This is a genomic window from Rothia sp. HMSC078H08, from assembly GCF_001808955.1.
Taxonomy (GTDB): domain Bacteria; phylum Actinomycetota; class Actinomycetes; order Actinomycetales; family Micrococcaceae; genus Rothia.
This window is the reverse complement of record NZ_KV795252.1, coordinates 18,369-69,726: the sequence shown is the minus strand read 5'-3', so window position 1 is coordinate 69,726 and position 51,358 is coordinate 18,369. Positions and strand designations below refer to the sequence as shown.

Here is a 51,358-nt window from a genome sequence, read left to right as displayed (position 1 = left end):
CGGTGATGGTGTGTTGTTTAGTTACTAGTCGGGCCATTATTCGTAGGTCAAGCTGACCACCGGAAGGAAAACAGCCCCGTAGTGTGCCTAACAAGCGCATCAATGCGCTGTGGAACACTACAGTTACCACCCTACCGCATGTTTGCCATCGTTTGCATTCTTTTGGGTGCTACAGCAACGAAACATCACCATACGAATACCTCAATGCTTTATGTATCAAATAAGTACCTGCACGCAAAGAATTTACATATAGTGGCGGGTGTTCCTCGGTAGAAGAATCCCAGTAGTAGACCAGGGGAGAGGACTGCAGACCAAAAGAATGAACAGCAATCTAGGGGAGTGGCGGCGGGGCAAAGGAATAGCCGATAGGTTAAGGGAAAAATCGATAGGTTAGTGTCTTCGCTGCGGGTTAAAGACCTACGGTGAAGGCACTAACCTATCGAAAACCTCGGTCTAAAAAGCGGCCCCGGACGCACACACGCATCCGGGGCCGCTCCTATTTCTGAAAGCTACTTCTTAGAGCCGAACACTCGCGTCCACGCCCAGCGCGTCAGCACCGCCGTACCCACCGCAACCGCCATCGGCAGCCACGCACTCGCGCCCTGACCCGTAAAACCAATCAACAACGTCAACGCAGACAGCGGCGCATTCATCGACACACCCAAAAACGCCGCCGTACCCGTCAACGCCGCCGCATACAACACCATCGACGCGCCACCCGGCACCCCGCCCAAAGCAGGGAACACCCACAGCACCAGCGCCGCCACACAAAACGCAGCCGCCGCACCCAACGCCAAACCCGGCGTCAACGTACCGCCATACGAACCCGAACGCAGGCTCAACAACACCACGGCAGCCTTCGCCACGCACAACGCCAACACATACACTGCCGCCGCCGCAGACAAGCCGTCCGCCGCCGTATCCAGCGACACATTAAACGTGTGCTGAGTCAGCAGACGACCATTACCCAAAATCTCCGGAAGCCACAGCGAAACCACCGCGACCAGCACAAACGCCACCGGAATACGCCACAACAGAGAACGGTCCTTCGCCTTCAACTTCTCCGCACGCTGCGACAGCGCCCTAAAACCCAACGCCAACGGAGCCAACACCACACCCGTCAGCGCCGCCACCGTCAGCGTCGTCGCATCCAACGGAAGCTGCGGCACCGGGTACGTCGGCGCATTGACAATCACCAGATTCGCCGTGACCGTCGCCGTCCACACCGTCACCGCACCCACATACAGCGACCGCAGGCTCAGACCCGCGGCCATCGCCTCCACGAGGTACACCAGGCCGCCAATCGGCACCTGATACACAGCCGCCAGGCCGGACGCCGCACCCGCCGCCACCAGCAGGCGACGCTCGCGATCGCCCAGTAGCAGCGAACCATCCGGACGGGTGCCGCCAATACGCTCCAGCAGACGCGCGCATCGACCCGCGGCCAGAGCGCCCAGCTCACGCGGCGCGACCTCCTTACCCACGGGGGAACCGGCACCCACCGCAACAATCTGAATCACCGAATGGGAAATCTGCCGCCACAGCGGGGGCTTAAGGTCCTCCTCGGTAGTACCGGCAATCTGCGACTTCACGCTGACCACACGCCGCCCACCGGACTGCAGGTAGTACCACACCAGCGCCACAAACGGGCCCAGCGCCGCCAAAACCAGGGCACGACGCGCCGGATCGGCGCCGTCAGTCACCATCGGGTGATGCCCCTCAGACTGACCGAAAGTTAGCTCCTGCATAAAGTCCAGAACATAATGCAGAGCAATCGCACCCAAGCCGCTGAACACGCCCGTGACCAGTGCGGCAAGGGTCAGCCCCAGCAGGAGGCGAAACGAAAAAGAACGGAAACCCGCAGGGTTCTGCGGGCTATTCGGGGAAGAATTCGAGGAGGAACCAGTATGGGAAGACATAGAAACAGAGGTTTTGTGCGTTGCGTGCTGTGTGGTTTGAAGGCTGCATGCCCGGCACAAACTGCCGCGGGTGAAGCTGTTTTCATTCTACGCCCGCAGAATTACGCCCTCCCCGGCATGCCAGAACGTGAGAAGCGGAGCCCAGCGCATTGGGGTGCGGAGCATGAGGTGAAGCCGCCGCCCAGAAAACGCGGAAGAAACACGAGCCAGGTCACATGCCCGTAGCCGCACCCGCTATGCTGGAAGGGTACGCCTCCACGCGCCCGCCGCGCACAGAACAGTAGCCCCGGAACACACCGGCGGCACCCGGCGCAGGCACCACATACGGAAGGATCAACGATGACCGCAACTATTGCTTTTCTCGGCACCGGCTCCATGAACGGCTCCATCGCCGCGGGCCTGCTCGCTGCAGGCCACGACCCCGCACACATCCGCGCTACCGTGCGTAGCGAAGAATCCCGCGCCGCCCTCGCCCAGCGCCTCGGCGACAAGGTAGAAATCATCACCACCGGCGGCGAAGCCGACGGCAACCACAAGGCAACCGCCCACGCAGACGTCGTGCTGCTCGGCGTGAAGCCCTACGGCATTGTCGAGCTCGCCCGCGATATCGCACCCGCACTCGCACCGAACGCTGTTGTGGTGTCCGTTGCTGCTGGCGTGACCCTCGAAACCCTCGCTGCTTGCCTTCCCGCAGGTCAGCCCATTGTTCGCTGTATGCCGAACACCCCCTCCTCCGTGGGCAAGGGCGTGCTTGCCATCTCCACCACCGACAGTGTGAAGGACGAACAGAAGAAGCTCGTCGAAGAGGTCCTGGGCACCGTCGGCCTGGTCGTTGAGGTCCGCGAAGATCAGATGGATGCGGTCACCGCCGTCTCCGGTTCCGGCCCGGCATACGCGTTCCTGCTTGCGGAGGCGATGGCAGCCGCCGGCGAGAAGCTCGGCCTGGACGCAGACACCGCCCTCAAGCTGGCCAGCGCAACCGTTGCCGGCGCGGGCTACCTGCTCGACGCCAACCCGGATGCGCCCGCCCTGCGCCGCGCCGTGACCAGCCCGAACGGCACCACCGAGCGTGCACTGAACACCTTCGTGGACGGTGGCCTCTTCCAGCTGACCGAACAGGCGATGCGCGCCTGCGCGGAACGTTCGGCAGAAATGAGCCAGCTGTACACCGCTGACGAGGACTAGTCAGCGGGGACTAATCAGTGGGGACTAACCAGCGGGGACTAACCAGCGGGGACTAATACCGTCCGGTAGCATCCCCCTGACTAGCTGAAACTACAGAAAAACAGCCTCCTCCGGCAGAACGGGAAGAGGCTGTTTTTCTATGTCTATTTGCGGCTCCTCAAAACCAACAGAGCTGGGGAAGATAACCGCTGCAGCGAGGAAAAAAGCGCTTAGGGTCGCGCCGCGAAACGCTCAATCAGGTCCACCTGACCGGACACAATCAGAATGTCACGCGAATGAATGCGGGTGGTCGCGTCCGCATAGGTGAAGTCCTCACCGGGCGACTTAATACCGACCACGGACACACCGTACTTGGAGCGGATATCCGACTCGGCGAGGGTAAAGCCGTGGGTTTCCTTCGGCGGGCGCATCTTCGCAATCGCGAAGTCGTCATCAAACTCAATGTAGTCCAGCAGTCGACCCGAGACGAGGTGCGCGGCGCGGCGGCCGGCGTCCGCCTCCGGGTAGACCACGTGGTGCGCGCCAATACGCTCCAGAATCTTGCCGTGCGCGGGGGTAATAGCCTTCGCCCAAATACGCTCCACACCAATGTCCACGAGGTTCGCGGTAATTAGCACGGATGCCTCCACGGAGGTGCCCACACCCACCACGGCGGAGCCGAAATCGTCCGCACCCAACTGGTGCAGGGTGTCGATATCGGTCGCGTCGGCGGAGACCACGTGCGTCAGCACGCCGGACCACTTCTGCACCAGCTCGGGGTCCTTCTCAATAGCAAGGACCTCCTTGTTCTGCAGGCGCAGCTGGGCCGCCACCGCGGAGCCGAAGCGTCCCAGACCAATCACGAGGACGGGGGCGTTATGTGCACTAGCCAATGGTGGGCCTTTCTTCGGGGAACTTGTAGAGGCGGCGGCGTGAACGCAGCGCCAGGCCGGTCGCGGCGGTTGTGGTGCCCACACGGCCAATGAGCATCAGGCCGCTGAGCACGTATACGCCTGCCGGAGGTAGGCTGGCGGAGAGGCCGTTCGAGAGGCCGCAGGTCGCGAAGGCGGAGATGACCTCGAAGATGACTTCTTTGAGATCTGCGCCGCTGATGATAAGAATCGATGCGGCGCCAACAGCTACCACGGTAGCACCCATAACAATCACAGAGATGGCAATGCGCAGAGAGGATTCGGGGATGGTGCGATTGAACGCTACGACCTTCTGATCACCTCGCGCCTCGGCAAGAATCGACAGGGCAATGACCGCGATGGTGGTGACCTTCACGCCGCCTGCGGTCGAGCCGGAGCCGCCACCAATGAACATGAGCGTGTCCGTCAGCAAGGTGGAGACGGGCGTAATGCTACTCATATCGACCAGGTTGAACCCGCCTGAACGCATCATCACGGAGGCGAAGATGGCGTTGAGGATTTTATCGCCGGGAGAGTAGGAACCGATGGTTGCGGGGTTATTCCATTCGAAAAGACCCCAGAAGAAGGCACCAAAACCGAAGAAGAAGAGGGTGGTGACCATGGTCAGTTTTGCGGTGAGCTGCCAGTGTGAGGGGCGGAAGGGGTTGCGCTGAATCGCAATGAACACGGGGAAGCCGAGCGAGCCGAGGAACACCGCGATGCAGATGGGCACGAGCAGGAAGAGATCGTGGCCGTAGGGCACGATACCGTCTGAGTGCGGGGTGAATCCGGCGTTGTTGAAGGCAGAGACGGCGTAGAAAATGCCGTGCCACAGGGCCTCGTGTGGTGCTTCACCGAGCGCGAGGAATCGTGGGGTGAGGAGCATTGCAATGAACGCTTCGATGGAGAAAGACGCGTACGCCACCGCTTTGACGATGCCGCCGACCTCGCCGAGTCGGCTAATATTCAGGTCTTCCTGGGCGATGAGTTTGGTGCGCAGACCCATTTTGCGGCCGATAGCCAGCGCCAGCAGGGAGGTGATGGTCAGCGTGCCCAGGCCACCCACCTGGCAGGCGAGAAGAATCATTGCCTGACCGAAGGTTGACCACTGATCTGCTGTGGAGACGGTGGTCAGACCGGTCACGGTGACCGCGCTGGTTGAGGTGAAGACCGCGTGGTGTAGCGCGACGCGCTGCCCGTCTGCCGAAGAAATCGGCAGGGACAGCATGATGGTGAAGAAGATGATGACTAGAAAGAAGGCACCGATTGCGGTGCGTGAGGGAGACGCCAGAACTGAGGAATCAATGAAGTCGCGGAAGCGTTCGAGAGTCTTCTGGTTGAACTCTAGTGGGGTTCGTTTGCGCTGAGTCTTGGGGTCTTCGTGGTCACGTAGGGTAGGCAGACGGTCAAGATCGATGCCGGGCACGCTGGTGAGGATGCTGAGCTTTTCAGCTTCGAGGCGGTCGCGGCGGCTTCGGCGAACCTGCTGCTTTTGCGGTTCGGAGGTGGCACCGCTGAGGGTGTCCCAGCGGCGGTTGAGCTGGCCCTGGGGGTGGTGGTGTCGGCGCCGGGTGCGGCGGAGTATGCGTCCCATGCGCCTCCTTCAGTGGGTGTCTGGGTGTTGGTGTGTTGATGTGTTGGGCGGCGGTTTGAGCCTGTGTTTAACGCCTTCTAGTGTATCGCGCCGGGTGCCCGCTGAGGGGGTTGGGGGGTCTGGTGGTTCGGGGGTAAATATGTGAGTTCGGAGAAGGCGTACGGCTGGTTTTGTGGGGTGGAGCCACGAAAACTATATATTCTGTATTGGTTATATAAGTATTGAGGGGTTTGCTGGGTCGCATATGCCTAGGATGAGATACAGGAAATCAACATTAGATGTGATAGGCACTTCATGCTTTTCCCCCTTTCAAGGCTCCACGTTAGGTTAGTATTCAGGGGTCTTTCAGAATTTTTGAAGGTAATTTCTGTATCAGCCTCATTCTAAGCTTGAGGCGCCACTTTATATGTCATAATCGCTATATGCATTCTGATGTTTTTTCTGTCATCGCGGATCCGACTCGCCGCCGAATTGTGCGTATTCTCGCTGAGCAAACCCACACTGTGGGTGCAGTGGTTGAAAAGCTGGGCATGAGCCAGCCGACCATTTCGAAGCACCTGAAAGTACTTCGCGATGCAGACGTGGTCTCCGTGACCGTGGAGGGGCAACGTCGCCTCTACTCCCTGAACCCGGATGTATTCGCCACCGTGACCGAGTGGATTAACGAGACCGTTCAGATTGCACGTCAGTCCAGCGAAGCACACGTGCCCGTGGCACTGCCCGGTGGCGTGACTGCATCTGCCTCGGATAAGGCGACGGCTGAGCACGCAGCCGAGAAGCCGGCCGAGAAGACCTCTGAAAAGAGCGCTCCGAAGCCCGAAGTTGAAGAACCCGCTCAGAAGCTTGCGCCCGCCGCAACCGCGGAGAAGGCTGATGAGACCGGCTCTGAGACTTTCGTCGTTGAGGCGCCCACCCCCGAGGAAATCGAGCAGGCACGCATTCAGCGCGCCCGCGCCCAGTACCTGACCCCCAGCGCGCGCATCTACTCGCGCCCTGCGGAGCAGGCTGCTGAGAGTGCCGCTTCCGAAGCTGTCGCTGAGAAGGCAGGAGCTACTGAGCCTACCCCGCAGGAAGAGGCAGTGGATAGCACCCCGATGCGTCCCTTCACTCCCGCAGCCTACGGTTACGACGCTGGGGTGACCCCCGCGGCGTCGGCAACCCCCGCTCAGGCCGCTACCCCTGCGGCACCTGCTGAGGCTAAGCCTGTTGTAGCGCAGAAGCCGGTGGTATTCCCTCAGCCTGCGGCTGTGGTGCCTTATGGCATCGACCCCGCTGCGGTTGTGGGTGGCTCGATTCAGCCTATCCCTGTGATCCCCGAGGCTGTTGTGCTTGAAAAGATTGCCGAGGAAAAGGCTGCCGACGAAAAGGGTGCAGCTGAGAAGCCTGTTGCACCCGCTGAATCCGTCAAGGAAGAAGCAACCCGCAAGGAATTTGCAGCTGAGGATTCTGCCGCTGAAAAGTCTGTGATTGAGAAGAACGTAGTGGATGAAGCCGCGGCAGAAGAGCCCGTGAAGGCTGAATCTGTTGAGGCTGAGTCTGTTGAGGAAGCAGCTTCGCCCGCAGAAGCTACTGAGATGGCTGAACTCGGTGAGGGTGAGCCTGCCAATGATGAGCTCACCAAAGATGAGCCTGTCGAGGGTGAGCCTGCTAAGGCTGAAACCTCCGCTGAGGAGCCCGAGTACCAGACCATGCCCGCCTACGATTCGGTGTACCGCCCCAGCACTGAGACGACCAGCACCGAGGCGAAGGATAACCACCGCGGTGGTCTCTTCGGCTTCCTGCGTGGTCGCCGCCGCTAAAGCGCGCCCTGACGCCGTTCGACCTCCGGCATAACTCTGTATAAAGCACACACACTCTCACTCACCTTATTGACCGAAAGACGCATTCACGTGGCTATTCATCGTAAAATTCTGCGCTGGCTCGAGAACGAACTGTTCGAGGGCAACATTCAGCTGGGCCAGGACCTGCCCAGCGATAGCGAAATTGCGCGCGCTATTGGTGTGAGTCGTTCCCGCACCCGCGAGGCTCTACGCACCCTGGAAGATATGGATCTGGTGCAGCTGTACAACGGTCGCGGCAAGGAAATTCTGGTGCATCTGAGTGACGAGCCGGCTTCCGCGGCGAGTGCCGCTCTGCGCCTGCACATGTCCAGCTCGCGTTACCCGACTCGTGACCTGGTGCAGACCCGTATTCTGCTGGAAAGCTGGGCGATTGCGCGTATTGACCCGAAGACCACCTCCTTCGCGGAGATGGACGAGGTCCTGGAGCAGATGGAAGATTTCGACCTGTCGATTCGTGATTTCCTCGAGCTTCTGCTGACTTTCCACCACCAGGTGATGCGTTGCGCCGGTAATGAGCTGCTGGTGGGTCTGCTCGCGTCGGTGCGTCAGCCGAGCTTTGAGTCGATGCTGTCGCTGGTGGGCCGTATGCCGCTGTGGAGTAGCGCTGTGGAGCGTCTGCGCGCTGAGAGTCGCGCTATTGCGGAGGCTTTGAAGGCTGGCGACGCTGCGACGGCTCGTTCCATGGTGATTGGTCAGCTGCGCGGCATGTATTCCGATGCCGGTATTGACCTGGAGCAGGAAGCGACCTCTGCGAACGGTCTGCCGGGTGAGCCGATTGCTTCTGAATTTGCGCCGGTTGATGTGGATGAGTTTGCCGCTGATGACTTTGATGATTTGATGCAGGATGACCCGTCCTTCGCCGATGTGGGGGCACTTCCTGCCGCGGATGCTCCTGTTGCGGCGCCGGATGAGCCGACTCAGGTTCCTGCTCCGGTTTCTGCTGCGGTGTCTGCGCAGTCTGAACCCGAGGTTGCCCACGGTGATGAGGCGGGGTCTGAGATTTCCTTCGGGCTGACTGATACCTCTGCTGATACTACAACTGGTGCGGATATTTCTGCTTCTGACAAGGCAGAACGTACGATTCCCGCTGCGTCTCAGCCCGCACCTGCTGCGGCTTCCGTAGCCACCGCACAGCCTGCCGCTCATTCGGTGAGCCCGGATGTGCCGCTGAGCTTCGGTACCCCGCGCCGCAGCACCCCGGTAGCGCAGGTAACCCCCGCTGCTTCTGCGGCTCCGGTATCTGGTGTCCAGGCGCCGGCCTCCCAGACTCTCACTTCCCAGCCCCTCAGCTCCCAGACCCCCAGCGGTCAGCTGCCGAGCCTCCCTGCCGCGTACGCGCAGGAAGAGGCTGAGGGTCCCGCGAAGGTTCTGCGTGCTTCTACGGCGGCTCCGCGTCGTCGTAGCGGTCAGATTATTTCTCCGGTGCGTGCGACCATTATTAAGCCGGTGGATCGTAGCAAGGTGCTGACTGCGCCTGCCCGTACCGTGCATCCTGCGGCTGTTGTGACTGCTGCGGCTCCTGCGGAGACTGAGTCGGCTGAGAATGTTCTGCGTGCCCCTGCGCGCCAGGAGGCGCCCGCCGTTCAGCCTGCTGAGCCTACCCGCCTTGAGGCGGCTGCGACCATCCACGACACCTATGAGAAGCTTCCTCATGAGGAGCCGGTGCAGGAGCGCCGCGGCATCTTCTCGAAGATGAAGCGTTTCTTCGGCGTGGACGTGTACGAGCCTGAGCACGATGAAGCCCAGGAGAGCGCTGAGAAGGATCAGGCAGTGAAGGAGCAGGCTCTGAAGGCTGAAACGAAGTCCGAGCCCCAGCATGAGCTCCAGCCTGAGCCCCAGCCCGTCATTGATGAGGAGGCGCTGGCTCGTGCCGAGGCTGAGCGCGCTGAGCGTTTGAAGGCGTTGCACGCGGCAGCGGAGGAAGAATCCGCAGCGGAAAGCTCTGCTGAGAAGGCTTCTGTAGAAGAGCCGGTTGAAGAACCCGCTGAGGACCCCGCGCAGGAATCGGCTGAGGAGCCGGTTGAGACCGACTTCCAGACTGAGGAGAGCACTTCTGAGGGTGCTGTAGCTTCTTCCGGTTCGGTATTGTCTCATGGCCGCGCTAAGGGCTCGAAGAAGTCGAAGAAGAAGCGCCGTTAGGGCTGCCGAATCCCCATTTTGACCCGGAGATACCCTCGATATGCCCGTGGGAAAAGCGGAAATTCAGGGGAAAACTTCTGAAAAGCCGCTCTCGAATGGTGAAAATGGGGGTAAACCTAGTACTCTAGGTAGGTAGCGCTCTAAAACGCAAGGGTATTTCTGTGCCTAAAATGCGTTTTGGATCGGTTATACCGGTATAAATATCCCCGGGTAGCTACCGAGCCGAATGGCTCGGCCGGGTACGAGTAAAGTGAGGAAATCCTATGGGTTCCGTTATCAAGAAGCGCCGCAAGCGTATGTCCAAGAAGAAGCACCGCAAGCTGCTTCGTAAGACCCGCCACCAGCGCCGCAACAAGAAGTAAATAGACTTCTTTTGCCCCGCCTTCCGTATGGAGAGGCGGGGTTTTTGCGTTTCTGCAGTTTTGCGGGCTGGGTTTTATGCCGTGTTTTGTAGAGCGTATGTGGGGTCACCTGTTTGGGGTGCGGCGCGCTATCTGAGAGACTGAGATTATGACTGAAACTTCCACCATTAAAGTTCACCTCATGCGTCACGGCGAGGTGCACAACCCCGAGCGTATCGTGTACGGCCGTCTGCCCGGCTACCGTCTGTCCGATAAGGGCCAGCAGATGGTGCGTCTGAGCGCGGAGGAGTTCGCGGCTCGTGCTGAGCGCGGCGCCCGTTTTGTGCATCTGGTCTGTTCGCCGTTGCAGCGTACCCGTGAGTCTGCCGCCCCGGTTGAGGAACTGCTGGGTCTGACCGCGCAGCCGGATGAGCGCGTCATTGAGGCGGATAACTACTTTGAGGGTCTGCACGTGAACGCGCAGGAGCTGCTGAAGAACCCGCGTCACTGGACTAAGCTGTACAACCCGGCGCGCCCCTCCTGGGGTGAGTCGTACCTGGATCAGATTCGCCGTATGGCTGCAGCTGTTCAGGATGCGGCGCGTACCGCCTACGAGCGCGGCGGCGAGGGTGCGGAGGCGATTATTGTGTCGCACCAGCTGCCGATTTGGACTACTCGCCTGGGAGTTGAGGGCCGCATGCTGCAGCATGACCCGCGCGCTCGTGAGTGCAACCTGGCGTCGATTACGACTCTGGCGTTTAGCACCACTGATTTTGAGCATGAGATGCCGCGTTTTGTGGAGTATTCGGAGCCTGCCGCGCCGCTGTACGGTGGCGTGATTCAGCTGCCCGGCAGCTAACAAACCCGGTAGCTAGTTCCCCAAGCTGTTTTGAGCATAGAAAGAGGCTGTGAACCCATCCGTTACGGATGTGCTCACAGCCTCTTTCTGTACACCCTGAGGGGCGCACGAGCTGCAAGTCTAGCTGTCCTGACTAGTTATGCCCGTTACCCTGAGTCGGGGTGCCGTCGTCAGGATCCTTAAGATCAGAATCCTGCTTGTTGTTCGATTCTGCCTCGCGGCTGCGGCGTTCGCGTTCTGCTTTTGCCTTGAGCCAGCGCAGGTACTCTTCATCGTCGTCGGGGGAAGATACCGAAGGCGCCGGGGTGTTGCGTCGCTGACTGAAGCCGGGGCGAGGAGCGCCTGCTGCGGGCTGTGCCTTGGGGCGGCCCAGGATGAGCCACATAATCGGGCCCACCACGGGGAAGAGCAGGGTGACGATAACCCACAGCCACTTGGGCAGAGTTCGCGCCTCGTGTGCGGGGGTGCGGACGGCGTCCAAGAGGGTGTAGAGGGTCAGCCCCACGATGAGGGCGGCGCCGCCAATAATCAGCATGGCTCGAATCATAAGCACTACTATGACATACCGCCGCGTTATTGCGGAACTATGAACCGGGTGCCCGCTAGCGGCTTAACGGCGCGGTAACCCGGCGCAGATTCGTACGTCGGCTTAGTATCCGGTGAACACCTGAACCTCGTGGCTAATAATATCCAGCGAACCGAGCCATACGGCGAGGGCAAGAATCATGGAGTACACGAGCGCCACAATACCCGCCTGCTTGAGCACGGGAATCAGCTCGCGGCCGCCGCGCGTCCACACGGTCACGCAGGAGTGGATGGTCGGGCCGACCAGCAGGAAGATCAGCAGGAACCAGGGGTTCTCATCGAGCAGGAGCACGCCCAGACCCAGGGCCAGCGCCATCTCCACGATGTAGGTGATGCGCGACCAGCGTTCGCCCAGGCGGACCGCCATGGTCAGCTTGCCCGCCTCAATGTCGGTGGGAATGTCACGCACGTTATTCGCCATGAGCAGCGCACAGGAAATCAGACCAATGCCGATAGCACCAACCCAGCCGAGCAGGGTCAGGGTGTGTGCCTGCGTGTAGAGGGTGCCCAGGGTCGCAACCAGACCAAAGTAGACGAAGACGAACACGTCGCCCAGGCCCATGTAGCCGTAGGGGTGCTTGCCGCCGGTGTAGCCCCACGCCGCGAAGACGCTGGAGGCGCCAATCGCCAGGAACCACCACTGGTTCGCCAGAGCCACCAGGGCAAGACCGGCAAGCATCGCTAGGCCGAAGCAGGCGAAGGCGGCGTACTTGACGGAGCGGGGGCTTGCCACGCCGGAACCAACGAGGCGTAGCGGACCCACGCGGTCTTCGTCGGTGCCTTTGATGCCGTCGGAGTAGTCGTTGGCGTAGTTCACGCCGACCTGCAGGAAGAACGCGACGAGGAACGCCAAGAACGCGTAGAGCGGCTTGAATTCGTTGATCTCGTAGGCGGCAGCTGAGCCGGCAATAATGGGGGCGACGGCGAGCGGCAGGGTGCGCAGGCGAGCGCCTTCAATCCATTGGGCGGCAGTTGCCACGGGGGTTCCTTCCGGGTCTATGTGCGTATGATGCGTGGGTTTTGTGATGAGACGGGTTGTGACGGTGACGGTCAGGGCATGCGGGCGGGTGCGTGTGCGGGGTGAAAATGCGCGGATGAGCCTGCTCTAGCCCTGACGGTAGTCTCTGTCCAGGATACTGTATATTTCTGCGCGGTCCGGTTTGCCGGTGCTGGTGAGCGGGAAATCCGGCAGGATGCTCAGCTGCTTGGGTGCGGCGGGCGCGCCGAGCTTTTCGGCGCAGCGGGCGCGCAGCTTGGCGCAGAGTTCTTCGGTGAGGGCGGGGCTATTCTCAGTAGGTGCAGCATCGGCAGAGGGCACGAGCGTGACTGCGGCGGCAATGGCGGTGCCCCAGCGGGCATCGGGTAGCCCGACCACGCAGGCTTCACGCACTGCGGGGTGCTCTTCGAGGACGGTCGCCACTGCGCGGGCGGAGATTTTCACGCCTCCGCTGATGAGCACGTCGTCGCTACGGCCGAGTACCTGCAGGCGCGGCTCGCTACAGTTCTCGTTGCTGTCGGGAGCCGCTACAGGGCTCAGCAGCCCGTAGTCGTCGGTGCGGTACCAGCGGGTGCCGTCCGCGGCGGTGAAAAAGTGCTCGGCGGTGCGGGCTGCATCGCCAATGTAGCCGCTGGCGAGGTGCGCGCCGCTGATCCAAATGCGACCCACCTGTGCAGACTCTTCATGCGCCGGCTTCCCGCCGATATTCGGCGCGGTCGGCATGCCTTCTTCGGGCACGAGCTCCACCCGCACGCCGGGCAGTACGGAGCCGGAGTAGACGCATCCGCCCGCGGTTTCGGCGCTACCGTAGGTGGTTACCGTATTCAGACCCAGCGCGGAGGCGGCGGCGAGCAGGTCGGCGCTGGCGGGGGCGCCTCCGAGCAGGATGCCGGTGAAGGAGCTGAGCGCCTCGTGAATATCAGCGCCCAGGTGCGAATCGGCGTCCGCGCTTTCAAGGAGCTTATGTAGCTGGGTCGGTACCAGGGAAATAAACCTGCGTGCCGAGCTCATTCGCTCAACCGCCTGCAGAAAAACCTCGGGGCTAAAGTGCACGGGCTCAATGACGGAGCGGGCGATGACCGGGGCGGTACCGGCGAGTACGGAGCGGGCGAGCACCTGCGCGCCGGCAATATAGTGCGCCGGAAGAGCCAGGAGCCACTGCGAGGCAGCATCGGAGTTTGAGCCGAAGAACTGCTCGGTGGCTGCCGCACTGGCGGCAAGAGCTCGCGCGGTCAGTGCGGTGCGTTTGGGGGTTCCGGTGGATCCGGAGGTGCCCACCACCAGCGCGATAGGCTCCGCAGCCGCACCCGCATCCGCCGCGTACCCGCCCAGTAGTTGCTCAAAGGCGCCCAGCATGGCGTGAGGGTCGGCGGGCTGATCGGCACGCACCTGTACCGCCTGCGGATGCAGGGCAACCTCCTGCGGGGCGGGGGAGGGCATGAGCCCGGGTACGGGGGTGTTCATCATGGCTAAATCCTTAGCGGCTGTTTGTAGCGGCTGCGTGCTGTCATGCGCCGGTGTCATATGCCGGTGCGGCATCAAATGCGCCGGAGCCGGATTCTTAGCTGAGGTTCTCAGGGTTGAATCCGGCTCCGAGCCTATGCATCTGAAACTACTTCTGTAGAAGGGGCTGTCTCTTAGAAGTAGTAGGGGTAGTTGGACCAGTCCGGGTCACGCTTCTGCAAGAACGCGTCGCGGCCCTCCACAGCCTCGTCGGTCATGTACGCCATGCGGGTTGCCTCACCGGCGAAGACCTGCTGGCCGAGCATGCCGTCGTCGGGCAGGTTGAAGGCGTACTTGAGCATGCGGATTGCCTGCGGGGACTGGCGGGCGATGTGCGCCGCGTATTCCAGGCCCTTGTTCTCAAGCTCGGCGTGGGGAACTACGTCGTTGACCGCGCCCATTTCATACATGCGCTGTGCGTCGTATTCCTTGGCGAGGAAGAAGATTTCGCGGGCGAACTTCTGGCCCACCTGGCGTGCAAGCAGTGCCGAACCGTAGCCTGCGTCGAAGGAACCGACGGTTGCGTCAGTCTGCTTGAACTTGCCGTACTCCTCAGAGGCGATGGTCAGGTCAGCCACCACGTGTAGGGAGTGGCCGCCGCCTGCAGCCCAGCCGGAGACGAGTGCGATAACGACCTTGGGCATGGTGCGGATGAGGCGCTGCACTTCCAGGATGTGCAGTCGGCCTGCACGTGCCGGGTCGATGCTTTCTGCGGTCTCACCGCTGGCGTAGTGGTAGCCGTCGCGGCCGCGGATGCGCTGGTCGCCGCCGGAGCAGAATGCCCAGCCGCCGTCCTTGGCGGAGGGGCCGTTGCCGGTGAGCAGTACAGTGCCCACGTTGGAGGTCATGCGGGCGTGGTCGAGGGCGCGGTAGAGTTCGTCCACGGTGTGCGGGCGGAATGCGTTGCGGACCTCGGGGCGGTCGAATGCGATGCGCACGGTGGGCAGATCGCGCAGGATTTCGCCGTTTTCGTCGCGCTCAACCTGGCGGTGGTAGGTGATGTCGGTGAAGTCTTCGAAGCCTTCGACGACGCGCCAGTCGGCGGGGTTGAAGATGTCCGAGACCTTTTCGGGAAGTTGTGCAGTCATAGACCCTATTCTACGTTGCCCGGGCGCTAGGTGAGGCTGCGAACCAGGTTGCCGAGCGTAGCGAATCAGGTAGCCCGGTATAGCGAATCAGATTGCCGAGCATAGAAGAAGGCCCGGACCGCGTGTGTGCGGTCCGGGCCGTAGAGGTTGGGTAAGGAACCTTACCCGGTCTCGATTATTTGTGGGCTACTTGACCTTTGCGAGCTCTACCGCGCGGTCGAACTCTTCGTCAATGACCGGGTTCTTCTTGTAGGTGACCAGGGAGACGATGATTGCGACCAGCATTGCCGAAGCGAAGCCGGGAACCATTTCGTAGAGCACGGACTTCATCGGGCTCTGGCCCCAAGCGAATGCCACAACGGCACCGGTAATCATGGAGGCGAGTGCACCCTGGGTGGTCAGCTTACGCCAGTAGAGGGAGAGCAGAACGGTCGGGCCGAATGCCGAACCGAAGCCCGCCCACGCGAATGCGACTAGCTGCAGAATCGAGCTGTTCGGGTTCCACGCCAGGGCACCTGCGACCAGTGCCACGATTGCCACGCCTGCACGGCCGAGCCACAGGGACTTGGAAGCGCTGAGCTTCTTCGAGGAGAAGATGCCGTAGAGGTCCTCCACCAGAGCGGAGGAGCACACAATCAGCTGCGAGGAGAGGGTGGACATAATTGCCGCCAAAACCGCCGCCAGAATCAGACCGGCGATGAAGGGGTGGAAGAGGATCTGCGAGAGGTCCAGGAACACGGATTCTGCGGTTTCGGGGTTGGTGAGGGACGCCTCGGGGTGGCGTGCAAAGTAGGCGATACCCATGAACGCGCCGCTCAGTGCGCCGAACACGGTCAGAACCATCCAGCTAATGCCGATGCGGCGGCCGGACTTAGCGTCCGCGGGGGTGCGCATTGCCATGAATCGCACAATAATGTGCGGCTGACCGAAGTAGCCCAGACCCCATGCGAGGGACGAAACAATACCGGCGAAGGTGGTACCCGCGAAGATGCTCAGTGCGTCGGGGCGTACCTGGCTGATGGACTCAACCACGGGGCCCACGCCGCCGAGGTCAATGATGGTGACGACCGGAACGGCAATCAGTGCTGCGAGCATGAGCAGACCCTGAACCATGTCGGTGTAGGACGCGCCCATGAAGCCGCCGAAGAAGGTGTAGAACACGGTAATGCCTGCCAACAGGAGCATACCGGTGTGGTATTCCTGACCGAAGGAGGACTTGAAGAACAGACCGCCGGACACCATACCGGAGGAGACGTAGAAGGTGAAGAATACCAGAATCACGACACCGGAGACGATGCGCAGCACGCGCTTGGTGTCATGGAGGCGGTTGCTCAGGAAGACTGGGACGGTCACTGCGTCGCCTGCTACTTCGGTGTAGCTACGCAGTCGCGGTGCCACGAACGTCCAGTTGCACCATGCGCCGATGGTCAGGCCGACGGCGAGCCATGCCTGGGAGAGGCCGCTGAGGTAGACGGCGCCGGGCAGACCCATGAGGAGCCAACCGGACATGTCGGAGGCGCCCGCTGAGAGTGCGGCGACGGTGGGGGAGAGCTGACGCCCGCCCAGCACATAGTCGTCGAGGCTGTTGTTCTTGCTATTTGCCCATAGGCCGATTGCGATCATGGCAACAAAATAAATCGCCAGCGCGATGACCTGGTATGTACTCGCGGCCATAATGTTCCTTCTCTCCTGGTGGTAGTGTGCGCCTGTGTGTATTTATGCGCTACCCCATAACTTTATGAGTGGCATAGGATACAGTCTAGGCTTTGAAGGACTGAAAATAAAGTCTATTTGACGCTTAGGGGTGAGGATCTATGGAATAAATATGTATTTTCTGTGTAAAATCCATGGTCGTACACGTGGGTCATTGTGGGAGCGTGTGCGAAAAAGTGCCCGAAAAATCCTTGAATTTCAGGGTTTCGGGCACTTGAGTGAAAGATATGTAGTTGAAAAGCAACGCAAACGCTCAATGGCATATGCATCTAAAACGAATTAAACGAAAAATTTAAAAGCCGTTCGGAGTGTTGAACTGTTACACGACAATGTCACAGAGGCTTAGAGATCCCTCACAACCCATGGTTCAGTAGCCATACGAGCCGGATCAAAACGCTCCAAAATCGCTGCCGCATTGGGCACCGGAACATCCGCCGAATGGGTGGAGCCATCGGCGTTATACACCGGAATAGATGCGGCAATCCACCCCAAAATCGTAGGGATTTCAACGCCCGCCTCACGCAACTGCGGCAGAGTCACCGCACCGTCACGCTTCGCCAGGCGCTTGCCCTCCTCGTTCAGCGCCAGCGGCACATGCGCGTAACGCGGCTGCGTCAAACCCAAAAGCTGCGCCAAATACGACTGGCGGGGCGCAGAAGGCAACAGATCATCACCGCGCACAATCTGCTCAACCCCCACAAAAGCATCGTCCACCACGGAGGTTAGGTTATAGGCGTAGGTGCCGTCATTGCGCACCAGCACAAAATCATCCACCAGGCCGGTGTAGGTGCCGTAAAAATCATCCTGTACCGTGTAGTTCGTGCACTCGGCACGCAGACGCAGAGCCGGCGGACGCTGGGTGCGGCGCTCCTCCCGCTGGTCCTCGCTTAGGTCGCGGCAAGTACCCGGGTAGGCGCCCGGTGCACCGTGCGGGGCGCTCGACGCCTCCTGAATTTCGCGGCGGGTGCAGTAACACTCGTACACGAGGCCCGCCTCTCGTAGGTGCTGAACCGCCTGCTCATAGGCGGCAAGGCGCGTGCTCTGATACAGCACCCCTGCCTCCTTGCCCTCGGTGCTTTCGCTACCCTCAATACGCTCCGTCGAGGTGCCGGGGCTCGCATCCCAATCCAGGCCCAGAGTCGCCAAGTCAGCAATCTGACGCTCCGCAGCACCCGGGCGCACACGATCCAAATCCTCCACACGCAAATAGAAGGACTTGCCACCGCGGCGCGCCATCGCCCACGCCAAAATAGCGGTACGCAAATTACCCAGATGCAAATCCCCCGAAGGGGAGGGGGCGTAGCGTCCGGTACCGCTGGGGAAAGGCAGGTTCGAAGGGGTGGAAGACGAGGTGAGGGAAGAAGTCATACTCCTATCCTATAGGGCGTGATTTCTGGTTCTTGCTCAGAGCCTAATCAGAGCTGGACTAGCTGGGAGAATGCGCTACCCGACTAATCAATCTGCAGAGGTTGTCAAGCATCACGTGCCACCTGCCCGTAGAGACGTAATTATACGGAATGATGCACTTTTATGCCCTTAGTGATGTGCAATAGTGCAAAAATATGTTCTCCAGAAGCCCGAATAGCCCCTCAGTCGCCAAAAATTACAGTAGGGTTGTATCTATGGCTCGTACTATTGAACTCGCAGACGGCGTGTACCGTATTGCGACCGACAACTACCGACTGAACACCGGACTGGTCCTCGGACTGGAACGGGCACTTGTCGTGGATACCGGCGCAGGTCCCCGTCAGGCAACCGAAATCTATGATGAGGTTCGCCGTCTCACGCGCCTTCCTATCACCGTCGTAAACACTCATGGACACTATGAGCGTTTCTTCGGTAACGATGTTTTCGCGGCAATGGGTGCCGAAGAATTCTGGGCGCATCCTCGCGCCGCGCGCGCAATTCGTAAATACGGTGAGGCGCAGCGTCCCTACGTCGAGACGCTCGAACCGGAAATGGCGCACCATCAGGGTGCAGCCACCAATATTATTGTCCCCAACCGCCTGGTCGCCAATAGCGGTGACGGCATTACCTTCACCCCCATTGATCTGGGTGAGCGTAGCGCAACCCTCATGTACATGGGTCCCGGCCACACCGATGGTGACATTCTGGTCGGTATTGAAGACGTGCTCTTCATGGGTGGTCTGATTGAAGAGGGTACCGATCCCTATTTCGAGGATTCCTTCCCCGACCGTTGGATTGACACTCTCGGTGCCGTGCTCGAATTTGATCGTTACCGCGTGTATGTGCCCGGTAACGGTGAGCCGGTAGACCGCACCTTTGTGGAGCGTGAGCGTAACACCATGGTGACCGCTATTGAGTCGATTCGTTCCTCCACTCTGGACCGTGAGGATGAAGCAACTACCGCGGCAATGTATAAGCTGCCGTATGCGCCGGGTGCGACTCGCTTCCTGCTGGATCGATTGGCTCAGCTGGAGAACGCACCGGTGGCGGCGTACCTCGATTCGGAGCACCCGGATACCAGTGGTTTCACGGGTCCGATTACTCTGGGTCAGGCATCGTACTAAACCCCGTATGCAATATGCCTCATGGGGTATAAATACAGGTGAGGGCTGGTTTCTGTGATAGAAACCAGCCCTCACCTTTTATATAGCCTCAGCTGTTTACCTTCAGCGAGGTGACGTTTTTAGTGCTGAACGTACTGGGCGCGCATTGCCTCGCAATCAGCCTTCAGGGAGGCAGGGACCTCACCCATTGCCTCGCACAGCTGAACGAAACGGTGACGCCAATCCAGGCGCTGCAGCGCCTGACGAATCTGCTGCTCACCCTGTGCCGGAGTCCAGCGGGAGGCAGCCTCGGCAACCTGCGCGAGGCCCGCACGAGCATCCGCGTGGTCAATGTCGATGGTCGCGCCGTCCCAGAGAATCTCGCGTACGGTGGTCGTGTTCGGAACCTTGCCGACCACGGTCACGCCCGAAGCCAACGCATCGGTCCAACGACCGGTGATGTACTCCTTGGTCGGGTGAGTGTAGGGTGCCGGGCTGACCGAAGTAGAGAACGCCAGCAGGAACTTCGCGCGGTTCAGAGAATCCTGCAGGTGCTGAGCCGACTCGCGGTCATTTGCGCCGAAGGGTGGGCGGCCCTCAAAGCTCAGACCCAGCTCGCCGGCGAGGGCGGCGGTCGCCTCGTCATCTTCGTAGGCGGCGGGCTGACGGCCCACGCGCAGCAGGTCGGTGCTCTTCGACTCCAGCGCCGCCAGACGGTCGCTGAACTTGCTCCAAACATCCGCACCCCAGGGCAGAACGCCGGGGGCCTTCACGCCCGCAGCGGTCCAGGGCTGAACGTCGTCAACGTCCGCAACGAAAATACGGTCGTAGGTGGAGGACTTAGCCACCGCGGGAATACGGTCATCCCAGAAACTATCAATCACCCAGCCGTAAATCGCGCCGTAGCGGCGGAACGCGAAGGAACGCTGCGAAATGGCGTACAGCTGACCGGGGTCAGAAGCAATCACCAGGCAACGCTTAGAGCCGCCCTTGAGGCGGGGCAGGCGCGCCAGAAGCTTGGTCTCCTTGCTGAGGGATGCGCCCACATCCACGGTGTGCACGGTGCCGCCGGTGTAGCGGGCGAGAAGCTCCGCCATGGCGTGTACGGGAACCCAACCGGCTCCGGAGGGGACAGCAACAATAATATCGAGTGAGCTCATGAGAATCCTTGGGAGCGACGTCCGCCGCATGCACCGGGCTAGCCGGGGTAAAACCTCGGGTCGCGGGCGGTGTGCATCAGCGGCAAGAGCGTGAAGGTCAATAAATGATAGATAGGGTGCCTTACGTCAGCAGGCGCGCAAAAAACACGAATGCAACGGCGAGTGAAACCGCTACGACCGGCTAGCTTTCAGCCACGGAAGGCTACGGCACAGGTAATTTTCAGTATATCGTTCAACCCTGCGCACGGGGCTTAGCCTGCTGCCTTTAGAAACAGTTTTAGGGTGTGTGAATGCGCACCTCAACGCCCGATTCGGTGCCAAACCCGGCAGCCATGCGCGCCAAATCAGTGTTCGGGGCGGCAGCCACCGTGAAGAAACGGTCCACAGCGGCGGTGAACTGCTCCTGACGAGCCATATCACCGTGTTCAAGGGTCGTGAAAATACCGCCACCGGCATCGTCAAAGACCTCAACACGCAGCTCGGGAAGAAGCTCCGTATTCGGCAGGTTCAGCGAGGACACATCGTGCTGGAAGGTCAGGTCACCGCACAGCAGGGTCACCGGCAGGGCGGTACCACCAATGACCGGGAGGGAGTTCTCATCCACACCGGCAGGATAGTAGCCAGACAGAGACACACCAATAGCGGTCGCAATCGTCCCGTCAATACCGGCAAGACCGCGATTAGCAAACACGCGCGCGGGGGCGGGCTCGCCCAGGGCGGGGGCTGCCGCATCCAAATCACGCACCAGGTTTGAAGAACCCAGCACCATGAGGCGGCGCTGAGCCACCGCATCCTGCCAGACGCGGCGGGCGTAGGAGCGGCCAGCGGTGCGGTTGCGGTAATCGGTGTAGTCAACCGTGCTCTCAGCACCGGGATGTTCGTAGGCGGCAATGGCGCGCAGGCACTCATCCTGCAGCTCGCGGGCGGGCTCAACCCACTGCTCTAGCCAGCTCAGCTCGTCCACCAGCTCATCAGCGGCAGCAGAGGATGCGCACGCAAACTCGGCGAGCTCGTGCGGGGTTGACAGCTCCACGAAGGAGCGAGCGCCCGGCTCGTACCAGCTGGCGCGGCGCGGGGCGTAGAACGCGCACTGAATATCTTCGCGTTCCAGCAGTGCGGTAATCGGGCGCGAAAGCGTCGGGTGGCCGAAGAGCACCACACGCTCAATCTGCGCGGCGGGGGCGAACGAACCATCAGCGAGCAGCTGCGGGTAGTGAGGAATGGAGGTTGCGCCGTGGCGCGCCTCGGAGGAAGGCTCCGCAAACAGCGGCAGGTTCAGCACGCGCGCGAACTCCGCCGCAAACTCGCCGGCACCGTCAGCGGCAACCACCACGGTACGGTGCGCCGGGGTGAACTCCGCAAGGTCCGCCTGCGCCTCCAAAGAATCCAGAAGCCAACGCTGCTCGGCGCTGGAGAGCCCGGAACCCTCGGCGCGGGCGGCGCGGGCGCGACCCTCAGCCTGCGGGTCGTAATCTTCCAGCAGGCTCTGCGCCCACTGCGGCAGCATCTGCGCAAAACGGCCAGAGGGGGTCAGCGGCGTATCAAAACAAATGTTCAGGTGCACCGGGCCAATCGGCTCCGTCGACTGCTTGCGCCAATGCTCGGCACTACGACCGGTCAGCGCATTCAGGCAGGCGGCAAAAGCCTGAGTCTGCTCACCCTCCACCTGCTCGGGGTAGGAGGTCAAATCAGCTTCAGCACGCACAAAAGGATGGAAGAAACTCGCCTGGCGGGTCGTCTGATTCACGCCGCTACCGCGCAGACGCTCCGGGCGGTCAGCGCTCAGCACCGCCAGGGGCACGCCGGCGTGGTACGCCTCCATGACAGCGGGCATGTACTCGCCCAGCGCCGTACCGGAGGTGCACACCAGACCCACCGGCTGACCGGACGCCTTCGCAATACCCAGGGCGGTGAAGGCTGCACTTCGCTCGTCCACACGCACGTGCGCAATCAGGGCGCCGGCTTCAGCGGCGGCGGCAATAGCGTACGCAAGAGGTGCGCTGCGGGATCCCGGAGACACGACAACATGCCGCATACCGGCACGAATCAGCGAATCGAGCACGGATACTGCGGTGAGCATGGCGGGGGTTGAGCGGTTTTCAGTCACCGTACCATTCTAATGCCGAGGGCATTTTCCTTCAGTTATGGTTACCCTTCACGACCTCATCATTACGGCACTAGCCGTTACAGATCAGCGGTGCGTTCCAGAACGCGGTAGCAGGCGGTAACTCGTTCCACCCACCACTGGCGGGTCTGCTCATCGGTGGCAAGACGCTCCAGGCGCTGCGGGCTGGGGGTGATGGTGCGCAGGTCCATGAACCCGTCGCGGGCGATGAGCGGCTCATCGGTGACGTCCTCAGCCATGAGGGAGACCGTGCCCAGACCGCACCCGTACCTCAAAGTCGGAAGGGAAGCCGCCAGGGACGCACCGACACCAATGCCCACCGAAGACTCCAACGCAGAAGAAACCACCGCCGGAAGCTGCGCCTGCTCCACCAGCGCGAGCGCACGGCGTACACCGCCCAGAGGTGCCGCCTTAATAACCATCAGGTCCGCGGCGTTCGCGCGCGCCACCTTCAGCGGGTCTTCCGCCTTACGAATCGACTCGTCCGCGGCAATGCGGGCGGGCTGCCCCTCCTTGGCAATGGCAAAGCGGAGCGCCGCCATATCTTCAATGGATGCCACGGGCTGCTCGGCGTAGATAATGCCGTACTCGCAGAGCTTGCGCAGCGCATCAAGGGCACCGGCGAAGGTGTAGCCCATGTTTGCGTCCACCTTCAGGCGTGCATTCGGGAGTGCTTCTCGTGCCGCCGCTACACGGGCAATATCGTCGGCGAGGCTCTGGCCCTTCTCAGCCACCTTGATTTTGAGTTCCTGAATATCACCGGCGTACTTGGCGAGCACCTCCGGCACACGCTCCGCAGGTACTGCGGGCAGAGTGGCGTTCAGCGGGATGCGCGTACGCACCGGCTCCGGGGTGGGCAGCCACGCCGCCTCCAGCGCGCAGGCAAGCCACGCCGCAGACTCCTGCGGACCGTACTCGAGGAAGGGCGCGAACTCGCCCCAGCCGTGCGGGCCGCAAATCAGCGCGCTCTGGCGGCTATTGACCCCACGGAAGGTGACCGTCATCGGAATTTCGACCGTGAAAAGGTTCTCCAGAACCTCCTGCAGTGGCGGCAGGGGAGTGTTCGTGAGGTGAAAACCGTAGCCGAGAGGCGGCACGCTCATACTGGTGTTCAAGGTATCTGCCCTTCTTCGATGCGCTATGAGCTCACCATAACATTCCGGGGGCGGGGGGGTGCGCTCGCACCCTGTCACGCATTCTCTGGAAACTCTCAGGTTGTGGTCGAAAAAACTTTAGTTTTTCATAGCTTAACCTGGGATAGTAGGTAGTTATTCGCCCGAGAACTCGGACGGTGCTTCGCATAAAACGGCAGCTTGGGGGCTACTGTTTTGAGGGGCTGGCATCGGCGGGCTCGGGTATGGCTAACAGACATGAGGGCGAGAAGGTACGAAGGGTTATGAAGAAGACACCGCAAGCGAATACATCAGGTTCGGGAAACTCCGGTTGGGAGAGCTCCGAAAACCTCGACGCTACCAGTGTGCTTCACCCCGATGACGTGCGTGCAGCCGCTGCCGATAACGCGCCGACTACGGTGTTTTCCTCTGATGAGACTGCGGTTCTCTCCGATTATCAGGACCCGACTGCGGTGCTTTCTGATTATCAGGACGCTACCCAGGTGCTCGCCTCCCACGAAACGGCTACCCATGCCGCTGCGCACAGTGATGACCGTACGAAAGTTTTGACGGATTACGGTTCGTCGCCGGCTCACGAAGCTGCGCCTGTAGGTTCTGCAAACGTGGGTTCCGTAAACGCGGGTTTCGTGAACGCTGAATCGGCGAATACCGAAGTTATTTCTTCGCACCCCGACACCTCAGAGGTTATTGGTGCGACCCGTCCTTTGCCGCGCGTTTACCGTGCCCCCATTAAGATTCCTGAGACGATTCCCTCGCCGCAGGAACGCGCCTCTCAGGGGAACTACAGCGCGGATGAGCCGATGCAGGCTACGCGCCGCCTCGATCCGCCGAAGCCTCCGGTGAGCGGTTTCCCGCTGAACGCCAATATGGGTGCTGGACACATGGGCGCTCCTCAGATGGGTGCTGAACAGATAAGCGCCCAGCAGCCGCTTCCCCAGCGTGTGCCGCCGCAGGCACCTCCGCAGCCGGTGGCTTATCCTCCCGAGGCGTATCCTGCCGCCGCCTACCCGAACGGTGCGTATGTTCAGACCGGTCAGGTTCCCGTGGATGCTTCGGGCCGCCCGGTGAATCGTCCCGGCGAAGAGCAGGGGCACCATCTTCCGAGTACCGGTATTTTGATGCGTCACGTGATGGCGTTGCTGTTCTTGGGCCTGTCTCTCTACGGCGCGTTTGTGTTCTTCATTTACACGGCGACCGGCCAGCAGGTTGATGAGCAGGCGTACACCGAGTACGCGAACCAGTTCAAGAGTTACCGCGGTCCGACCCTGACTGCGCTGGATTCTTTGCCCACGATTGTTGGTGTGATTGCGGTGCTGGGTCTGGTTGCGGTGCTGATTTGGAAGCACCGGTTCCTGCCCTCGCTGATTGGTGTGCTGGCCGGTGCTGCGGCGGTGACGAGTACGTACCTGCTCAAGCACTACCTGATCGTGAAGCCCGACCTGGGTGTTCAGGAGGCGCTGAGCAACTCGGCCCCCAGCGGCCACACGACCTTTGCGGCGGCGGCTGGCGCGGCGCTCTTTTTGGCGGCGCCTCGTTTCTTGCGGCCCACGGTGGCTCTCTGCGCGGCGGTGGCGACCTGCCTGACGGGTGCCTCCACGATTATTAACGGTTGGCATCGCCCGGCGGATGTGGTGACCGCTATTCTGGTCACCGCCATCTGGACGGTTGTGGGTATGGGTGTGTTGCGTTATGTGCGTCCGGCAGATTTTGCGGTGCCGGCGCGTGGTGGTTTGGTGCTGGTGCCGTTGATGACGATTGCGACGCTGTTCCTGTCGTTCTGCGCGGTGATCCTGTATCTGATTGCGATTTTTGCCCCGATTCCCGGCGGTGCTTTTACCGCAGCGACCTGCATGATTATTGCGGTGAGCTTTGGTACGACGGCGTTGATGGTGAACCTGTTGCGTCCGCGTAATAGTAATCGCTCCGCCTATTCGAAGGTGTGGAGTTATCAGTAGACGTTGTTCCCCTCCCTGCTCGGGGTGTTTCAGCTCGGTGTGAGCTGAGGCATTGTCCCGGCGCGGGGAGGGGAATACAATATAAGAAATTTAGTATTTTTAATACCAATATTAGGGAGGGGGTTGCGCACCCCCTTTCACTCACCCCTGAAGAGAAAGGTGCGTACCATGGCAGGTACCCATGAAGGCCGCGTCCTCGTATTCCCCCAGCTCACCGAAGCGCTGACCCCCTTTGAAGATAAGCCCCAGGCCCGCAAGATCGTTGATGCCGACGGCGGCAACCTGACCCTCATGGAACTGGCTGCAGGCCAGTCCTGGCACGAGCACCACAGCGTGCACCCCATCTTCGTGCAGGTGCTCAAGGGCGAGGTGATTTTCCATGTGAAGGACCGCGATATTACCCTGGTGCCCGGCAAGCCGATTCACGTGACCGCCAAGCTGTTGCACTCCCTGCGCGCCGTGAAGGACTCCACCCTGCTGGTGACCATGCTGACCGGTGAATCGCACCCCGAACCCAAGGTCAATATTGACGTTGAAGAGGTCTAATCCCCGACCCCAAAACCCCTGACCCCAAAACCCCCGACCTCAAAACATTAGCTCGCCGCCGCATCTGCACAGGATGCCGCGGCGAGCTTTTTCTCTGTCCTTCTGCCCTCACATATGCCGGTGAGAATACCCTCAGGCTACGCCCTGAGCTTCCTGCACGCTCGTACACCCCCGCGCGGGCGTACTCTGAGAAGTACACTCCCGCTAACCTCACAGGGAGCAACCCGAAAGGATACGCAATGCCCAAGTCCCTGCAACGCCCCGTCGTTCTTCTCACCGGCGCCAGCTCGGGTATCGGCTACGACGTGGCGCCGCTACTGGTGCGCTACGGCTACACCGTCTACGGTGCCGCCCGCCGCGTTGAGAAGATTGAAGAGCTCGCCTCCGAGGGCGTGAAAGCGCTGAGCCTGGACGTTACCGATGAAGCATCCATGGAAGCCGCCGTACAGCAGATTATTGACGCAGAAGGTCGCATTGACGTGCTCATCAACAATGCAGGCTACGGATCCTACGGCGCCATTGAAGATGTCCCCATCGACGAGGTGCGCCGCCAGTTCGAGGTGAACCTCTTTGGCCTCGCGCGCCTCACCCAGCTGGTGTTGCCGCATATGCGCGCACGGGGCAGTGGGCGCATCCTGAACATCTCCTCAATGGCGGGGCGTATTACGATGCCCCTCGGATCCTGGTACCACGCCACCAAGTACGCCCTCGAAGCGTTCAGCGATGCACTGCGCATGGAAGTTGAAGAGTTCGGTATTGACGTGGTCATTATCGAGCCCGGCGGCATCAAAACCCCCTGGGGACTCATCGCGGCAGACCACCTCGAGGAGTCCTCCCAAAACGGTGTCTACGCGGCTCAGGCGCAGCGGGTTGCGGCAAATATGCGTAGGCTCTACTCGCCCTCCTCCAACCTCTCAGAGCCCAAGGTTATCTCTAACGCTATTCTGCGAGCCCTGGAGGCGCGCCGCCCCAAGACCCGCTACCTGGTGGGTTTCGGGGCTAAGCCCTCCGTGTTCCTGCATACCGTGCTGCCGGACCGTCTCTTTGACAAGGTGGCGCGCCGTATCTTCTAGAACCGAAATAGCCGCGACCTAGAGCATTAAAAAGCGGGCGGTGCTGCGCGAAACAGAATGTTTCGTACAGCACCGCCCGCTACGTTTTTCAAGAGCTAGTACTAGTCTACTACGGCGTGGGTCGGATCGAGCACGCGCGCCAAGAAAGCCTGAGTACGTTCGTGCTGGGGGTTGCCAATCACCTGATCGGCGGGACCCTCCTCCACGACCACGCCATCGGCCATGAAGACGACCTTATCGGCGACCTCGCGGGCGAACGCCATCTCGTGGGTCACCACGATCATGGTCATGCCCTCGTCAGCAAGGTTGCGCATAATGCTCAGAACCTCGCCGACCATCTCCGGGTCGAGCGCACTGGTCGGCTCATCGAAGAGCATCAGGTCCGGGTTCATGGACAGCGCACGCGCAATAGCCACACGCTGCTGCTGACCACCGGACAGCTGAGCCGGGAAGCGGTCTTCCTTGCCCTCCAGACCAACCTTGGCGAGCTGTTCGAGGGCAACCGCCTCCGCCTCAGCCTTGGAACGGCCCAGAACCTTAATCTGAGCAATCGTGCAGTTATCCAGGATGTTCAGGTGACCGAACAGGTTGAACTGCTGGAACACCATACCCATGTGGGTACGCACGCGGTTAATGTCTACGTCCGGGTCGGTGACCTCGGTATCGCCCACCATGATGGTGCCGTCGTTCGGCTCCTCTAGCAGGTTCACGCAACGCAGCAGGGTGGACTTACCGGAACCCGAAGGGCCGATGAGGCACACGACCTCGCCCGGCTCGACCTGCATGTCAATGCCCTTGAGAACCTGAACCTTGCCGTAGGACTTGTGCAGGTTAGAAATGCGCACCGAGGAGGCGGCCATGGATGAAGTTGAAACAGTCATAGTATCTTCCGTAATCCGTATCTGTCGTTGCGCTTACTTGCGGCCCGCAAGCTGGGTGCGGCGCTCAAAGTATGCGGAGAGCTGGCCCAGCGGAACAGTGATAATCAGGTAGCACAGACCCGCAACCACCAGGGGAGTCAGGCCCGCGTTAGCGGCGGTCAGGCCCTCACGGCCGAACTTCGCCAGCTCGTACTGAGAAACCGTCACACCCAGCAGGTACACTAGGGAGGAGTCCTTGGTCAGCAGGATAACCTCGTTGGTCAGCGGGGGCAGAACAACGCGGAACGCCTGAGGAATAATGATCGAAATCATCGCGCGAGTGTGGGACATACCCAGGGAGCGTGCCGCCTCCATCTGGCCCTTCGGGATCGCCTGCAGGCCCGCACGCAGAACCTCACTAATGTAAGCAGCCGAAACCATACCCAGGGACAGGGTCACCGGAATCAGGTTATCCACGAAGCGGATCTTGAACGCCAGGGGAATACCGTAACCGAACGCGAAGAAGACCAGCAGCGCCGGGATGCCGCGGAAAAGCTCCACGTACAGGGTCGCAATCCAACGGTAGGGAGCGATAGAGGAAATACGCATGAGCGCCAGCAGCAGACCGCCGGAGAGGCCCACGATGAAGCCCAAGGTGGTGTACAGCAGGGTGTTCTTCAACGCCACGGTGATGACGTCGGGGAACTGGGCAGCCGCAACGTCCAGGTTGAATACCTGCTGGCTGAGGGTCTTCCAGTCAGCCAAAAGAATGGTTGCCAGAGCGATAACTGCCAGAAGGGCGTACTGTGCGTAGCGGAAGAGCTTCTGCTTCTGACGGGGTGAGAGTTTAGAGGACATGCGCTTTCTTATCCGTGTGCTGTTCGGTCAAGAGCGTTTTATACGCTCACAAGGGTAGAGGCCGGAGAATCCCCCAACCCAAAAGTAATAAGGGTACTCCTGAATTGGGGGAGAGGCTAACCGGCTAGATGCTTAGGAAGCGGAGGAAGAGGCGCTCGCGGAGGTGGAGGAAGTGGCACCAACCCACTTGGCCTTCATCTTGTCGAGTTCGCCGTTTTCCTTGAGCTTGGCGATGGTGGCGTTTGCCTTGGTCAGCAGTGCCTTGTTGTTGGAGGAAACTGCTGCGGCAATCTGCTCGGTGTTCTCGGAATCCTGGTAGGCAATCTTGAAGGAGTCCGGGTCGTTGGTCAGTGCCTCGGAAACCACGGAGAGGTTCGCTGCGACTGCCTTGACCTGACCGGTCTTCAGAGCGGAGAACATGAGGGAGGTGTCTTCGTACTGGATGACCTCTGCGCCGTTTTCCTTGGCGTAGGTTTCACCACTGGTTGCCTGCTGGGCACCAACAGCCACGCCCTTCAAATCTGCTGCGGAGGTGATGGAGGAACCCTTGGGGACCAAGATTGCCAGGTTGTCGTCGAAGTAGACGGTGGTGAATTCCATCTTGCTCTTACGTTCATCGGTCACGCCGATGCCCGCCAGGGCGATATCGCACTGACCAGTGGCCAGGCCGGTACCGGAATCCAGGCCCTCGAAGCTGATGGAGGTCAGCTGAGCCTTCACACCCAGGTCGGAGGCGATAGCGTTGGCGATGTCTGCGTCCAGGCCGACGATGGTGCCGTTTTCTTCGTATTCGAAGGGCTTGTAGGGGGTGTTGGTGCAGACGCTGAGGGTGCCGGACTTGACGAGGGTGACCTCGCCGTTGGCGTCTGAGTTCTCGTTGGCGGTGGAGACGCAGCCGGTCAGTGCCAGGGGTAGCACTGCCAGCAGTGCGAGGGGCTTAAGGGATGCCTTCTTGAGGGATGCGGTGTTCATTGGGATGCTCCTGTGTGGGGTGTGCTCTATGAAATCTATGGTCTATTGTGCGCGCCTATGTTAAAAAATGCAAGCATATACATAAATATTCATAAATTTTTGCTGAATATGGATAATTCACACTCCCAAAAACTGAATAAAACCCCGAATTTGCGACTCGAAAACCACTTCAGAACGCACCTTAACGCACCGCGCGACACTACTACGGTTTACCCAACTATCGAATCTAGTAACCTCCATGCCACAATTGAGAGCGTGAACGCAGAGAAGAACACCCGCGCAACCCGCGCAACCCTAGACAAGAAAACCAGCGACATCGCCGCCATGTTCGATACCGTAGCCGAACGCTACGACCTCATGAACGGCATCCTCTCCCTCGGCCAGCACATCTACTGGCGCAAGCAGGCAGTCGCCGCCGTAGACGCGCACCCCGGCCAGAAAGTACTGGACGTAGCCGCAGGCACCGGAGTCTCCTCCGAACCCTTCGCCGACGCCGGCGTGGACGTCATCGCAGCAGACCTCTCCGAAGGCATGCTGGATGTGGGCCGCCGCCGCCGCCCCGACATGACCTTCGTACAGGCAGACGTCACCGCCCTACCCTTTGACGACGAAACCTTCGACGCAGTGACCATGTCCTACGGTCTGCGCAACGTCGCCAACTACCCCAAGGCACTGAGCGAAATTTACCGCGTACTCAAGCCCGGCGGACGCATCGTCGTCCTGGAGTTCTCCACCCCGACCTTCGCCCCCTTCGGCGCGGTCTACAAGAACTACATCATGAAGGCAATCCCGCCGATTGCCCGCGCAATCTCCTCCAACCCCGAATCCTACGAATACCTCGCCGAGTCCATCATCACCTGGCCCAACCAGCAGGAACTGGCGCAGAAATTCAAAGAGGCGGGCTTCACCTCCGTGCAGTACCGCAACCTCACCGGCGGCATCGTCGCCATTCACCGCGGTTTCAAGTCTGAAGCACACAACGCATAGACACCGCGTTCACACACCACCGAAGACACCAACACCAAGAAGATAGAAGACACCGTGAGCAACGCAGAGCAGCCCATTGCCGCAACCGACCTGCTGGGAGACCTCGACCTGAAGCTTCCCGCGGGCTTTGAACTCATCGCCGCCGACCCCAAGCTGGGTCCGCAGATTCTCTCCTCCCTCGCGCGTATTGAGGAGCGCCTGGCTGAAGCAATCGCCCAGACCGATCACCTGGCGGATGTCGCATCCCGCCACCTGCTCTCCGCGGGCGGTAAGCGCGTGCGTCCCCTGCTGGCGCTGCTCTCGGCAGCAGTCGACGGCGAAATCAACGATGAGGTCATCGAAGCCGCCGTGGTCGTTGAGCTGACCCACCTGGCAACCCTCTACCACGACGACGTCATGGATGATGCTCCCAAGCGCCGCGGTGTGGACAGTGCCCAGATGATTTGGGGTAACTCCGTCGCAATTCTGACCGGCGACCTGATCTTCTCCCGAGCATCCCTGCTGGTGTCCGAGCTGGGTACCCGCCCCATGAAGATTCAGTCCCAGACCTTCGAGCGCCTGGTGCTCGGCCAGCTCTTCGAAACCACCGGCCCCCGCGAGGGTCAGGACCTGCTCGACCACTACATTGCCGTCATTGAGGGCAAGACCGGCTCCCTGATTGCCGCCGCCGGCGAGTACGGCTCCCTGCTTTCGGGTGCCTCCGAGGAAGTCATCTCCATGGTCAAGGCGTACGGCGAGCTGGTGGGCGTGGCATTCCAGCTGGCTGACGACGTGATCGACATCGTTAGCGACGGCAAGACCAGCGGTAAGACCCGCGGCACCGACCTGCGCGAGGGTGTGCCCACTCTGCCGACCATCCTGCTGGACCGTGCGGTAGCTGCCGGCGACGAATCTGCTATCAAGGTTCGTGCACTGCTGGATGCCGACCTCAGCTCCGACGAGGCACTGGATGCAGCCGTGGAGGCGCTCGCCGCCCACCCGGTCACCCAGGAAGCATGGCAGATCGCCTACGACTGGGCGGACCGCGCAATCGCCGCGATTGCTCCGCTGCCCGAGTCCACCGCGAAGGCTGCGCTGGAGTCCTTCGCTCACGCTGTGGTTCACCGCGAGGGCTAAACTCGCCGTGTAGCGTGTACCCGAGTCTAATGACTCCAGGTGTCTCATACTTCAAAACCCCCGCTGAATCTGCCCGGATTCGGCGGGGTTTTTCTGTGTTACGGCTAGTCAGCGCCGGTTTTTGGGAGAGCTGGGCGCAGCCCCTGCCTCCCGAAAAGTTCCGTATGCTGGGGTCTCCTTGACCGGCCCCTACCTTTAAGGTAAACCTTATAGGCATGTCCGAGGTGCACATCCACCCCTCCGGCGCTTGACGGCTCCCACGCCCAACCCGTGTTGGAGAGCCGTTTACTATTTCTGGACGCGAGCAGAGCCCAACCACCCCGACGGGTTATTCTCGCACCAACCATCCGCGTCCCCACACATTCGAGGTTTACAACTATGGGAGCATCTACCCCTAAGGCGCCCACGAAGCGCGAAGGCTTCTCTAGCCGTCGCGTCTTTATCTTTGCCGCCATCGGTTCTGCTGTTGGTCTGGGCAATATTTGGCGTTTCCCCTACATCGCATTTGATAACGGCGGCGGCGCCTTCATGATTCCCTACATTGTCGCCCTGCTAACCGCCGGTCTGACCTTCCTTTTCTTTGACTACGCTATCGGTCACCGTGCGCGTGCGTCGTCCCCGCTTGCTTTCCGCCGTCTGAACCGTAAGACCGAGTTCATCGGCTGGTGGCACATGGGTATTAACTTCGTGATTGCTATCTACTACGCCGCTATTGTGGCGTGGTCGCTGCGTTACATGGTTTTCTCCTTCACCAATGAGTGGGGCGATAACCCGAAGGCGTTCTTCAATGGCGAGTTCCTGAAGGTCGCAGAAACCCCCGGTGTCTCCCTGGACTTCAACATGAACGTCCTGATCCCCATGGTTCTCGTGTGGGGCGTCCTGCTTGCTGTGATGGCTCTGGGCGTTCAGAAGGGTGTGGGTGCAGCCAATATCATCTTTATCCCGCTGCTGCTGGTCATGTTTGTTGGTCTGGTGATTTACTCGCTGACCCTGCCCGGTGCGGCCGATGGTCTGAATGCTCTGTTCACCCCTAGCTGGGACTCCCTGGCTAACCCGGATGTGTGGGTTGCTGCCTACGGTCAGATTTTCTACTCCCTGTCCATTGGCTTCGGTATTATGATTACCTACTCCTCCTACCTGAAGCCTAAGACTGACCTGACCGGTTCCGGTGCTGTGGTTGGTTTCGCGAACTCCGGTTTTGAGCTTCTGGCGGGTATCGGTGTGTTCGCTGCTCTGGGCTTTATGGCTCAGGCTGCTGGCACCCAGGTGAGCGAGGTTGCAACCAGCGGTATTGGCCTGGCGTTCATTGCGTTCCCGACCATTATTTCTCAGGCTCCCGGCGGCGTGCTGATCGGTATCCTCTTCTTTGGCTCCCTGCTCTTTGCTGGTTTCACCTCCCTCATTTCGATTCTTGAGGTGATTATCGCTGGTATTCAGGATAAGTTCGCGACGTCCCGTCTGGCATCTACCATTCTGGTGATTGTTCCGATGGCTCTGATTTCGCTGTTGCTGATGCCGACTACCACCGGTCTGTACGTGCTGGATATTCTCGATAACTTCGTGAACCTCTTCGGTATTCTGGCTGCTGGCCTGTGCGCTATCATCGTGGTCTCCTACGTGGTGCGTGCACTGCCGGCTCTGGCTGAGCACCTGAACCGCTACTCCTCCATCAAGGCTGGCAAGATCTGGATGATTCTGCTGGCTGTCGTGACCCCGCTGGTTCTGGGCTACTCCCTGATTCAGAGCGTTATTAAGCTTGTGGTAACCCCCTATGAGGGTTACCCGGCAGATATGCTGGCTATTTTCGGTTGGGGTATGAGCGCACTCCTGCTGGTTGGCGCAATTGTTGTTTCTCTCTTGCCCTGGTCGAAGAAGTCTCGTGCGGCTGAAGAGCCTCCGGCGCCTCCGGTGATTGCCGGTCAGGTGGAGCACGGCCACGTTGATTCGACCATTACCCGTTAGGAGCCCTCATGTCTTTCTCCGCAATTGTGATGCTCATTGTGGCAATCCTGATTATTTGGGGTGGCCTGGGTTTGGCTCTGCTGAACCTGCACCGTCATCCGGATTTGGATGCTCTCGATGCTGCTGCTGAAGCTCAGGATTCTGAGCTTTAGAGTGTGAACGCGATATAAAGTGATGCCCCGCAGGCGTTAGCCTGCGGGGCATCACTGTGTTTTGTGCGGGACTGTGCTTTATGCGGATTTGGTGAGAGCTACTTGCTCTGTACGTCTTCAGCCTGCACGAGCGGGATCATACCGGTTTCCGGGTCGGACAGAGCGGAGGCGCGGTAGGCGCGGGAGGCACGCAACGCATCCACGGTGAAGATGATGAGAGCGACCCAGATGAGGCTCAGACCCAGCACCTTATCGGCGCCCATCTGCTCGTGCAGAACGGTCAGTGCCAGAACAAACTGGATGGTCGGGCCCAGGTACTGCACCATGCCGATGACCGACAGCGGAAGAACCTTGGTCGCCGCGGCAAAGAGCATGAGCGGCACAACGGTGACCACGCCGGTGGAGGCGAGAAGCCAGAAGTGTCCGGGACCCTCACTGAAGAGAGTCATCTGTCCCTGCGCGTTCAGCATCAAGAGGGCGGCAACGCCGAAGGGCGCCAGGATGAAAGTCTCTAGAGACAGTGAAATAATGGGGCTGACATCGTGGGCGATGCGCGCCTTCAGCAGACCGTAGATGCCGAAGGAGAACGCCACGCCCAGACCCGTCCACGGCACCTGGCCGTAGATGAGGCTCATCATCAGCATCGCAATACAGGAAATCGCCACGGATACCCACTGCGCCGGGCGTAGACGCTCATGCAGGAAGATGACACCCAACACCACGGAGACCAGCGGGTTAATGAAATAGCCCAGGGATACGTCAATGGTGTGGCCGCTGGTCGTCGCAATCACGTAGATGAGCCAGTTTGCGCAGATGAGGAATGATGCTGCCGTCAGCACCAGCATGATGCGGCGGTCCCGCAGTGCGCGGCGGAAGTCTGCAGTTACCCTTAAAATCGGCAGCAGCAGGGCGCAGAAGATGAGGGAGAAGACCACGCGCGCCACGACAATCTCAATAGGGCCTGCAGGTGCCATCAATACAAAATACAGGGGGAGCAGACCCCAAATAATGTAGGTGCCGATGATGGCGATGAACCCGTTGCGGGTGGTGTGCTTCTGAGTTTCTGACATGGTCTCTTCTTCTGAGTTAAGTTCTTCGGTTACGTTCTTCTAATGCTAGTCCTTGGGATGCGCCAGCGGGGGCATTGATGTGCGTTGAGGCTACTCTACCCGCTGGGGACACGCCACAGGCGCGGTACCACGAGGATACCGCGCCTGAGGAATATTGCGTATTCGGTTTAGAGGCCGAAGAAGCGGGAGAAGAAGCCCTTCTTTTTGGGCTGCTCTGCCTCGCGGCGTGCAGCTTCTTCCTGCTCGCGGCGGGCTGCCTCTTCGTGCTCTGCCTGCAGGTCGGGAGCTGCGCCAGCGTTGCGGATGGGCTCCACGTGCTGCTCTTCGTATTCTGCTGCTTCCTGCTCGACCTCGACGGGCTGCTCAGCTGCAGCCTCAGCGGCGACCGGCTCCTCAGCGTACTCTGCGGAAGCCTCAACGGTCTCGTACTCGGGCTGCTCGGCGCCGATGGATTCGTCGGTGTAGACGCGAGCCTGTTCGGTCTCTTCTGCCTCGTACTCGCCGGGCAGGGTCTCTACGGTGACCAGGCCGGGCTCTGCGTGCTCTGCCGGCTCCTGATCGAAGGGAGCTTCGTCGGCGGGGTAGAGGTTCTCGGTGCTCTCGACGCCGGGTACCTCGGTCTCTGCGACCGGTGCGTGCTCGGCGATCTCGACGGCGCGCTCAGCCTCAGCCTCGGCACGTGCGGCGGCGCGTTCTGCTGCCTCCTGCTCGCGCTGTGCGTTCTGAGCGGCTGCTTCAGCGGCTGCCACGCGCTCAATCTCGGCGCGCAGTGCCGCGAGGGATTCGCGACGCTGTGCGGCAGCGGCTGCGCACTGCTCCAGTACCTCGGGGCCAACCTGAGGTTCAGCCTGCTCGATGCCGCTGATGCGGCCCTCGTCGAACCACAGGCGCAGGGCACCGTCGGTTGCGGTCAGAACGGCGGTTGCCTCGGTGTCCCAAGCAATGTGGAAGCCACGCTGCTGAGCGTAGGAGTCCACCGCCAGAACCTGGTTGTGTACCTCTTCGCTCTGCAGGGTCTTAGCAATGACGCGGCCAATACCCTTGTAGGTCGGTGCCTCGAGGGTCAGCTCAGCACCCTCCAGCAGGGTCCATGCGCGCACGCCAGCGCCCGCGGGTAGCGGGTAGTGTGCGTACAGGCCACTGATGGTTTTGGTCGCCAGGGTCAGGCGGCGTGCCAGGGACTCGGAGAGGGGCAGCTCGTCGGTGGTCAGTTCGGCCAGGCCGTCACGCTCACCGGTTTCGCGCGCCTGAATAGCGGCGGAAACAACGGAGTCGGGGAAGTAGCCCAGCTGCTGCCAAGACCAAATCCAAGTACCGCGGTTCTCGGATTCGGTGCCCAGCAGGTGCGGCTTGAGCGAAAGCGGGGGAGTGGTCTCAAAATCCAGAGACTGGGAGGTGAAATCCACGTTCCACTCGGAGGTACCCACGAGCTCAGCGAGTCGAGCCTGGTACTCGGTGGAGATAAAGATCGATGCGTCGATAAGGTCCTGCAGAGAATTCGTCATGCTTCAAGATTATCAACCTTTTAGCGTTCACTATGCCGTGTATCCCCGGTTTTGGGGTGCGCTTTAGGCGTATTGGACGTTAAGAGGGTCGAATGGGGCGTCTAGAGAGGTGCAGGGGAGAGGTAGAGCATATATCTTTCGGCGTAAACTATCTGCGTTGAGTGCCTGTGTTCGTTAGAATCGAAGGGACGGCTTCTTCCGGCACCCTGTAAGCCGACACTACGACCGAACACGGATGCCTCCAGCCGCGCCGTATTCACACTCAAGGATGTATGAACTATGACTGAACCCCGCCTTGCCGAGACGAGTAGCCGTGCCGCGCGCATCCAGGATGCGCTGAATAACATTGGAAGCTGGCTGCTGGATGTCGTTAGTGTTGACCCCGGCTGGAGCGAAATGGTGCTGGACGTCAAGCCTCTGGCAGGTCAGATTTTCGTGCGTGTGCGTGAATTCCGCGACGGCGAAGAGTTCATTGGCACCATCGGCCCGCTCAAGGACGGCTCGCCCATTATTGCTGAGGTCCGTAAGCTACAGCGCGCCGCCTACGACGGTAACCGCGGCACCTGGTTTACCGCCTCCATCGTGGTTGCGGCTACCGGCTGGCCCAACCCGCAGTTCAGCGTGGGTGCCTCCTACAACCGTGACGACGAGCCCGCTAGCTGGAAGAATGAGGGCACCCTGACCGCAACCGACGTGCGTGAGCACCTGGCTGAGTTCCCTCGCGATGCGTCGCGTATCCCGCAGTGGGCTCGTGAGCGTATGGAGGGTCGTGCCCGCCACTCCGCCGCCGCGGCACTGTCTTCGAGCGAGCATGAGATTCCGAACCCCTACTTGGTTGCTGCTCTGGAGACCTTCCGCAACGACGTGCAGGAGCGAACCCTCATTAACGTGGTTCGTACGATGCTTGGTGGCGACGTTCTACTTGATGCGACCGGCTCCCTGCTGATTCCCTCCGAGACTGACCCGATGGGCCCCGAGTCGGTACTGGCCCACCAGGTCATTCGCATGCCCGAGACCGGCATGCAGGCGCTGTGCGTGTTCTCCTCCTCCGAGCACATTGGCAAGAGCTACGTGCGCCAGGAATCCGAGGGAGATGAGCTGATTCTGCGCGAACCGGCGATGAAGGTCTTCATTGACTTCCTCAGCAATGAGGCGCTGGACTTGATCGTGGTTGACCCCGGCACTGACCACGAGTGCTACATTGAGCGCGCTCAGGTGCACTGGATTGTCACTTCTCCTCGCAATGACGGCGCGAAAATGGCGCTTGTGCAGGACAATATGCAGATGCTGCTCGGCTCCCTGGTGTCCCCGGCATCCGTGCTGCTGGTGGGCGTTGACCCGGCTGATCCTTCGGGTACGTCTTTTGTGTTTGACCCGGATGAGAACGGTAACCCGAAGAGCCTGCTGGTATTCACCTCGCCCATTGAGATTGCGGCGCTGGACCCGCATATTGAGGTGCGTTCGGCGAATGCCCTGGATATTCTGCGTTACGCCCTGGAGATTGGCGCACCGAGCGTGAAGGTGAACGCAATTAACCCTTCCACCGTGTTGAGCGCGGCGCAGATTCGCGAGCTCCTCGATATTGTGGGTGAATAGGAAGCGGTCTTCGGCGCTTCTCCCGCTGGTGCTAGTGCATCCGCATAGTTCGTAAAACCCGTCACGTAAAATCGCCCGGAAGAGACACCCACACGGTGTTGTCTCTTTCGGGCGATTTTTGTGTTTGGAGAGGGTTGTAATCCTGCAAACGGGTTTAAAATATGGGGCCGGTGACTCCACCTTACTGAAAGTCACCGACCCCATAGTAGTAGCCAGCTGTGCGTCATGTTCTCGAATCTACAGGAGAACAGACGCTGCCGTATCTTATGAACCAGATGCGGCGGCTGCCACGGCCTCGCGAACGCGAGAACCGAGCTCAGGGTGAACGCTATCCCAGTATTGGAACGCGCGTTCACGAATCTCGTCGGAACGAACAGCGCCTACGTGACCGGAGATGTTGCTGATCAGGCGCTCGCGTTCTTCGTCGTTCATGGTTACCTCGTAGAGGGTGCGAGCCTGCGAGAAATCATCATCATCCGGGCGCAGGGTGTAGGCGGTGCGTACCAGCTCGCCATCAGACTCCCAGCTACCTTCGCCAGCGCGTTCCGCATCCGCATGCGGTCCACCCAGACTATTCGGCGCGTAGGTCGGAACGGAGGGGTCGTTGAAGTTATAACGCATCGAACCGTCATGCGAATAGTTGTTCACCGGCGCTGCGTGTGGTGCGTTCACGGGCAGCTGTGCGAAGTTGGTGCCGATGCGGTAGCGATGCGCATCCGGGTAGGAGAAGATACGACCGAGCAGCATCTTATCGGGCGAAGCCGCGATACCGGGCACAAAATTCGAGGGGGAGAAGGCTGCCTGCTCGATTTCGGCGAAGAAATTCTGCGGGTTGCGATCCAGCACCATGCGGCCCACCTTGATCAGCGGGTAATCCGAGTGCGGCCACACCTTCGTCAGATCGAAGGGGTTAATACGGTAGGTCTTCGCGTCCTCATAGGGCATGATCTGCACATAGAGCGTCCAGGCGGGGTAGTCGCCACGCTCGATAGCCTCGCGCAGGTCGCGGCGGTGGAAGTCAGCATCCTTACCCGCCATTTCATCGGCCTGAGCCTGGGTGAAGAACTCGTTGCCCTGCTCGGTCTTGAAGTGGTACTTAACCCAGAAGCGCTCACCCTCGGCGTTAATCCACTGGTAGGTGTGAGAGCCGAAGCCGTCCATGTGGCGCAGGGTGCGGGGCAGGCCGCGGTCGCCCATCAGCCAGGTTACCTGGTGCGCCGATGCCGGATTGAGGGTCCAGAAATCCCACTGCATATCGTGATCGCGCAGACCCGAACCGGGCATACGCTTCTGCGAGTGGATGAAGTCGGGGAACTTAATGGCATCGCGAATGAAGAAGATAGGAGTGTTGTTGCCTACCAGGTCGTAGTTGCCTTCGGTGGTGTAGAATTTCACCGCGAAACCGCGTGGGTCACGCCAGGTATCGGGGGAGCCGGATTCGCCCGCCACGGTTGAGAAACGAATCAGCAGCTCGGTTTTAACGCCGGGCTGAAAGAGCGCCGCACGGGTGTACTGCGAAACGTCTTCGGTGGTTTCAAAGTAGCCGTATGCGCCGGTTCCCTTCGCGTGCACCACACGCTCGGGCACACGCTCACGGTTGAACTGAGCGAGCTTTTCAACAGTGTAAGCATCGTGCAGAACGATGGGACCATCGGCGCCCACGGTGAGCGAATGATCATCTGAAGCCACCGGCGTGCCAGTGCTCGTGGTGGTGTAAGAACCGGGCTGAATGGGGTTCTGCGGGGTCTGATACATATTTGCTTCTCCTTGTGTTTTTGGTGATGCTATGTGGTTTTCGACGAGCATTCTTCCTGTTTTAGGGTGCAGCTAACGAACACTGAGGCGCTGTTTCACGCCCGGAGTAAGGTGTGGGAATGTGGTTCGTTAGTGCTGAACGCTCGCTGCGGCTTGCACCTGGCTCTTCGCCAGTTCTGCTTCTGCCTCAGTTTGACAGTCTACGCACACGCCCTGATAGAGCACGTCTGCGCTGAAGAGTGCCATGCCGTGAAAATCGCTGGGGGTCAGGCAGGGTGCGGAGCCGACCGCGCAGTCCACGTCTTCGACCTTGCCGCAACGTACGCAGAAGGCGTGGTGGTGGTTGTCGCCCGTGCGGGTTTCGTAGAGGGCGGGGGTTCCCGGCGGCTCAAACTTACGCAGCAGGTCGATGTCGGTCAGGTCGGCAAGAATCACGTAGACCGACTGAACCGTAATGGCGGGGATACGCTCGCGGACTGCCTGCACGATGGTGTCGGCGGTGGAGTGCGGGTGTTCCTGCACTGCGTGGAGTACGGCGAGGCGCTGCTTGGTGACGCGGCGGCCCTTGGCGCGCAGGCCGGTGGTCCATGCTTCTTCGAGCTGTTCGGGGCTCATTGCGGAGAGCAGCGGCAGGCCGGTGGTGTGGGCGCAACCGGCACTGTGATGGTCTGGGCTTTGAATCTTCTTCGTATCTAAGGTTGTCTTTGCGTCGGTCATAGGTTTAAGTCTACACGTTATTATGAGAAATTCATCATTATTTTATGAAAAGCTCATAATAAGCCGGCAAGGCGTCCCTTTCATCCACTCTGTGGCGCCCCTCCTCGCCCCGGCCTCGGGTGTGAAGAGATGCCGTACAATCAAAGAACCTAGAGTAACCCGCACCGGCGATCACCATCAAGGAGGATAGGGTCATGGTGTACGACTTCACAAACCCCATCTACATTCTGCTGATGATTCTGCTCTTCGGTGTGCCCATCGTGACCCCGGTGATTTACGGCCAGTACCGCAGTACTACCACTGGTTTTGATCTGGAGGGTCAGCTGATGCTCGGTCTGCTCTTCATCCTTTTTCTGGGCGCGTACGGCACGATTCTGCTGCTGGGTATTTTCCCCACTGCTACGGCGCAGGTGCTGGAACAGGTACCCCTGGTGAATATTCCGGGCGCCATCCCCTGATTCTTGTGCGCTTTTGGCATATGGGTGACGCTCTGGGTGAATCCGCGCGCCATAAGGTGCGCCCGCGGGTGCTTGCACGTATTCTATAGAGTCAAGTACACGCTGTGCGCGCTGACCTATTTGCTGAGGAGGATACCCATGCGCAGCCATAACAATGGACTGAAAACTGCCCTGTTGATGGGCTCTATGGTGGGCATAATGCTGCTCATTGGTGGCCTGCTGTCGGCGACCTTCCGCTCCTCCATTTTCATCTGGATTATGGGTCTGGTGAGCTTGGGTTCGGTCGCGTATACGTACTGGAACTCCGATAAGCTCGCCCTACGTTCCATGAATGCGTACCCGGTCAGCCGTGAAGAGGTTCCGGTGCTTTACGACATTGTGGAGGAGCTGTCCTCTCGCGCGGGTCAGCCCATGCCCGCTCTCTATGTGGCACCGACCATGACCCCGAACGCGTTCGCTACCGGCCGTAACCCGCAGAATGCTGCGGTGTGCTGCACCGAGGGTATTTTGCAGCTGCTGGATGAGCGCGAGATGCGCGGCGTGCTCGGCCACGAGCTGATGCACGTGTACAACCGCGATATTCTGACCTCTTCGGTGGCGGCGGGTATCGCCTCCATCATCGGTACGGTTGCCCAGGTCCTTTCGTTTGGCGCGATGTTCGGCGGATCCAGCCGCGATGGTGAACGCTCCAACCCCCTCGCCATGTTCGTGATTGCGTTGCTGGCTCCCATTGCTACGCAGGTCATTCAGATGGCTATTAGCCGCACCCGTGAATTTGATGCCGACGAGGATGGCGCACGTCTGACCGGTGACCCGCTGGCGCTGGCTTCGGCACTGCACAAGCTGGAGAGCGGCGTGTCTATGTATCCGATGGACCCGAATAACCGCAACACTGAGGCGGCGAGCGCCATGATGATTGCGAATCCCTTCGGTTCGCTGAAGAATATGCTCTCTACTCACCCGCCGATGGATCAGCGTATTGCGCGTCTGCAGCAGCAGGCTCGCGAGATGGGTCAGTACTAAGTCTTTTCTCTACCGAATCATTCGGGAGCGAATGTGGCGCTGCATGAATATGACTCGGGGTGACGATTGTGACTCGCGGTGACGGGTCGGCAGGCAAAAAATCCTCGGGGTGGCTACTGTGGAAGTAGCCACCCCGAGGATTTTTTGTGTAGAGGATTTTTACGTTTCGGCTTCTAGCCGCCTCCCTCACCCATCGCTGGGCGGGGGAGTCTCGCCTGAGCTTAGCGGTAGTTGACGAACTGCAGGTCAACCTCAAGGTCAGCGGACTTGAGCATTGCAATGACTTCCTGCAGGTCATCGCGGGACTTGGAGGAGACGCGCAGCTCGTCGCCCTGGATGTTTGCCTTCACGCCCTTGGGGCCCTCTTCACGGATCATCTTGGAGATCTTCTTCGCCTGATCCTGTGCGATGCCTTCCTTGATGGAGCACTCGATGCGGGTTTCCTTGCCGGATGCGTAGGGCTTGCCGGAGTCCAGGGACTTCAGGGAGATGCCGCGCTTGACCAGCTTGGACTGGAAAACGTCCAGCACTGCCAGTGCGCGCTCTTCGGCGTTTGCCTTGATGAGGATCTTGTCGCCGGAGTAGTCGATTTCTGCGCCAACGCCACGGAAGTCGTAACGCTGGGAGATTTCCTTCTGCGCCTGGTGCAGTGCGTTAGAAACTTCCTGCTTGTCCACCTTGGACACAATGTCGAATGAGGATTCGCTAGCCATGGGTTTTCCTTTCGTGAATGAGGTGCTACTGGCACCGGTTAGTACTAGCCTACCGGGTTGGGGCTCTTGTTCACAGCTAACTAACAGAAATACGGGCCTGTTTTACAGGCGTTACCAACCTAAAAAGAGGACAATAGAGATATGACCATTCATAACCTGTCTGCAACGGACGCACACACGAGCGAGGAAGCTCACGACCTGCAAACCCTGCTCTTCATTGACTTGCATACCTCTCTGGGCGCTGAGCCCGAAGATATTCCTGAGGCTGAGCGCCTCAGCGAGTCTGACCACCACGATATTCACCTTGACCTGCACGAGGAAGATGCTGAGCCTTCTCTCTTTGACGGTATCGGTATCACCCTGACGGAACCTTCGCTGGTGGCACGTTTCCGTGGCGTTCGCCGTGACCTGGAGCGTGAGATTGCCGGTGACATGTGCACCGTGGAGCAGGCGCGCCGCTATCTGGAGCACCTGGAGATTGTGCTTCTGCTTGAGCAGGATGGCGATACTCCTTCCCGCTCCTTCTAAAACTGCTGTAGGCGGTGGCTTTATTCGCGGCTTTATTCATAAGGTGAGAGCGTGGGCGCTGCGATAGATATGGGCGCGCGGTGAGCGTGCGCTGACGCTCTTGTGTGACGAAAAGACGATAAATACAACCAGACATATAACCTTCGTCACAAAACCCTATGTGAAGTGTACAAGTCCCTAAAACTGCTGTAGAGTAGTCTCTGTTCGCTTGAGCGAGCAACTAGCACCTAGCTAGGCGGCAGGTTACCCGAGCGGCCAAAGGGGGCTGACTGTAAATCAGCTGGCACTGCCTACGGGGGTTCGAATCCCTCACCTGCCACAAATAGCCCGGTTACGAAAGTAACCGGGCTTTTGTGTATCTAAAACCAGTTTTATAGCGGATTCCGCAGCCGCTTTCCAACCCAGCGGCTTTCCACCGCGGTAATCTTCCACCACAGTGGTCTTCCACAGCAACGGTCTTTCATGGTTGCGCCCGTATTTTCTGGGTGCCCGCATTGGGTGCTTTCCTCAGGATGCTGTAGGGGACGACCACGGGGCTTCGCCCGCCGGGTCGGGCGCCTCCATCATTCGGCTACAGGGGCATTCGCCAGAGTATTCGCGACACGCCCGTGAACCGGCTGAAACAGCCGCAAAAAGTATTTACTATGACCGCAATTTGTCATATCTTTCACATGTTTGAATCCCAGAGCGAACAATTAGCGATTGGGGTCTTGAGGGTGTAGCTTTATCTCATGGCTACTAATGAAATTACTCAGCAGAACCTGACTGCTACCGTCGAGAGCAACGATATTGTCTTCCTGGACTTCTGGGCAGATTGGTGCGGTCCCTGCAAGCAGTTCTCCCCCGTCTACGAGGCGGCTTCGGAGAAGCACAGCGACATTGTTTTCGGCAAGGTCGACACCGAGGACCAGGGCCAGCTCGCTCAGGCAGCAGGCATCACCTCCATCCCCACCATCATGGGCTTCCGTGACGGTATCCTGGTATACCAGCAGGCTGGCGCACTGCGCGAAGACCAGCTGGAGACCGTAATCGGTTCGATCCGCGAGCTCGACATGGACAAGGTCCGTGCAGAGATCGCAGCAGCAGAGGGCTCTGCAGAGAAGAAGTAAGCTCACCACCACAAAAGAGCTTGAACGGGGCGCACCCGCCGGCACAACCGGCAGGGGCGCCCCGCCCCCTTTTAACCTCGTGAGGGTGCAGGAGCGTTAGCGGTCGCGGTGATCCTCAATGGTCATGCGCGCCCCGTAGCGCTGCTTCGAAAAGCCCGAAGCATGCATGAGCCGCACCAGACGCTGCCGATGCGGGCTAAAGGGCGCCAGCAGGGAGAGCATTCCCGCATCATCGGTGCGCTGACCTATGAACAGCTCACCGACCGCGTGCGCCAGATGGTAGTCGCCCACGCTGATGGCATCCGGGTGCCCGCACACACGCTGCAGGGCCTCGGAAATACTCCACGGGCCCACGCCGCGCACAGCGTGCAGGCTCCGCGCCAGAAGTGCGACGTCGCCTTCTGCCGCAATGTTTTTTAGAGACTCTGCGGAACGAGCGTAAGCGTACACGGCATCGTAGCGGCTTTTATCAACGCCAGCCCGATGCCAATCCCAGGTAGGAATCGTCGCCAGGGTCCGGGCGCTTGGATAGACGCGCATCCCCTCCGGCTGATTCCCCAACCCGGTCGAAGGGGCGGGGGAGCCGTACTTTCGCAGAACCCAGCCTAAGGTCCTGAACGCTTCGGTCTGGGTGATGCGCTGCTCCACAATGGCGTTGAGCATCTGCCGGTCCAGCTGCCCCGAAGCGCTGAGGCGGAGCCCCGGATTCTGCCGCCACGCCTGCTGAACACGCGGCGGAAGAGACTCAAAAGAAGACAGAGCACCGAACTGTTCGGCGGGGTCGTGCAACCCCAGCCAGTACGTCATTTCCTGCGCTAGCGCCTGAAGGTCGGCTCGCGCCTGCATCTGCTGATCAGCGGCACTATAAGAAACCCAGATACGAATACGCACCGGGCGCATCAGCAGGCGATGCAGGGAGGGGAGAGTCTCGGGAAGCGTGGCTGTCTCCGCAACTCGTTCAACGTACAGCACCGCTGGGAACTCGTGAAACGGCGTGCGAGCCGTCAACCAGATTCTCTCAGCACCATCCGCGCGGCTCAGCGCACGATACGAAAAATCCTGAGCGCCGCGACGTAGCGACCCCAACGTCTGCGCCAACTGCACCGGAACATGCGGCTCAATCACAACCTCGCACACCTCAGGAGCCAGGACACCCGGAAGGGGCGAAGCGGCGGAGGAGAGAGTACGAACCTGAACGCGCGGCTGGTGAAGAACGGTAGGCTCCTGAAGAACATCCGCAAGCGCTGGCGCATAGGGCACACCAGCTGCCGCCAAAGGATGCCGGATGCGCCGAGCACCCGCTACCGGGTGGCTGTCAAGGGCCGCACAGTTAGGGGTGACACCGCCGGGGGTTGAGGAAGGAAACGTACTCACCACACCAGTCTATGCGCCCAAACCGGGCCCTAGCATCCGGGGCAGATATTTGAGGGACAAGATACAAAAAGCGCAGGAAGGGCAGGCACAGCGCTAATGCGATACCCTAAAGGGTAGAGTGAGAACGAACGCAAACTCCGCCACCGGCAACGACAAAGGCGACGCGTTCCACCCGTTCTGTGGGCGCCTGTAGCCCGGACACACACCCCGAGAGAAGGACGCCTATGGCAGCGGAAGCACACGAAGCATCCTCGAATACTGACGCACCTGAACAGAAGAACAGCACCGCCACCAGCGCGGACCGTACTCAGCGCGCCAAAAAACAGCCGCGTCAGTCCCTCACCGAGCGCGTCAAAAGCATCCGCCCCCTCGAACTACTACCCGGCCTGCTGCTTGCCGCCGCCGTCATGGCGTTGTACACCTACTACTCGCTGCAACAGATGAAGCACTGGATTACCCCCTCCTGGGACCTGGCGATTTTCACCCAGATGGCGCAGGCGTACTCGCACTTCTCCGTGCCCATCGTGCCCATTAAGGGGCCCGACTTTAACCTCTGGGGTGACCACTTCCACCCGATTCTGGTGCTCCTGGGACCCGTCTACGCGCTGTTCCCCTCGCCGACCACGCTACTGGTCGTGCAGAACGCCCTGGTCGCCTTCGCAAGCTTTGCCATTGTGCGCTTCACTCAGCGTGCCTTCGCGCTCGCCCAGAAGACTGAGGACGCACAGAAAACTGAGGACGCGCAGAAGAACGAACCTGCGCAGACTGCTCAGTCCGCAAAACTTCAGAGTGTCATCCCGACCATCACCGGTCTGCTGCTCGGCGCCGGATTCGCCCTCAGCTTCGGAGTTCAGCAGGCTATCGCCGCCCAATTCCACGAAGTAGCCTTCGCCGTGCCGCTGCTTGCCATGAGCCTCGGTTACCTGGTGCTCGCCTCGCGAGTGAGTGGCACCGAACGTGCCCGCTACCTCGCCTACGCTTGCTGGTGGTCCCTGCCCATTGCCTTCGTCAAAGAAGATATGGGTATCACCGTCGCAGCCATCGGCCTCATTATCTTTATTCGCACCGGCTGGCTGAGCACCGCCGTAGACATTCTGATGCCGCGCCTCTCCGCGGGCACCCCCGCCCCCATGCGAATCCGCGTGCATCAGCTCTACTCCTCCTGGGCGCGCACCCCCGCCGTCGCCGAATCCACCATGGTCATGATTTGGGGCGTATTCTGGTCCGCCGTCGCCATCTACGTGATTCTGCCCTACTTCAATAGCGGCGGAAACTTCGACTATGCCGACAAGGTGAACTTATCTGCGGCTCTGGGCGACCCCTTCGGCTCGGCACTGCAGATGCTCAGCAACAACACCAAGCTGGCAACCCTCGGCCTGCTGCTCATTACCGGAGCAGTCCTCTGGGTGATTTCTCCGCTCGCGGCAATTGCCCTGCCGACCCTTGCCTGGCGTCTACTCTCCACCATGGAATCCTACTGGGCAAGCACCTGGCACTACTCGCTCGTGCTCATGCCCGTCGTCTTCTTCGCCCTGCTCGACGCTGTCATGCGGATACGCTACGGAGTGGTTCCCGCTGCGATTCCGGCGCGTTTGGGCGCGCGCGCAGCCGATAGCGCCTCCGCGCAGGAACCTCAGACCAATACCGAGCCCGGCCGCCTGACCGCCACGGCGCGCCGCATGCCCGTGTGGGTTCTGCCTGCCGTGGCGCTCTTCCTAGCCGCGTCCCCGATTTTCGTGCCCGGATCCCAGCAGCCCCTCGCGTCCCTGGGTAATGCGCAGTTCACCGCCTCCGCGCTGACTACGACTGACCAGATGAAGCGGGACGCCGTCCAGAAGGTACCTGAAGGGGTATCGGTCGCATCTGACCTGTCGATTCTGACCCAGCTGATTCCCGGTCGTACCGTCTACTGGATTGGACACACCGGTAAGCCAGCGCCCGACTACGTGGTCATCGACCGCATGAGCAACTCCTGGGGCGGCAACCCGCCGACCAACGCCGCACAGTATGCGGCTGACCGCTACGGCAGCTCCTACGCTAAGTATGCGACTGTCGGCACGATTGATATTGTGCGTCGCGTGGATTAATCCCAGGACTGCATAGGCATGATGCGTGCCTGAAAAGCGCCCGCCCTCCGGCTGTGAGGGTGGGCGCTCGCCGTTAAGAGATGAGGTTTTAAGCACCTTTTGGGGTTAAATGGACGCCGCTAAGGTAGACTAGGTAGAATACGGGAACCCCCGATGAAGGTCTTGTGCGCACCCGGCACCCAAGGTGGTGCTGGAATTGTAGGTGCGCCGTACTCACCATCACCGATTGATACGCCCCATAAATTTGCGGTTTACACCGTACACGAGGGCTTCTCTTAACGATCTCTGGTCCAGCGTCTTTGCTGCGTCTGCTGTAACAGACACACCACCGCCGTAGAGCGGGAAGGCGAACCACCAGGAATACGTGACATTGCATGTGAGCATTACCCACCCTGTACACCCTGATTCACAGGAACTACTGTGCGTTGAGCGTAGAGTACGAACAAGCGTGCGGATAATGTGCCGAGAAATTCAAGACCACCCCCAGCAAAGAGCCGCTACCCATAGCATCCGCAGAACACCTCTGCAGAATGTGCCGGTAACGGAGGACCCCTGGACTCTACTCCCCAGGGGATGATGTGTGGCTGGGCCGTGAAGGGGACACCCGGTAAGCGCCGAAAAGCGTGCGCTATCCACCCCTACCGTATAGAGGAAAAATTGACTGAGAATACTGCTACCCCGGCCGAACTGAACGCCGAGGCAGAGACCGTTGTGACCACTGAGAACATCACCGAGAACACCGTTGAGAGCCCTGCTGTAGAAGCAGAAGAAACCATCGCAGAAGCTACTGCAGAAGCACCCGCCGAAGAAACCGCCGACAAGGCTGAAGAAGAAGGCGTACGCTTCACCGACCTGGGCCTGGACGCACGCGTCCTGGCAGCCCTGGAAGAGGTAGGCTACGAGAAGCCGTCCCCCATTCAGGAACAGACCATCCCCCTGTTGCTTGAGGGCCACGACGTGGTTGGTCTGGCACAGACCGGTACCGGTAAGACCGCAGCATTCGCGCTGCCGGCACTGTCCCGCATGGCTGAACTCGCCGACATCAACGGCGTCTCCCGCGACACCCAGGTTCTGGTCCTGGCACCCACCCGCGAGCTGGCTCTGCAGGTTGCAGAAGCCTTCTCCTCCTACGCAACCCACATGGAGGACTTCACCGTCCTGCCCATCTACGGTGGCTCCCCCTACGGCCCGCAGCTGGCTGGTCTGCGCCGCGGTGCGCAGGTCGTCGTCGGTACCCCCGGCCGCGTGATTGACCACCTGGAAAAGGGGTCCCTGGACCTGTCCAACCTGCAGTACCTGGTACTCGATGAAGCAGACGAAATGCTGCGCATGGGCTTCGCCGAAGACGTGGAAAAGATCCTCGAAGGCACCCCCGACAGCAAGCAGGTTGCCCTCTTCTCCGCAACCATGCCCAACTCGATCCGCAAGATTGCTCAGCAGTACCTGAACGACCCCCGCGAGGTTCGCGTCAAGGCTAAGACCACCACCAGCTCAAACATCTCCCAGCGCTACATGCAGGTCATGCACTCCCACAAGCTGGACGCAATGACCCGCGTGCTCGAGGTTGAAAACTACGACGGCATCATTGTCTTCGTGCGCACCAAGAAGGAAACCGAGGAAGTTGCCGACAAGTTGAAGGCACGCGGTTTCGCGGCGGCAGCGATTAACGGTGACATCCCCCAGCAGCTGCGTGAGCGCACCGTTGACGCCCTGCGTGACGGCCGCATCGACATCCTCGTGGCAACCGACGTGGCGGCACGCGGCCTGGACGTTGAGCGCATCTCCCTGGTCGTCAACTACGACATCCCCCACGACACCGAGTCCTACGTGCACCGCATCGGTCGTACCGGTCGTGCAGGTCGCGAAGGTGCCGCAATCCTCTTCGTCACCCCGCGTGAGAAGTACATGCTGCGTCAGATCGAGAAGGCAACCCGCCAGAAGGTCGAGCCGATGCACATGCCCACCGCAGAGGCAGTGAACGAGACCCGTAAGCAGCGCTTCGCACAGCAGATTACCGAGACCATCGAGTCTGAGGACCTGAGCTTCTTCCGCCAGATTATCGAGGACTACGAGAACGAGCACGACACCACCGCTGAGGACATTGCGGCCGCACTGGCTGTTATCGCCCAGCAGGGTCGCCCCTTCTTCCTCGATGAGAGCGAAGATATCGCCCACAAGTCCCGCCCCTTCTCTGACGAAGATTCGGATCGCGGCGGCCGCAAGGCAAAGCGCGCGCACAACGATGAGGGTATGGTCAACTACAAGCTGAACGTTGGCCGTTCCTCCCGCGTGACCGCAGGCGCTATTGTGGGTGCATTGGCTAACGAGGGTGGCATTAAGGGCTCCCAGATTGGCTCCATCGACATTCGCCAGCACTTCACCATTGTTGGCCTGCCCGAGGACCTGCCCCGCGACTTCTTCGACCGTCTGCGTGACACCAAGATTGCTGGCGAGTTCATCAACATCCGCAAGGACAACGGTCCCAAGGGTGGCGGCGGTGGCCGCGGCTTCGGTGGCGGCCGTCGTGAGGGCGGCTACCGTGGCAACCGTGAGGGTGGCCGCGATTTTGGCGGTCGCGATAACCGTCGCGAGGGCGGCTACCGCGGTAACCGTGACGGTGGCCGCGACTTCGGTGGCGACCGCGACTTCAAGCGTCGTGACTTCGGTGGCAAGCGCAATGACCGCGACTTCGGTGGTCGCGACTTCGGCGGCCGTGATAACCGCCGCGATGGTGGCTACCGTGGCAACCGTGATGGCGGCCGCGACTTCGGCGGCCGTGATAACCGTCGCGATGGAGGCTACCGCGGTAACCGTGAGGGCGGCCGTGACTTTGGCGGCCGCGGCAAGCGCTACTAAAATTTCGGCTAAGCCTGGATTTGCGGTACGAGGGGCTTGCTGAGGCTATCGGCTAGCAGCCTTGTCATCCGCATATGATTCAAAGACCGGCAGGGGAGTGATGAGCTCTCCTGCCGGTCTTTATGTATTTGTGTGTTGATGTGTTTGCATCAGCTGTTGTGGTGATACCTGGTCAATGCTGGGCTCTCATGCGGCAGTGTGGAGAGCGGATAAGCATAAATGTGGCGTATGCCATAGCTTCTCCGCTTGCGAGCATTCGTGAAGACCTGTATAGTTTTACCTGTTGCCCCGATAGCTCAGTGGTAGAGCGCCATCTTGGTAAGATGGAGGTCCCGGGATCGATTCCCGGTCGGGGCTCTCTCATTAATTCATGCGAGAGCACGTATTAATGATGTGGCGGTGTAGCTCAGCTGGTTAGAGCGCACGACTCATAATCGTGAGGTCGACGGATCGAGCCCGTCCACCGCTACGCCCCGATAGCTCAGTGGTAGAGCGCCATCTTGG

41 protein-coding genes and 3 tRNA genes are annotated in these 51,358 nt (G+C 60.2%); 23 read left to right on the top strand and 21 right to left on the bottom strand.

The genetic code is table 11. The features are described from left to right. Window positions 1–509 precede the first annotated feature (509 nt). On the bottom strand, window positions 510–1,919 hold the full coding sequence (locus tag HMPREF2528_RS02830; RefSeq protein WP_070542247.1) for a chloride channel protein: 1,410 nt from the start codon (window positions 1,917–1,919) through the stop codon (window positions 510–512). Between the two features lie 339 nt (window positions 1,920–2,258). On the opposite strand from HMPREF2528_RS02830, the gene proC reads away from it, so the two are divergent. Beyond that, window positions 2,259–3,104 (top strand): pyrroline-5-carboxylate reductase, encoded by an 846-nt coding sequence (gene proC, locus HMPREF2528_RS02825; protein WP_049346889.1) that lies wholly within the window; start codon window positions 2,259–2,261, stop codon window positions 3,102–3,104. Window positions 3,105–3,313: 209 nt separating this feature from the next. On the opposite strand, the gene HMPREF2528_RS02820 is transcribed toward proC, so the two are convergent. Both HMPREF2528_RS02820 and HMPREF2528_RS02815 read right to left on the bottom strand, forming a co-directional pair. Then, complete coding sequence (locus tag HMPREF2528_RS02820) at window positions 3,314–3,976, bottom strand: potassium channel family protein (RefSeq protein ID WP_005504725.1); 663 nt, start codon at window positions 3,974–3,976, stop codon at window positions 3,314–3,316. Further along, complete coding sequence (locus HMPREF2528_RS02815; RefSeq protein ID WP_070507065.1) at window positions 3,969–5,588, bottom strand: TrkH family potassium uptake protein; 1,620 nt, start codon at window positions 5,586–5,588, stop codon at window positions 3,969–3,971. The genes HMPREF2528_RS02820 and HMPREF2528_RS02815 overlap by 8 nt, the downstream gene beginning before the upstream one ends. A 422-nt stretch (window positions 5,589–6,010) precedes the next feature. On the opposite strand from HMPREF2528_RS02815, the gene HMPREF2528_RS02810 reads away from it, so the two are divergent. The 4 genes from HMPREF2528_RS02810 to HMPREF2528_RS02800 all read left to right on the top strand — a co-directional run bounded on the left by HMPREF2528_RS02810 (window position 6,011) and on the right by HMPREF2528_RS02800 (window position 10,768). Beyond that, window positions 6,011–7,387, top strand: coding sequence for an ArsR/SmtB family transcription factor (locus tag HMPREF2528_RS02810; protein WP_070507062.1), 1,377 nt, complete (start codon window positions 6,011–6,013; stop codon window positions 7,385–7,387). Between the two features lie 90 nt (window positions 7,388–7,477). Further along, window positions 7,478–9,568 (top strand): FCD domain-containing protein, encoded by a 2,091-nt coding sequence (locus HMPREF2528_RS02805; protein ID WP_070542244.1) that lies wholly within the window; start codon window positions 7,478–7,480, stop codon window positions 9,566–9,568. A gap of 263 nt (window positions 9,569–9,831) precedes the next feature. After that, window positions 9,832–9,930, top strand: a complete 99-nt coding sequence (locus tag HMPREF2528_RS09010) for a 30S ribosomal protein bS22 (RefSeq protein ID WP_005504750.1) — start codon at window positions 9,832–9,834, stop codon at window positions 9,928–9,930. A 148-nt stretch (window positions 9,931–10,078) separates the two neighbouring features. Beyond that, window positions 10,079–10,768 (top strand): histidine phosphatase family protein, encoded by a 690-nt coding sequence (locus tag HMPREF2528_RS02800; protein ID WP_070542240.1) that lies wholly within the window; start codon window positions 10,079–10,081, stop codon window positions 10,766–10,768. A 133-nt stretch (window positions 10,769–10,901) separates the two neighbouring features. On the opposite strand, the gene HMPREF2528_RS02795 is transcribed toward HMPREF2528_RS02800, so the two are convergent. The 6 genes from HMPREF2528_RS02795 to gluQRS all read right to left on the bottom strand — a co-directional run bounded on the left by HMPREF2528_RS02795 (window position 10,902) and on the right by gluQRS (window position 18,022). Then, a complete protein-coding gene (locus HMPREF2528_RS02795) occupies window positions 10,902–11,315 on the bottom strand; it encodes a PLD nuclease N-terminal domain-containing protein (protein WP_070542237.1) in 414 nt (137 codons plus the stop codon). A gap of 102 nt (window positions 11,316–11,417) precedes the next feature. Beyond that, the gene (locus HMPREF2528_RS02790; RefSeq protein WP_070542233.1) at window positions 11,418–12,332 is read right to left on the bottom strand and encodes a 1,4-dihydroxy-2-naphthoate polyprenyltransferase; all 915 of its coding nucleotides are present in this window, start codon (window positions 12,330–12,332) and stop codon (window positions 11,418–11,420) included. 126 nt (window positions 12,333–12,458) lie between these two features. After that, window positions 12,459–13,817, bottom strand: a complete 1,359-nt coding sequence (locus HMPREF2528_RS02785; protein WP_070542230.1) for an AMP-binding protein — start codon at window positions 13,815–13,817, stop codon at window positions 12,459–12,461. Window positions 13,818–13,987: 170 nt separating this feature from the next. After that, a complete protein-coding gene (locus HMPREF2528_RS02780) occupies window positions 13,988–14,941 on the bottom strand; it encodes a 1,4-dihydroxy-2-naphthoyl-CoA synthase (protein ID WP_049331736.1) in 954 nt (317 codons plus the stop codon). A 186-nt stretch (window positions 14,942–15,127) separates the two neighbouring features. After that, a complete protein-coding gene (putP, locus tag HMPREF2528_RS02775) occupies window positions 15,128–16,615 on the bottom strand; it encodes a sodium/proline symporter PutP (protein WP_070542226.1) in 1,488 nt (495 codons plus the stop codon). A 381-nt stretch (window positions 16,616–16,996) separates the two neighbouring features. Continuing rightward, complete coding sequence (gene gluQRS / locus HMPREF2528_RS02770) at window positions 16,997–18,022, bottom strand: tRNA glutamyl-Q(34) synthetase GluQRS (protein WP_070542223.1); 1,026 nt, start codon at window positions 18,020–18,022, stop codon at window positions 16,997–16,999. A gap of 254 nt (window positions 18,023–18,276) precedes the next feature. Between gluQRS and HMPREF2528_RS02765 the strand changes: the two genes are divergently transcribed. Next, window positions 18,277–19,185, top strand: a complete 909-nt coding sequence (locus HMPREF2528_RS02765) for an MBL fold metallo-hydrolase (protein WP_049353383.1) — start codon at window positions 18,277–18,279, stop codon at window positions 19,183–19,185. A 119-nt stretch (window positions 19,186–19,304) separates the two neighbouring features. Here HMPREF2528_RS02765 and HMPREF2528_RS02760 read toward each other — a convergent pair whose 3' ends face one another. The 3 genes from HMPREF2528_RS02760 to HMPREF2528_RS02750 form a co-directional block, all read right to left on the bottom strand. Then, complete coding sequence (locus tag HMPREF2528_RS02760; protein ID WP_044150155.1) at window positions 19,305–20,324, bottom strand: glycosyltransferase; 1,020 nt, start codon at window positions 20,322–20,324, stop codon at window positions 19,305–19,307. Between the two features lie 277 nt (window positions 20,325–20,601). Further along, window positions 20,602–22,431 (bottom strand): 2-succinyl-5-enolpyruvyl-6-hydroxy-3-cyclohexene-1-carboxylic-acid synthase, encoded by a 1,830-nt coding sequence (gene menD, locus HMPREF2528_RS02755; RefSeq protein WP_049347105.1) that lies wholly within the window; start codon window positions 22,429–22,431, stop codon window positions 20,602–20,604. 77 nt (window positions 22,432–22,508) lie between these two features. Next, window positions 22,509–23,552 (bottom strand): o-succinylbenzoate synthase, encoded by a 1,044-nt coding sequence (locus tag HMPREF2528_RS02750; RefSeq protein ID WP_070542220.1) that lies wholly within the window; start codon window positions 23,550–23,552, stop codon window positions 22,509–22,511. A gap of 293 nt (window positions 23,553–23,845) precedes the next feature. Here HMPREF2528_RS02750 and HMPREF2528_RS02745 point away from each other — a divergent pair, with 293 nt between their 5' ends. The 3 genes from HMPREF2528_RS02745 to HMPREF2528_RS02735 all read left to right on the top strand — a co-directional run bounded on the left by HMPREF2528_RS02745 (window position 23,846) and on the right by HMPREF2528_RS02735 (window position 27,156). Continuing rightward, complete coding sequence (locus HMPREF2528_RS02745; protein WP_070542217.1) at window positions 23,846–25,537, top strand: phosphatase PAP2 family protein; 1,692 nt, start codon at window positions 23,846–23,848, stop codon at window positions 25,535–25,537. 168 nt (window positions 25,538–25,705) lie between these two features. Continuing rightward, window positions 25,706–26,083, top strand: coding sequence for a cupin domain-containing protein (locus HMPREF2528_RS02740; RefSeq protein ID WP_049327511.1), 378 nt, complete (start codon window positions 25,706–25,708; stop codon window positions 26,081–26,083). Window positions 26,084–26,322: 239 nt separating this feature from the next. Beyond that, window positions 26,323–27,156, top strand: a complete 834-nt coding sequence (locus HMPREF2528_RS02735) for an oxidoreductase (protein WP_070542214.1) — start codon at window positions 26,323–26,325, stop codon at window positions 27,154–27,156. Window positions 27,157–27,257: 101 nt separating this feature from the next. Here the strand turns inward: HMPREF2528_RS02735 and HMPREF2528_RS02730 are convergent, their stop codons facing one another. From HMPREF2528_RS02730 to HMPREF2528_RS02720, 3 genes are all read right to left on the bottom strand, one after another. Continuing rightward, window positions 27,258–28,037: an amino acid ABC transporter ATP-binding protein gene (locus HMPREF2528_RS02730; RefSeq protein ID WP_070542211.1), complete on the bottom strand. Its 780-nt coding sequence runs from the start codon at window positions 28,035–28,037 to the stop codon at window positions 27,258–27,260. A gap of 33 nt (window positions 28,038–28,070) precedes the next feature. Continuing rightward, window positions 28,071–28,874, bottom strand: a complete 804-nt coding sequence (locus HMPREF2528_RS02725) for an amino acid ABC transporter permease (RefSeq protein WP_070542208.1) — start codon at window positions 28,872–28,874, stop codon at window positions 28,071–28,073. 132 nt (window positions 28,875–29,006) lie between these two features. Next, window positions 29,007–29,846: an ABC transporter substrate-binding protein gene (locus tag HMPREF2528_RS02720; protein WP_070542205.1), complete on the bottom strand. Its 840-nt coding sequence runs from the start codon at window positions 29,844–29,846 to the stop codon at window positions 29,007–29,009. A gap of 255 nt (window positions 29,847–30,101) precedes the next feature. Between HMPREF2528_RS02720 and HMPREF2528_RS02715 the strand changes: the two genes are divergently transcribed. The 4 genes from HMPREF2528_RS02715 (at window position 30,102) to HMPREF2528_RS09005 (ending at window position 34,063) form a co-directional block, all read left to right on the top strand. Then, window positions 30,102–30,833, top strand: coding sequence for a demethylmenaquinone methyltransferase (locus tag HMPREF2528_RS02715; RefSeq protein WP_070542202.1), 732 nt, complete (start codon window positions 30,102–30,104; stop codon window positions 30,831–30,833). Between the two features lie 54 nt (window positions 30,834–30,887). Further along, window positions 30,888–31,949, top strand: a complete 1,062-nt coding sequence (locus HMPREF2528_RS02710; protein ID WP_070542199.1) for a polyprenyl synthetase family protein — start codon at window positions 30,888–30,890, stop codon at window positions 31,947–31,949. Window positions 31,950–32,327: 378 nt separating this feature from the next. Further along, window positions 32,328–33,911: a sodium-dependent transporter gene (locus HMPREF2528_RS02705; protein WP_070507021.1), complete on the top strand. Its 1,584-nt coding sequence runs from the start codon at window positions 32,328–32,330 to the stop codon at window positions 33,909–33,911. An 8-nt stretch (window positions 33,912–33,919) separates the two neighbouring features. Continuing rightward, window positions 33,920–34,063 carry a methionine/alanine import family NSS transporter small subunit gene (locus HMPREF2528_RS09005; RefSeq protein ID WP_012902977.1) on the top strand — a complete coding sequence of 48 codons (144 nt, stop codon included), beginning with the start codon at window positions 33,920–33,922 and terminating at the stop codon, window positions 34,061–34,063. 98 nt (window positions 34,064–34,161) lie between these two features. Here HMPREF2528_RS09005 and rarD read toward each other — a convergent pair whose 3' ends face one another. Both rarD and HMPREF2528_RS02695 read right to left on the bottom strand, forming a co-directional pair. Further along, window positions 34,162–35,133, bottom strand: coding sequence for an EamA family transporter RarD (gene rarD / locus HMPREF2528_RS02700; RefSeq protein ID WP_070542196.1), 972 nt, complete (start codon window positions 35,131–35,133; stop codon window positions 34,162–34,164). Between the two features lie 167 nt (window positions 35,134–35,300). After that, entirely contained in the window at window positions 35,301–36,638 is a 1,338-nt protein-coding gene (locus tag HMPREF2528_RS02695) for a DUF6882 domain-containing protein (protein ID WP_070542192.1), read from the bottom strand. A 279-nt stretch (window positions 36,639–36,917) separates the two neighbouring features. On the opposite strand from HMPREF2528_RS02695, the gene HMPREF2528_RS02690 reads away from it, so the two are divergent. After that, a complete protein-coding gene (locus HMPREF2528_RS02690; RefSeq protein WP_070542188.1) occupies window positions 36,918–38,234 on the top strand; it encodes an SseB family protein in 1,317 nt (438 codons plus the stop codon). Between the two features lie 264 nt (window positions 38,235–38,498). Here HMPREF2528_RS02690 and HMPREF2528_RS02685 read toward each other — a convergent pair whose 3' ends face one another. Beyond that, window positions 38,499–39,989 carry a catalase gene (locus HMPREF2528_RS02685; RefSeq protein ID WP_049356300.1) on the bottom strand — a complete coding sequence of 497 codons (1,491 nt, stop codon included), beginning with the start codon at window positions 39,987–39,989 and terminating at the stop codon, window positions 38,499–38,501. A 129-nt stretch (window positions 39,990–40,118) separates the two neighbouring features. Then, complete coding sequence (locus tag HMPREF2528_RS02680; RefSeq protein WP_070542184.1) at window positions 40,119–40,706, bottom strand: Fur family transcriptional regulator; 588 nt, start codon at window positions 40,704–40,706, stop codon at window positions 40,119–40,121. A 194-nt stretch (window positions 40,707–40,900) separates the two neighbouring features. Between HMPREF2528_RS02680 and HMPREF2528_RS02675 the strand changes: the two genes are divergently transcribed. Both HMPREF2528_RS02675 and htpX read left to right on the top strand, forming a co-directional pair. Continuing rightward, window positions 40,901–41,164, top strand: a complete 264-nt coding sequence (locus HMPREF2528_RS02675; RefSeq protein ID WP_005504804.1) for a hypothetical protein — start codon at window positions 40,901–40,903, stop codon at window positions 41,162–41,164. A gap of 138 nt (window positions 41,165–41,302) precedes the next feature. After that, window positions 41,303–42,187, top strand: a complete 885-nt coding sequence (gene htpX / locus HMPREF2528_RS02670; RefSeq protein ID WP_070542181.1) for a zinc metalloprotease HtpX — start codon at window positions 41,303–41,305, stop codon at window positions 42,185–42,187. Window positions 42,188–42,408: 221 nt separating this feature from the next. Here htpX and HMPREF2528_RS02665 read toward each other — a convergent pair whose 3' ends face one another. Then, the gene (locus HMPREF2528_RS02665) at window positions 42,409–42,900 is read right to left on the bottom strand and encodes a YajQ family cyclic di-GMP-binding protein (protein WP_005508322.1); all 492 of its coding nucleotides are present in this window, start codon (window positions 42,898–42,900) and stop codon (window positions 42,409–42,411) included. A 141-nt stretch (window positions 42,901–43,041) separates the two neighbouring features. Here HMPREF2528_RS02665 and HMPREF2528_RS02660 point away from each other — a divergent pair, with 141 nt between their 5' ends. The 3 genes from HMPREF2528_RS02660 (at window position 43,042) to trxA (ending at window position 44,537) form a co-directional block, all read left to right on the top strand. After that, the gene (locus tag HMPREF2528_RS02660) at window positions 43,042–43,428 is read left to right on the top strand and encodes a hypothetical protein (protein WP_049341066.1); all 387 of its coding nucleotides are present in this window, start codon (window positions 43,042–43,044) and stop codon (window positions 43,426–43,428) included. A 237-nt stretch (window positions 43,429–43,665) separates the two neighbouring features. Beyond that, window positions 43,666–43,747: transfer RNA gene (locus HMPREF2528_RS02655), tRNA-Tyr, on the top strand. Window positions 43,748–44,159: 412 nt separating this feature from the next. Continuing rightward, window positions 44,160–44,537 (top strand): thioredoxin, encoded by a 378-nt coding sequence (gene trxA / locus HMPREF2528_RS02650; RefSeq protein ID WP_012902990.1) that lies wholly within the window; start codon window positions 44,160–44,162, stop codon window positions 44,535–44,537. A 96-nt stretch (window positions 44,538–44,633) separates the two neighbouring features. Here trxA and HMPREF2528_RS02645 read toward each other — a convergent pair whose 3' ends face one another. Continuing rightward, window positions 44,634–45,911, bottom strand: coding sequence for a DNA-3-methyladenine glycosylase family protein (locus HMPREF2528_RS02645; RefSeq protein WP_231840287.1), 1,278 nt, complete (start codon window positions 45,909–45,911; stop codon window positions 44,634–44,636). 224 nt (window positions 45,912–46,135) lie between these two features. On the opposite strand from HMPREF2528_RS02645, the gene HMPREF2528_RS02640 reads away from it, so the two are divergent. From HMPREF2528_RS02640 to HMPREF2528_RS02625, 4 genes are all read left to right on the top strand, one after another. After that, window positions 46,136–47,998, top strand: a complete 1,863-nt coding sequence (locus HMPREF2528_RS02640; RefSeq protein ID WP_049349180.1) for a DUF2079 domain-containing protein — start codon at window positions 46,136–46,138, stop codon at window positions 47,996–47,998. A 657-nt stretch (window positions 47,999–48,655) separates the two neighbouring features. Next, window positions 48,656–50,854 (top strand): DEAD/DEAH box helicase, encoded by a 2,199-nt coding sequence (locus HMPREF2528_RS02635; protein WP_012902993.1) that lies wholly within the window; start codon window positions 48,656–48,658, stop codon window positions 50,852–50,854. Between the two features lie 285 nt (window positions 50,855–51,139). After that, a tRNA-Thr gene (locus tag HMPREF2528_RS02630) sits at window positions 51,140–51,211 on the top strand. Between the two features lie 38 nt (window positions 51,212–51,249). Continuing rightward, a tRNA-Met gene (locus HMPREF2528_RS02625) sits at window positions 51,250–51,323 on the top strand. Window positions 51,324–51,358 lie beyond the last annotated feature (35 nt).

Coding starts and splice junctions, on each gene's coding strand:
- HMPREF2528_RS02660 (WP_049341066.1), top strand. CDS start 43,042: ATGACCATTCATAACCTGTCTGCAACGGACGCACACACGAGCGAGGAA.
- HMPREF2528_RS02675 (WP_005504804.1), top strand. CDS start 40,901: ATGGTGTACGACTTCACAAACCCCATCTACATTCTGCTGATGATTCTG.
- HMPREF2528_RS02705 (WP_070507021.1), top strand. CDS start 32,328: ATGGGAGCATCTACCCCTAAGGCGCCCACGAAGCGCGAAGGCTTCTCT.
- HMPREF2528_RS09005 (WP_012902977.1), top strand. CDS start 33,920: ATGTCTTTCTCCGCAATTGTGATGCTCATTGTGGCAATCCTGATTATT.
- HMPREF2528_RS02695 (WP_070542192.1), bottom strand. CDS start 36,638: ATGACGAATTCTCTGCAGGACCTTATCGACGCATCGATCTTTATCTCC.
- HMPREF2528_RS02785 (WP_070542230.1), bottom strand. CDS start 13,817: ATGATGAACACCCCCGTACCCGGGCTCATGCCCTCCCCCGCCCCGCAG.
- HMPREF2528_RS02665 (WP_005508322.1), bottom strand. CDS start 42,900: ATGGCTAGCGAATCCTCATTCGACATTGTGTCCAAGGTGGACAAGCAG.
- HMPREF2528_RS02810 (WP_070507062.1), top strand. CDS start 6,011: ATGCATTCTGATGTTTTTTCTGTCATCGCGGATCCGACTCGCCGCCGA.
- HMPREF2528_RS02800 (WP_070542240.1), top strand. CDS start 10,079: ATGACTGAAACTTCCACCATTAAAGTTCACCTCATGCGTCACGGCGAG.
- HMPREF2528_RS09010 (WP_005504750.1), top strand. CDS start 9,832: ATGGGTTCCGTTATCAAGAAGCGCCGCAAGCGTATGTCCAAGAAGAAG.
- HMPREF2528_RS02730 (WP_070542211.1), bottom strand. CDS start 28,037: ATGACTGTTTCAACTTCATCCATGGCCGCCTCCTCGGTGCGCATTTCT.
- htpX (WP_070542181.1), top strand. CDS start 41,303: ATGCGCAGCCATAACAATGGACTGAAAACTGCCCTGTTGATGGGCTCT.
- HMPREF2528_RS02815 (WP_070507065.1), bottom strand. CDS start 5,588: ATGGGACGCATACTCCGCCGCACCCGGCGCCGACACCACCACCCCCAG.
- HMPREF2528_RS02725 (WP_070542208.1), bottom strand. CDS start 28,874: ATGTCCTCTAAACTCTCACCCCGTCAGAAGCAGAAGCTCTTCCGCTAC.
- HMPREF2528_RS02795 (WP_070542237.1), bottom strand. CDS start 11,315: ATGATTCGAGCCATGCTGATTATTGGCGGCGCCGCCCTCATCGTGGGG.
- HMPREF2528_RS02750 (WP_070542220.1), bottom strand. CDS start 23,552: ATGAGCGTGCCGCCTCTCGGCTACGGTTTTCACCTCACGAACACTCCC.
- HMPREF2528_RS02720 (WP_070542205.1), bottom strand. CDS start 29,846: ATGAACACCGCATCCCTCAAGAAGGCATCCCTTAAGCCCCTCGCACTG.
- HMPREF2528_RS02745 (WP_070542217.1), top strand. CDS start 23,846: ATGAAGAAGACACCGCAAGCGAATACATCAGGTTCGGGAAACTCCGGT.
- HMPREF2528_RS02740 (WP_049327511.1), top strand. CDS start 25,706: ATGGCAGGTACCCATGAAGGCCGCGTCCTCGTATTCCCCCAGCTCACC.
- HMPREF2528_RS02830 (WP_070542247.1), bottom strand. CDS start 1,919: ATGTCTTCCCATACTGGTTCCTCCTCGAATTCTTCCCCGAATAGCCCG.
- gluQRS (WP_070542223.1), bottom strand. CDS start 18,022: ATGACTTCTTCCCTCACCTCGTCTTCCACCCCTTCGAACCTGCCTTTC.
- HMPREF2528_RS02780 (WP_049331736.1), bottom strand. CDS start 14,941: ATGACTGCACAACTTCCCGAAAAGGTCTCGGACATCTTCAACCCCGCC.
- proC (WP_049346889.1), top strand. CDS start 2,259: ATGACCGCAACTATTGCTTTTCTCGGCACCGGCTCCATGAACGGCTCC.
- HMPREF2528_RS02765 (WP_049353383.1), top strand. CDS start 18,277: ATGGCTCGTACTATTGAACTCGCAGACGGCGTGTACCGTATTGCGACC.
- HMPREF2528_RS02735 (WP_070542214.1), top strand. CDS start 26,323: ATGCCCAAGTCCCTGCAACGCCCCGTCGTTCTTCTCACCGGCGCCAGC.
- trxA (WP_012902990.1), top strand. CDS start 44,160: ATGGCTACTAATGAAATTACTCAGCAGAACCTGACTGCTACCGTCGAG.
- HMPREF2528_RS02690 (WP_070542188.1), top strand. CDS start 36,918: ATGACTGAACCCCGCCTTGCCGAGACGAGTAGCCGTGCCGCGCGCATC.
- HMPREF2528_RS02760 (WP_044150155.1), bottom strand. CDS start 20,324: ATGAGCTCACTCGATATTATTGTTGCTGTCCCCTCCGGAGCCGGTTGG.
- HMPREF2528_RS02685 (WP_049356300.1), bottom strand. CDS start 39,989: ATGTATCAGACCCCGCAGAACCCCATTCAGCCCGGTTCTTACACCACC.
- HMPREF2528_RS02640 (WP_049349180.1), top strand. CDS start 46,136: ATGGCAGCGGAAGCACACGAAGCATCCTCGAATACTGACGCACCTGAA.
- putP (WP_070542226.1), bottom strand. CDS start 16,615: ATGGCCGCGAGTACATACCAGGTCATCGCGCTGGCGATTTATTTTGTT.
- rarD (WP_070542196.1), bottom strand. CDS start 35,133: ATGTCAGAAACTCAGAAGCACACCACCCGCAACGGGTTCATCGCCATC.
- HMPREF2528_RS02680 (WP_070542184.1), bottom strand. CDS start 40,706: ATGACCGACGCAAAGACAACCTTAGATACGAAGAAGATTCAAAGCCCA.